This window comes from Brevinema andersonii (genome assembly GCF_900112165.1).
Classification (GTDB): Bacteria; Spirochaetota; Brevinematia; order Brevinematales; family Brevinemataceae; genus Brevinema; species Brevinema andersonii.
Genome location: NZ_FOKY01000002.1, coordinates 1 through 57,671, shown reverse-complemented (window position 1 = coordinate 57,671; position 57,671 = coordinate 1). Strand labels below are relative to the sequence as shown.

The following is a 57,671-nucleotide window of genomic DNA, read 5'->3' as shown; positions in this document are numbered from 1 at the left end:
GTCGTCAAAAAGCCTGGTCATTAGAATAATAGCATCAGTTTCACGGATATGGGAAAGAAATTGGTTCCCTAATCCATCGCCCTTTGATGCGCCTTCTACAAGTCCAGCAATATCAACAAACTCAACAACGGCAGGAATAATTTTTTTTGATCCGGAAATTTCCGATAAGACCTTTAGTCGGTGATCCGGAACTTCAACAACACCAATATTTGGATCTATCGTGCAAAATGGATAATTTTCGCTAGCTATTCCTGATTTGGTTAGTGCATTGAAAAGAGTTGATTTACCAACATTCGGAAGCCCTACTATTCCACAAGAAAATCCCACAAAAAACTCCTCAAAACAATAATACCATATTATAGCAGGAAATAAGATTGTCAGCAAGTTTTAAATAGAGGTCTTGAAAAAAAACTCAAAATATTTTATAATGTGCTTATTTTTTAGAGGATCATGATGATCTTAGCTCCAACTTTTTATTTTAGACCACTTTCTATCCCTATTGTTTTGTTGCATTCATACAATATCAGCTTAAGGAATCCTCTTCCGGAAGAAATTCCTCTTTTTGAACAAAGTATTAAAGTTCTCAGTGATATATTATCTGACAAAGAAAAACGAAGAATCTTATATACTTTATATCCGTTTGGCATACCGAATGCCAAAGGCACAATTACTACAGAACAATTTATTCATGAGCTTGCGAAAATATGGGTTATTGCTCAGACGAATCAGCGTATTCCTTTGAATCAGGATCTTATTGATTATGGCTATCTATGCGGCTACATTTCTGATCAGACTTACGTAATGAGTCCTAACACTTTTATTGGCGATATTAAAACAATGGAAAGGCGTGAATTATTCCGTGCTCTCAAGCGTGAATTGCCAAAAGCTTCTGTTTTGCTGGTTAATCCTCATATGCCCAATACTGATCTGTAATATCTTGAAAATTATGCATCTTGTTTGGAAAGCCTGTTAGTTCAGAACGACTTATTAAAAACTCTGCGCCTCTTAGCCCAACATCTTCGTCAAGCCAATACACATGATGTCGAAAAGCGTTTTCTTCAATATACAATTGCTTGTGAAGTATTGTTAGTCGGTAACAACCATAATAGAGTTGCAATCAGTAGACAGTTTTCCTCAAAACTGGCATTAATCCGCCATTTGAGTATTAAAAATAAACAAGAAAATATCTTATATACCCCTATTGAAATGCAACTTCATTTCAACAAGATATACGGTATGCGCTCTACTTTGCTGCATGGACGTGAAGGTGGATTCTGTAAAAAGCAATTGGCACACTATACAAGTATTTTATTTCATACACTACGCTTAGGGTTGAATATGCTTGTTCAAGACCCGCAACTGCTTATGTTTTTACGAAAATCATAGTTTAAAATCTTTAATTCCCCATTCAGGATTCATAGCAAGAATTTTCTCGACCCGTTCCAGATCTTGAGATGTATCTACGCTAACAAAGTCATAAGGGATTGACAACTGGATTTGTGGCTCAAACACTCGAAATATTTGGCGATTTTTATAAATATATTGAGTTACGTGCTCTTTATCAGTACTTGATGTGGCATTTTTGTGTGCTGATAATAATGCTTTTGGTGTGACAATTTCCACACCAGTACCAAGAGGGTTACCTAAAAAATGTGCTAAATCCATTGTTTCGTCGAACAAATCGATAAGTTGATTGGCAAGAAAAACCGATAGCAAAGGATTATCTGCAGTCACACGCATAATCGGATTTTGGACACAAAAATAACGAGCTGCATCTACATAACGTTTGAGTACATCCAACTCTGATCCTCCAAAAACTTGAATGTCTAATTTTTCTTTTTTGATAAAATCATGGAAAGTTTCTATTTCTCTATCGGGCACAAGAAGAGCATGATTTTTAATGTTTTTCATGGCTTGAACCCTTTGAATAACATGAGTTAAGATGGGTTTTCCTATTAATGGCGCAAAAATCTTTCCTGGGAAACGTTTTGATCCCAGCCGTGCTTGTATGCCTGCAAATATTTCCATAATTATCCCATTAGTCGAAATTTGAATATTTTTATATTTTGTTTTATAATATTATCAAAAATACTGAAGGTTTCTATGAATTTCACAGTTATTGTTTCGTTTATCAAGAATAACATTTTTCTATTTGTACTGTTGTTTTTTATTATTATCCTTTTCATTAAAAATAGGGGCTTGTCGAAAAAGATAATGCATTTAGAGCAGCATTTATTCAGTTTTGAAAGAAACGTCGATCAAAAAAATAATATCCTTGAAAACGTTACATCTCGACTTACTTTAGGTATGCCTGTAAACCTCAATCCCGAAGAGCGTGAAAGAAAATTATTGAAAACTGTTCAGGATTTAATGAATGATTTTTCAATTAAATTTAACCGCAGTATTCAAAATTATCTTTCTTCCGAACGCGATATTTGGAATAATAAATTTTCTGTTCTTCTCTACACATTAGGTAAAACAGAAAAAGATTTAGCAGAAAGCCGTGATATATTATTTCAAGATACATGGACTTCTATTGCTGAGCTAAACCAAAAAAGCCAATTACTTTTTCAAGATATGAAAGAGGATGGAATTTTTTATCGAACTCAATCTTTATGGTTGCTCGGCAATCTTTGTCTCCATCAAAACCAGTATATTGATGCATTCCGTCATTATACAGCTGCGATGAAGCTGTATAATGATGCTAAACCTTCTTTACCCTTAACTGTTTCGTTAATGTGGAAAATAGCTTTTGATTTTTGTAACTGTAGTTTAAGCTTAGATAAAAAATCTCAAAAAGATATTTTATCTAAATTTTATCTCACGCCGCATGGTATTCTCTCTTTGTATCAAATGCTTGATGATAAAGATTCTCATACAGAATTGCTGCAGAGGATCCGAATTTGGCATAATAATATCTTAGCGATTAATTAGTTCTGGTTTCCAAATGCTTTTATCTCCTTCTAGATCCAGTACAAACTGATCTTTCTCCGGGATCAAAATGGCTTGCACTTCAGGCTGGAAATATAATGATGATTGATCAAATGTGCCTAAAGTAAAATGATTGTTGTGTTCGTGAAAAAGGTAAAAAGGTTCTTGTATAACAAAGGATTGATCAGGATAGGATTCTTTCCATTCTGTTAATTCTTGAAAACTCACTATCTCCAAAGTCAATAAATCAGCAAATTGGCTGTCTTTTTGCAAAGGATTTTTCATAATACGTTCCATTGCTAGGAATAATCAGTCGCCATTTTCCATACATAAATAACGTTTAAACCACAAATGATAAACAGAAACAAGCATATTTTGCAACAAAGGATGAGTATGGTCTGCATGTAATGCGAAAATATTTTTTCATGGTGTTGAAAACCATTCTTTGATATTTTTTTTATGAGCGTAAATAATTAATGCCGCCAGCAAAATAGATGCTAATCTCAATGGCATAGATACTCCGGGAGTTAAATACATAACGAAAGGCATGGCAATTGCTGCTGTAACTGAAGCTTTACCTACTGTCTTGCCGAATAGAAAAAAGCTTGAGATAAATACAGCTAATATAGTCAATGAAGGAATAGGGGCTAGTGTAAATAATACTCCTGCTGATGTTGCAACACCTTTTCCTCCTTTAAATTTCAGCCAGGGTGAAAAAACATGTCCTAAAATAGCTGAAAATCCTACTAATAGATTGCAAATATCGTTATTTTGGTGGATTAATATTTTAAAAATCAAAAGGGGGACTGCACCTTTTAGAAAATCCAGCACGAAAACTGGTATAAAGCCTTGCCAGAAACCAAACATACGTCCAGCATTAGTAGCACCGATGTTTCCTGATCCTAATTTTCTAATATCACTCCCGCGGATCAGTCCGTAAATTAAACCAAATGGAATGCTTCCGCTGATAAATGCAATAATCATAAATAATATTGTTAAGCCAATGAGATGATGGGGGGAAAACATAAGTGCCTCCTATTTTTCTGCGTTTGACAGACGACTGAAATCTGCTATTTCTTTAAACAGGCTGTTGATAAAAGAAAGCAATGCTAATCGATTATTTTCTTGAATATCACCTGTTTTGATCATAATGTTGGCAAAAAAATCGGTAATTACCGGTTCTAAAGAGAGCAGTTCTTTTAATTTTTCTGCATAAGAAAGTGTCGAAATTTTATTTTCTATTACCTGATAGCTCTTAAAAAGCATTTTTTCTGCGGGTGCTTGAAGTAGTTGAGGATCAAAGTTAGTGATCGTATAGTCTTCTAGTATATTGCTAATACGTTTTGAAAGTCCTGTTAGAATTTGCAGCTGTTGGCTATGATGAGTACGTAAATCCTGTAGTGCAGATGCTTTTTGGATGCTTTCTAAAATATTATCAGTCCCTTGATCACAGATAATCGCTATAATGTCAGCAGAAAAATGATAAGGTGCCTGCTTCAGAATATTTTCTATTCTGACTTGTATAAATTTAGTGATGGAATCCTGCCAATGCTTGAGCTCGACTTGCAAAAGCGGCTGATATATATCCAATACGGCTGTTAAAAATTCTGATACTGAAAAATTATTCCAGCCGAATGCTTCTAAAATATGAATGATCGCAATAACTTGCCGGCGCAGGGCATAAGGATCTCGAGACCCTGTTACTTCTTTACCTACAGCATATAGTGTTAGTAAATTGTCTAACCGGTCTGTAAGAGCTAAAATACCAGATAATGCTTGGGATGGCATTGTGTAGTTTTTATCGAGAGCCAGTGGATAATATTGTTCTTTAATGGCAGATGCTACAGGTTTAGGCAAGCCTGCTTTTTGGGCATAATAGCTACCAATAATGCCTTGCAATTCGGGAAATTCTCCGACCATAAGCGATGCAAGATCTGCTTTAGAGTAAGCAATAGCTTGCAACAAAAGTTGACTGTCAAGGTTGAGATGGAGTTGTTTGTTGAGAATCGTACCAATTTTCTGCATCCGTTCAATTTTATCGTTCATGCTGCCGGCACCGTCCACAAAAGCAATAGAATGTAGAGTCTGTCGATAGAATTCAAGGCCTTTTTTAATATCTTCTTCATAGAAAAATGCACCGTCTGCAAAACGTGCTTTCAAAACACGGCTATTACCAGCTATAACATTTTTGCAGGTTTCTTCGTCGGAACAAGGAATATTAGCCGTAATGATGTAATAAGGCATAAGTACACCTTCGTGAGAAATAATGGGAATGTATTTTTGGTGAATTTTCATTTCGGAAATTAGTACTTCTTTGGGCAGCAGTAAAAATTCAGGATCAAATTCTGCTAGTATAGGATGCGGAAACTCTGTTAGCGAGGCTAGGGTATTTGATAATTCTGAATCTAAAAGCGCATTGGCATTTTGAGTTTGAGCCAGTAAATCAGCTGCTTTCTCAATTGTTGTAGCTCTTTCTTCAAAGGAAGGAAGCACACCCAATGAAGTCAATGTTTCGGCGTAATTATCTGCATGAATTAAAATAACTGGCTTGGGAAAAAGTTGTCTGTGTCCCAATAAAATATTTCTTGCTTCCAAACCAAAAAATTTCAGGGGCAATATTTTATCATCCAACATAGCAATAATACTGCGCACTGGCCTGATAAATTCATAAATTTGACCTTGATGATTCCAGCGCATGGGCTCGTTAAATTTAATCCCAGTGACTATTTCTGTGGTAATTTCTTCAAGCAACGTTTCGATAGGTTGTCCTTTTTTTTGTTTTTCTATAAAAATATACTCTTGTCCTTTGATGTTGCGTATTATAATATCATCGGAACTGACATTATAGGTTTTAAAAAATCCTTCTAAAGCTTTAGTGGGTTTTCCATCCAAATATGCAGCTTTGACAGAAGGGCCTTTTTGTTCAAGAAGTTGATTATTTCCATGAGCTGGCAGTCCCGAAACATAAAAAGATAACCGTCTAGGGGTTGCAAAATATTCTATATCTGTATAATGAATATCCGCTTGCTGAAATGCTAAAGGTACTGATTTTTGTAAATGCTGCAGTGTTTTAGGCAAGATTTCATGAGGAATTTCTTCAACTAAGAGTTCAAAGATAAAATTAGGCAAGGATTTCCTCCCAATATTTTTATAATTATAAAAATATTTTTATTTTTTTTCAACTAATAATCTTCAGGACGAAAAAAATTTCTTTCAACTCCACTGAGATAAGCCATCATCGGCCTGTTAGAGTTGATTCTTGCCCAGTCAAGTGCGGTACGTCCATTGTTGTCCTGTGTGAAGGGAGCTGCTCCGTAAATAATTAAATAATCCGCTATAAGCATCCCTTGAGGAAGTAAAGCTGTATTATGTAGAGGTGTTAGCCCTTGCTTGTCGCGCGCGTTCACAATAGCACCGTGATTGATCAGCGTTTCGATCATTTCTAAAGATTCTGCTTCTACGGCCATATGAAGCGGAGTTTTACCTTCATGATCAGCAAGATTGACATTAGCTCCGAGTTTTAAAGTGTTAAAAAATAAAAAAATATCTTTATTTATAATAGACCAGTGCAGCAAAGTACGCCCTAATTTATCAGAAGCATTAACAGATTTCTCGGATACAGTTTCGATAGGGGTGAAGATATTGTTTGATGCCTCTGATTTTATATTAGTATCATTACTGTGTCGAGTATCAAATTGGTAAAAATCATTCGAAATAATAGACTGTTTGTTTGTAGATGGCTCTAAATATAAAGAAGCTTCCTGTGCAAATGAAAAATTTGCGAAAAATAAAAGAAAAATTAGCATAAATGCCTCCCAATATGCTAAATAGTAATATGTTTAATTCCGATCATAAAAATATTATCGGATTAAAAGAAAAATTATCAAACTATTTTAGTTCTTACAGGAAAAAAACGATAAACATAAAAAGTAGCAACGCAACTTGAAATTTTAGTGAATTAGTGTTATAATAAAATATATTAGTATTTCTTATGCTTTAAAGGAGCAGTGTATGACTTTATTAAAAAAGTTATCAAAAAGTCAAAAAATCAGATTAGCATTTCTAGGGTTATGTATTATTCCGCTTATTATCTATGCTCAGAATAATGGACAACATAAATGGACTGTATATACAGGAGATCCAGCATTCTTGACACTAGCAGATACGATTGATAAGGGTAGGGTAATTTATCATAAAGATGCTCAGAATTTTTCTGCTGTAGCGGGTAATAGAGGAGTATTATTCACTACAACCTTTGTAGCTTTTCCTTCATTGAACGGTTCCTTTTCATGGTCTCAGGTTCGTATTAATGAAGGGACTTTATCGTTTTATCCTCATATTTTTACGGTTGATGGTGGTGAAAGCACTTTATCATTAGCTATTTTGTATAATATTGCACGTGTTTCACCTGTTCGAGGGGTTAGAACACGTCCTAGTTTTAGTCCTACGTCTATTTTGCAGCTTGAAAAAGAAAAAATGAATTTTACGCGCTTAAAATTTGTATCCGAAGGATTTTCTACCACTTTAAATCTTCAAACTGCTAATCAAGAAACAGAATTAAGTTTAAGTGACTATGAAGTTAATTATACTTATTGGCTTAAATCACGACCTAATAAAAAAGAGGCAGATGATTTGCGAGCATTTTTTAAACGTCCGTTGAAGTCATTTAAATTACGTGCTTACAGTGATAAAGGTTATTTGGATACCACATTAGATGGTCCGAAATTGGTAACTTTAGGAGATGTATTTGTAAAAAGTATAGATTTATATGAACGTCTTGTTGATCCACGATCTCCATTAAATCGAACTCCTCGTCAAGCTCCTGCTCAAACAAATGCTGCTCCTAAAAAGCCTGCAGCTCCTGCTCAAACAAATGCTGCTCCTAAAAAGCCTGCAGCTCCTGCTCGAACAAATGCTGCTCCTAAAAAGCCTGCAGCTCCTGCTCGAACAAATGCTGCTCCTAAAAAGCCTGCAGCTAAACCTGCTCCTAAGACTCAGCAGGTGAAAAAGGTAACTACAAATAAACGGCCTCAAACTACTAAAGTTGTGAAGCCCAAATAATAAACACCCTTTAAGGGTGTTTATTATTTTTTATTTGCAGGTTCAACGTTTACAAGAATTCCGCTAACACGAACTTTTTGAATATTAGTATAAACATCATCTGCTTTATTTTCAACTACTTCAAAAAAGGTAAATTTATCATAAATATTAATTCGCCCAATATCAGAACCTTGAATACTACATTCTTTTACTAAAGCTTGAATAATATCTTTTGGGCTTGTGCGATTATTTCGACCAACGTTCATAAAAAATCGAATCATACCAGCTTCTGCTCCGGTATCTGTATATTTATTTGCTTTTTTCTTTTGTTCATTTGCCCTTTCTTCTGAGTTCATTTTTAATAAAGCTGCTGCTAAATCTAAAAGATCTAATTGTGCTTGTTCAGACCAATCTTGAACTTTATCTTTGTATATGTGAATATCTTCTGAGCCAGCAATTTGGATTAATTTTTCTATAGTCCGTTGATTCTGAATACGCTCGACATCTTTAATTGTCGGTATCTTTACTGGTATAAGGTCACTTTTTGTCATTTTTTTCAAACTATTAACCTGATAACGCTCTCGTTTTCCAATAAATGCATAGCTTTTACCTTCTCGGCCTGCTCGACCTGTACGACCAATACGATGGATATATTGCTCAATATCTTGTGGAAAATCATAATTAATGACTAAATCTACATTATCGACATCTAAGCCTCGTGCAGCCACATCCGTAGCAACGAGAACTTCAATAGTTCCTTGTCGGAATTTTTGCATTACAGAATCACGTTGAGCTTGTTTCATATCACCGTGTAGTCCATCAGCAAAAATTCCTTTAGCCTGAAGTTCCGCAACTACTTCATCTGTTTTTCGTTTGGTATTACAAAAAACTAGAGCTAAACGTGGATTTTCTATTTTTAATATACGTATAGTAGCTTCGAATTTTTGACTTTCGTTAATGTTTAATACAAACTGCTCAACTTTTGGTGCTGCTGCTTGATGATTGTCTATTTTTATTGTGATAGGTTTTTTTTGAAATTGCAAAGCAATTTCAAAAATAGGTTTAGGCATGGTCGCTGAAAAAAGAATAGTTTGTCTATCTGTAGGTGCTAAAGCAAGAATTTCTTTCATGTCATCAACAAAACCCATATCTAACATACGATCTGCTTCATCAAGAATAACCATTTTAACATTTTTGAGATTTAATGTCCTTCTGTTTAAATGATCAATAACTCTTCCTGGAGTTCCGACTACAATATGTACACCACGAGCAAGTGTTTTAATTTGACGTTCAATAGAAGTTCCTCCATAGATAGATGCGATTTTTAATCGACGTTTATGCGCTCCTAAACGTGTGATTTCTTTTGCAACTTGATTAGCTAATTCTCTTGTAGGACATAGAATTAGAATTTGTGTGTCTTTTATGTCTGTGTCAATATTTATTAATGCTGGAATACCAAAAGCAATAGTTTTCCCAGATCCAGTATGTGCTTGCCCTATAATATCACTGCCATCCATAATAATAGGAAGGCTTTTTGATTGAATCATGGTTGGATTAATATATCCCATGTCATTAATGGCATGAAATATATCTTCTGGTAAATTGAGATCAGTAAATGTTTTGCTTAAATCAAATGTTGTGCTCACAAGATGCTCCTTTTGTTTTGCTAAAAAATTAGATAGAACAGGTGACGAAAATTAACTGTTCTGATAAGATTTCCTTTATTATTATAGCATAAAGATTATAGATTGGGAAGAGTTTTTTTAAACTTATTTTAAATTTTTACTGAAACGGCTGTGAAAATATGATAAATGTTTTGGTAATTCTTTATTTTTCAAATTCATTGTTTCTGCTGCAATGAATAAAGGTCGTTTAATTACTTCAGTATGAATACGCGCAACATATTCACCAATAATTCCTAATCCTAGTAAAATAGCTCCTGAGAAAAATAAAAGAGTCATCATCAATGAACCCCATCCAGGAATAAAATTGCTTGTGAAGAAAAGTGAATATAACGTGTAAATAGCTAAAATAATCGATACAGCAATAGCTATTAATCCTAAAGACTGCAAAAATAAAATAGGAAAGTAACTAAAAGAAAATAATCCATCCTTAGCAAGTTGAAACATATCTTTCATTCCGAACTTTGTTGTTCCTATAGTACGTTCTGTCCGTTCAAACGGAAATTCTATTTGAGAAAAACCTAACCAGCTGACCATAGCCCTATTAAAACGGTTATGTTCTTCCATATTTATGACAACATCAACGACAACACGATCCATAAGTCTGAATTCGCCGACGTCCTGAGGAATGGCAGTATATGATAAATTATTTAGCAGCCGGTAAAATAAAAATGCTGTTAATCTTTTGAAAATCCCTTCACCCTGACGGACAATTCTCTTACCAAAAACTACTTGATAACCTTCTTTCCACAAGCGCATCATTTCGGGGATGCAATCAGGAGGGTCTTGAAGGTCTGCATCCATAAGAATTACAGCTTCTCCCGAACTGTAGCACATACCAGCATAAAAAGCTATTTGTTGACCTCTGTTTGCTGCCAACGATACAATTTTTATTCTGTGATCTTTTTGTGCATAGTTTTGCAGAATAGATAGAGTTTGATCTTTGGAACCATCATTAACGCATATGATTTCGTAATCTTTAATACTAAATTCTTCTAACTTGTGAGTCAGCATGTCTAAAGAAACTGCAATACCTTCTTCCTCGTTATAACAAGGAATAACAATAGATAGTAGCAACATAGAATTTCTCCAAATAATATCTATTATTTTATGATTAAAATATCTTTTTGTCAATAGATCATTGAATAAATTTTGAATGTAAGTTATACTATACAATAAGTTGGTGAAAATGCTACACAAAAGAGAGGCAATGATGACTTTAATTCAATTTTTATCTTACAGTATACTTGGATTGATAACAGGTTTAGTCAGTGGTATGGCTGGTGTCGGTGGCGGAGTAATTATTGTTCCAGCATTAGTTTTGTTATTTGGATTTCCACAAAAAATGGCGCAAGGAACTTCAATCACTATGTTTATATTACCTATAGGATTGGCTGCTGTTATTAAGTATTGGCAGGCTGGAAATGTAAATGTTAAAATATCATTGATTTTAGCATTATTTTATGTTATTGGCTCATATATTAGTGCAGGATTTGCTCAAAAAATAGACGAAAAAATATTGAAAAATTTTTTTGCGCTCTTAATGATTATTACGGCACTTAATATGCTTGATTTAAAAGATTTATTTCAATATATATATAATTTTTTTAGGTAGAAATTACTCATTTTAGAGAAGATAATATATTAAATTATTTTTTATTTAAGGTAAATATTTATTTGTATTATATTTAAGCATATGAGATATCGATACAAATACTGTTAAAATTATAGAAATAGTTTTCAATCTTTAAAAACTATTTCTATAAAGCTGATATAAAAATAAAAGTTGCTAAAATATCTTTCTTATTAAAGAGTATACAACTATATTGATCCATGTAAAAATCACTATTTAAATAGGTTCACTATTGTTCCAATAATAATACCAACACCAACAAAATCACCATCACTGAATGTTGTATTTGCAAATCCTAATTCTCCTAATATAGGTAATAATGTCACAGGCATGAATGCTAATAATAAACCATTAACGAAACTGCCGAAAATACAGCCTCTACGTCCTCCCAAAGCGTTACCAAATACACCTGCTGTGGCTCCCACAAAGAAATGAGGTACTACTCCTGGAATAATTAATACTCCACCTATAGCATATAAAATGGCTAGTCCGGCTAATCCGCCTACAAAACTGCATAAAAATCCTATAATAACAGCATTAGGAGCATAAGGAAAAACAACAGGGCAATCCAATGCAGGAATGGCATTAGGGACGAATTTTTCGGATATGCCTTTGAATGCTGGGATAATTTCGCCAATAACCATTCTCACACCGGAAAGCACAATTGAAACACCTGCTGCAAAAGTGATTCCTTGAATTAAAGCAAATACTAAATACTGCTGGCCTTCTGATAAAGTTTCAACGAAATCCTCTCCTGCCGCTAAAGCTGCTCCAATGTATAGAATGGACATGGTTAGTGCAATTGTAAGTATGTTATCTCGTAAAAAGCTTAATTCCTTAGGGATTTTTAGTTCTTCTGTTGATGGAGATCCTTTTCCAATCAACTTGCCAATGAGAGCAGAAATAGAGTAGGTGATATTACTAAAGTGCCCTAATGCAATATGATTTTCTGGACCAACGATTTTAGGCATAGCCCAGTAGGTCAGCAACGGAGACAAACTCATAGCTAATGCGTTTGCTAGGGACGATACCAAAATAAGCAAGATGCCGCCACTTAGACCACCAACAGATACAATCACAGTAATCATTGCGGCCATATAAAAAATATGGTGACCTGTTAGGAAAATAAATTTGATAGGAGTAAAACGGGCAATCATCAAATGAAAAATCATAGAGACTACAGTAACAATAGAAACCTGAGTCCCATAAGTGCCTAATGCAACCGCAACAATAGCTTCGTTATTAGGGATAACGCCTTGAACATGAAATGCTTTTTCGATCATTTGGCCGAAAGGCTGAAGCGAATTGACAATAACTCCAGCTCCGGAACCAAGGAGAATAAAACCGATTAGTGCTTTCATAGAGCCGGAGATGATTTCGTTTATGCTTTTTTTTAAGAAAATCAATCCTAACATAGTAAAAAGTGCTACTAAAATTGAGGCTTGGCTTAAAAGATCGACAATAAATTTTAACATAGGGAACTCCTATAATTTCTCACTAATTTTTTGTTTCAGTTCTGGGAGGCTGAGCAAATTTTCTAATACAATGATTTTTTCAGGGTCTATGCCTGAAACAGCTGCTGATGTCGCGACATCTTTACCAAAAACATAGTAATCCGCTGATTTCGTTGATAGTGAAGAAATATCACAATGCTCTACTTCAGCATCTAGCCCTAATTCTTTGATAACTTTTGAAATATTCATCGATATCATAAGCGATGATCCTAATCCTGAACCGCATGCTGTTAAAAATTTAAGTGTCATTTTTTTCTCCTTAATTATTATTTGGAAATTGCATGAATAACATCTGTTACTGACTCTGCAATTTTCAGTTTATTTAAAAGTATTTCATCACTAAAAAGTTCTGCTATATCCATAATAAGGTCTGTATGACTGTTATCTTCATTGCCTGCAAGACCAAGCAAGCAAAAAATAGGATTATTGTTGTGATCACCAAATAATATTCCATTTCTGATAATTAATATACTGATACCTGTTTTGTTGACTCCGTGTTCCGGTCGAGCATGAGGCATTCCTACTCCTGGAGCAATTAGATAATGAAAATGTAGGTCTTTACTGATTTTTTTTACGGCATCTACATACTGAGATTGAATGTAATTATTCTGAAGAAGAGGGGTAAAACAGATATCTAAAGCAGACTTCCATGATTCTGTGTTATCAATAATTTTTACAGAATTTAAAGTTTTTAGCTGCTCGCTTAGAGATGGCATAATAAATTCCTCAATATTATAATATATATATTGTATTTTATATGTTAATTGTTTTTTTGTCAATCTTATTGCTTATAAACAAATAGAGAAAAATTATTTGACAATACATTATAAAGATTGTATAATAGTACAGAATTATAAATATCCGATATTATATATCGATGAGAGGAGTTTTCGATGACTAATAAAAAAGTGACTTATGTTGCTGTCGGCGAAGCTGTTGCCGCTAAAATGGGCTTGCCTAAAAGTAAAGGTGCCGAACTTGGGCGAACTTTTGTGGAAGAAGTCGCATCACTTTTACAAAAAGGTACGGGCGTTGAATTAACTGGATTAGCTACTATGAGTGTTGAAATGTCAAAAGCACGTATTGGTCGTAATCCTAAAACAGGAGCTGAATTAAAAATTCCTGCAAAAAAGCGGGTTAAAGTTGCAGTTTCTCAGAAACTGAAAAAAAGCTTGTAATTAAATTTTAAAATCCCCTAAACTTAGGGGATTTTTTTAAGCAGTGAGTATATGTATCAGAGTTATAAACAAAAATTATTAGATCGATTTCTTAGTTACGTAAGCATTCCTAGTCAAAGTAATACCAATGATCAAACATTGCCATCCAGTGAAGGCCAGATGCAGCTTGCCCTTTTGCTTGAGCAAGAATTACAAAAAATGGGATTATGTCATATAAAATTAAGGGAAAATGCTATTTTAACAGCACAATTGCCCGCAACAAAAAAAAATATTCCATCTGTTGGATTTATAGCGCATTTAGATACCGTTGATGTAGGGTTAAGTCCGGTGATTAATCCTCAAGTTCTATATTTTAATGGTCAGGATGTTCTTTTGAATAAAGAAAAAAATATAGTTTTTAAAGTAGATGAGCACCCCGAAATATTATCTTATAAAGAAGATTATATTATATTTACAGATGGTACAAGTGTTCTTGGGGCTGATAACAAAGCTGCTATTGCAACAATTATGACTATGTTAGAGTATTTCATTCAAGAAAAACATGATCATGGTGATATATGGGTTGCTTTTTTGCCTGATGAAGAAATCGGATTAAGAGGTGCTTGGGCTTTAGATTTATCGGAATTTCCTGTTAAATTTGCTTATACGATAGACTGCTGCGAGTTAGGCGAAGTAGTATTCGAAACTTTCAATGCCGCATCTGCTGTGATTAAAATTCAAGGAATTTCTGCGCATCCAATGTCAGCAAAAGATGTAATGGTAAATCCAGTTTTAGTAGCTCATGATTTTATTGCCCAGTTTGATAAAAGGGATACTCCTGAATGCACGGAAAATCGGGAAGGATATATTTGGGTATATAGTGTGAAAGCAGATTCTTCTGCAGCAGAAGTAATCTTATCAATTCGAGATTTTGATAACAATATCCTTGAATCAAGAAAATTAATGGTGCAAAAAGCTGTAGATGAAGTTAGAAAACTATATCCTAAAGCAAAAATTGAATATAAAATTAATAATATATATTCAAATATTGCAAACAGTTTAATAGATACTATGCCTGTAGAATTGCTATATCAAGCGTGTCAAAATCTCAATATTCCTATTAATATAATATCCATGAGAGGAGGGACAGATGGTTCTGCACTTTCAGCAAAAGGATTGCCTACTCCTAATTATTTTACGGGAGCTCATAATTTTCATTCTATTTATGAATTTCTACCTCTCAAATCTTTCGAATATTCATGGCTGACAACTTTAGAAATTATCAAAATATTAGCAACAACTACTAACGATTAATAGGTTTTATGTTGTTCCCAATACCAAGCAGTTTTTACCATGTCTTTCAAAGTAAATTGAGGATTCCAATTAAGGATTTTTTTTGTCTTTTGAGGATCAGCAATGAGTAATGCCGGATCTCCAGCTCTTCTATCGGTATATAATACTTTAAAATCTACACCTGTAACTTTTTTTCCGACTTCTACCATTTCTTTAACCGAAAATCCACTACCATTACCAAGATTAAAATCATCATTCACATTTTGTGAAATCATTCTTTCCATTCCTAAAATATGGGCTTTAGCAAGATCCGTAACGTGTATATAATCGCGAACACATGTACCATCTGATGTAGGATAGTCATTTCCAAAAATAGATAGCGAATCTCGTTGTCCTGCTGCGGTTTTAAGCATAACAGAAAGTAGGTGTGTCGGAGGTTCGTAAGACTGTCCGATAATTCCTTCATGATCAGCTCCGCAAGCATTAAAATAACGGAAAATACAATAATGAAAATCAGGATATGCATAGGCCATGTCTTTAAGAAGCCGTTCTACCATTAATTTTGAAGAACCATAAGGGTTAATAGGAATTTGCGGATGGTTTTCGTCGATTTTTTCTGCTTGAGGGTTGCCAAAAGTGGCTGCAGTACTGCTGAAAACAAAATAATTAATATTTGCTTTTATCATTGCTTTGAGCAATGATAAAACTTTACAAAAATTGTTTTCATAATAAACATCTGGTTGCATCATGGAAGTACCAACTTCAATGAATGCCGCAAAATGCATAACTGTTTTTATAGGATATTCTTTGAAGATCTTTTCAAGCAGTGTAGAATCACCAAGATCACCTTCTATCAAAGGAATATTTTTATCGATTGCCGAGATTGCTTCACGATGTCCTTTACTAAGATTGTCAAGTACTACAACGGGGTAGCCTTGTTGATGGAGTTCTTTAACGATGTGGGAACCAATATATCCGGCTCCACCGACTATAAGGATCGTATCTTTCATATTTATACCTTTTTTCGAAAATATCTCTGATTATACCATACATATAAAAAATGTCAAGACTATTTCTTGAATTTATAAAGAGAAGAAGTTATACTTAAGAATAAATTTGAAGGAGATATATATGTATAAAATAGCTGTTGTAGGAGCAGGGCCGGCAGGTATTGCAATGGCACGTGAATTAACAGCTGCTGGCGTTAGTTCTGAAGAAATTCTCATGCTTGAGAAATCGCAGCATGATAATGCATCTGTAAGGCAGTTTTATCCGGCTGGCAAAACAATAAATTCTGTTTATAAAAATATCAAAACTGAGAAAAAAGGATTAGTGGGATTTCAAGGTATTATTCAAGTGGATGATTATTTCAGACTTTCCGATCAAGCATTAAAAGACTCTAATGTAAAGGTTTATTTTAATACCGAAGTTCTTAAAATAAAAAAACAATCTGGCCATTTTATTTTAGAAACATCCAAGGGTAATTTTGAAAGTAATTATGTTGTATTAGCAAGTGGTGTTTTTGCGAAGCCTCGCAACCCAGATTATAAAATACCGGCAGAAATTTTAAATAAGGTATCCTATGATGTTTTACGTTTTCAAAAAGAAAAAATTTTCGGCCGCAAAGTTATTGTAGTAGGTGGCGGCGACTCTGCTGCTGAATACACTCAAACTTTAGCTGCTTTAGGTAATTTTGTTTATATTTCCTATCGTCAAGATAATTTTTTTCGTATGAATCAATTAAATAAGGACCTTTTGACCCAGTTAGAGCAAAATCAAAAAATTAAAATTATGTTTTCTACAGATATTGTCGGACTTGAAGCTCAAAATGATGAGATCTTAATTAAATTTGATGGCAGTAATAATTTGACTGTTGATAATGTTGTATTTGCATTAGGAGGGGCATCTCCTGTTGCTTTCATGAATAATTGTGGTATTGATTATGATGATACAAATGTGCAATTAAGATCACATCATGAAAGCTCTATTGATGGAATATTTATTGCTGGAGATTTATCTATGGGTCGTAAGGGAGGGTCATTGATGCTAGCATTTAATAGCGCAAGAGATATAATGGAGGGATTATCTATAAATTACAGTTTTCCAGCTCCTGCTCGAATTTGAAATAGTCTTTTTATAATAAAAAATAAACCGGATAAAGATTCTATCCGGTTTATTTTTTATTTTTCTAACTCTCGTCTGTATACTTTGTTTGATGGAGTCGTAGTTGTCTGGCCACCTAAGAGTATTAATGTATTATCAATAGATTGCATACTTGCAGCAAAACTTCCACTAGTTGTAATTCCTGAAGAGTCACTGTCTGTAGCGTATTGGTTCTGCCATGTTTTTGCACCGTCTGATGACATATAAAATTTGCCATCTGCTGGATTAAGAATGATAATATTTTTACCAATCACTGTAGCCGGAATGCGACCGTTTGTATCACCAGTAAGGGTAAAAGGGAAGGTTGTATGTACTTCTGCCCATGTTAATCCACGGTCTGAGCTTTTGTATATTTTCGGACTAAATTGTTGTGCAGGTTGATTATGGGCTGTATAACTATGTATTAAAAATACATCTTGTCCCATTACAATAGCTGTCATATCTTTGGCAGCATTCCATATATTGGAACTTTTGACTTGATTCCATGTAGTACCGCCGTCAAAGCTTTGCCATGTGTCATTTTTTAGTGTATATGAAGAAGACGTGCTATCATAATCTGCACCACCTGCTATAGTGATGGAATCGCCGACAACAAAAATTGCAGCGCCCCCGCGATTAGTGAGTTCATTAGGTAGTGGAAGAGGAATCCAATCCCCACTGAGTGTTTTAGATTTATGTAAGCGATTGTATCCATCTGTAATATTATTAGGTGTCTTAAATATAACATTGTCGTAAACATAAACTTCATCTTTATAAGTAAAAGTCTGACCTTGAAAAGCTCGTGCAGGAGTAACTGCACCAGCATCGACTTGAGTCCATGTTTTTCCTTTATCCGAACTGCGATGAACTGTAGTAAGCCATGTCGTAGTAGGATTATGAGAAGTTTCATTAAGATCGATTTTTTGTGTTACGCCTGAAAGGGCATAGATAAAAACTTTTCCTTCTTTTTGAACAACAAAAGTTGATAATCCTGATCTTCCCTGACCCCATTCATTAACAGTATTCTCTTTTTCATTACTATCAGTAGGTATTTTTAATGTATAATTAACTGATGGTGCGCTATAGAGCGGACTAAATAAAAATTTACTGGAATTTAATTTCTGCTCGGCTTCATTGACAGAACTTGCAGTAACGATTTTTGCTGCAGTATTTTCGTCATTAATTTGATAAGTAAAATAGGGAAATACTTCTCCAGCGTAAGCAATACCTGAGCGAGTCATAGAAGTAATAGTTAGGGCTGTTCCTTTTTCTTGAATGAGCTCTAATTGAAATACTGTAGGGCTGCTAGTTTTTTTCATTGCGTATATTCGAATGTGGCTGCCAGAAGAATTTATAGAGCTATAAGTCGCAATTTGATCTTTTGCATTAATTTCCCAAGTGTAAGAATTATTATGATCATATTGGTTTCCGTTGCCAATGTAAGTCCATGGTCCTAAATTTTGCAGAGAAGACAGTCTTCGTTCCGGACGATCAGCAATAGCAACAGGAACATAGGACCAAGTTCCAACAGCTTCTAGATTTTGAGATAATTTATTAAGCTCTTGTTGGGTTGGGTTGCCACTTATAGGTACTTGAAGAATGAACTGAGCTTTAGGAGTGTCATCAGAGAAATTTAACGTAAATCCAAACATATTGTTAGCATTATCTCCTGCTATAGTTCCTGTGGGTACTGCTAATGCATATACTGCAATATTTTGAGAAATATTGGATAATCCTCTTAAATTATATAATGCTTTATTTGTGATAATGCCGTTAATTTTAATAATTTCTAAAGTATGGTCTTGACCGTTTTCTTTATCATACGTAGCTCTAAAAATTTCGGTATAATCAGCATTATAAACACCTGCAACTGTCATTTTGACCCAGTCCCCACCAACATAAAGTCGGTATAATGCAGGATCTTCAATTATTTTACTAGTATAATCAGTTCCTTTATAGATAGTAATTGCATCACGTGCTCGTGCAGCAGTATTTTGTATAGTAATTTTTGCTTTATAGGTTTTGAGTGTTGTATTTTCAATTTCTATACCTAAATAAAGACCATCATACGAAAGAGATCCATTCAGCAAGTATATTGCTTGATTAGTGGTTGGATTTGCTACCAATTGTAATTTATATGTGCCATTGATAGAATTTTGTCCTTCTTTTGATTCAATAAATACGGTTTGAGTGTCAGCATCAAACAAATATCTGTTGCTATGAGTGTAGGTGCTGTGTTCAAATAATAATCCGTTGATTGGTTCAAGAAATTGAAAATTTAGTACATTAGCTGATTGTAAAGAACATCCGGTTAATGCTGCTGTAATAGTTATTAGGAGAAATTTTTTCATCACGAACTTCCTTATATTAATATTATTAAATATAATGCTTATTATTGTAACATAGTAATGAAATTTTGTCAACAATTATCCTTTATTTTATCGAGATTATTCTTTTTAAACTTAAACAATATCAAAAAAATAATCAAATTTTCCCATTACCCAATAGAGCACTTCTGAAGCTATTTAGTCTCTATTTAATAAAAAATCGTATTTTTTCAAGTATGGTGCTACTTCGTTGTTAAGAAAATCTTCAGTTTGTTCTGAAGCATAGCCAGTAAAATTTTTTGCATTAACGATTTCAGTAATTTCTTGATGGGACAGCGGAAAATGAGGATCATTTGCCAACTGCTCTAATAAGTTATTTTCCAATCCAGCTTCCTTAACTCTAGCTGAAGCTTCCATCGAGTGTCTTCGAAGTGTTTCGTGGAGTGCTTGTCTGTCGTTTCCTTTTTTGACTGCATGCATTAATAATGCTTCTGTAGCAAGGAATGACAGTTCACTGTCAATATGTTTTTTGATCATTTGAGGATATACTGTTAGGCCAGTCGCAATTTTTTCCCACAGCATCAAAATAGCATCTGTTCCTAAAAAAGCTTGAGGAATCGTTAATCGCTTATTTGCTGAATCGTCAAGAGAACGTTCTAACCACTGTGTTGAAGCAACCATTGCAGGAGAGGAAACCAATGATAATACAAATTTTGCTAGTGATGATATGCGCTCACTAAGAATGGGATTCCGCTTATAAGCCATAGCGCTGGAACCTATTTGTGTTTCGGAAAAAGGCTCTTCCACTTCTCTCAAGTGCTGTAATAAGCGTAGGTCATTGGTGAATTTGTGAGCAGATTCGGCGATATTCCCAAGCAGGTTTACAATTTTTGAATCTATTTTTCTGTCATAAGTCTGTCCACTAACGGGTATAGTTTTGGAGAAGCCCATTTTTTGAACGACCAGCATATCAAGTTTTTTGAATTTTGTATAATCTCCACCAAATAAATCCGCAAATCCACTGCCAGTACCGACAGCTCCTTTGATTCCACGCAATGCCAGTCCGTCGAGAATAAATTCAAGTTCGCGAAGATCTGTTAATAGGCTTTGAATCCAGAGTGTTGCTCGTTTGCCGACAGTTGTTAACTGAGCCGGCTGAAAATGTGTAAAGCCTAGCGTCGGTAGATCCTTATATCTCAAGGCAAATACTGAAAGTGCTTCAATCGTACGCACCAGACCAATACGAATAATATGAAGCCCTTCGCGCATTTGAATAATATCAGTATTGTCTGTAACAAAGGCTGATGTAGCACCCATATGAATAATGCCTTTTGCTGCGGGAGCAACATCACCGTAAGCATGAATATGAGCCATGACATCATGATGAAAAATATTTTCATAGTGTTTGACAAGCTTGTAATCAATGTCGTATTGATGATTGCGTAGTTCGTTGATTTGCTCAGGAGAAATAGGGAGACCACATTCCATCTGTGCTTCGGCAAGGGCTGTCCAAAGCTTGCGCCATGTTTGATATTTTGTATTGTTTGAAAAGTTTTGCAACATATTTTCAGAACTATACCGTTCAGCCCAGGGTGTGGAATAATCATCATTCATAATTTACTCCGTTGCGATATATTGTTCGCGGCCTGCTCCTACTGAAACAAATCCAATAGAGCATTCGGTATATTTTTCAATTTTTTCTATATAGCGTCGAGCGTTTTTAGGTAGCTCGGAAAAGGTTTTACAGTTCGAAATATCTTCATTCCAGCCGGGCATTGTTTCATAAACAGCTGAGATGCGTGCCAGCATCTCAGCTGAAGCGGGCATTTCAGAGATTTTTTTTCCTTCAAGCTCGTATCCTACACAGACGGGAATATCTTTGAGACCACTGAGCACATCTAGTTTCGTTAATGCAATTTCGGTGAACCCATTAATTTTACAGGCATAACGCAGTACAGCCAAATCAAGCCATCCACAACGCCTTGGCCGTCCTGTTGTTGAACCGTATTCGCTACCTTTGGAACGGAGCCATTCTCCCTGCTGGTTATCAAGCTCGGTAACGAAAGGTCCTTCGCCTACACGTGTCGAGTAAGCTTTGCAAACTCCAATAATTTTGCGGATGTGGCGTGGCGAAATACTTGAACCAACTGTTCCACCGGCCGCTGTCGGTGATGACGAGGTTACGTAGGGATACGAGCCGTAATCGATATCCAGCATCATCGCTTGAGCTCCTTCAAGAAGAATGTTTTTGTTTTCGGCAAGCGCTTTTTGAATTTCTGTTTCTGTGTTAATGATGCGTTTGCCTACTTTTTGAGTTATTTCTTTATATTCACTTAAAATAGAATCATAATCTAAGGGATTTTCATTAAATATTTTAATAAGAATTTCGTTTTTTGTTTTAAGAATATTTTTGAGTTTTTCAGGAAACGAGCCATCCAATAAATCTCCTGTACGTAGTCCCAGCCTTGCATATTTATCGCTGTAGCAAGGACCAATCCCGCGCTTTGTCGTACCGATTTTATCACTGCGTTGTCCTTCCCAAAGCCTGTCCAAGATAATATGATAGGGCATAATTAAATGAGCTCTGCTGCTGATGAAAATATGTCCTGTATCGAAACCGCGTGCTTCAAGAGAGGCAATTTCTTGAAGAAATACCTTAAAATCAATAACCATGCCGGCACCTAGTAAGCATTTACTATGTTTGTGAAGGACTCCTGAGGGCAGCAAATGCAAAATAAAACTTTCATTGCCTACTTCTATAGTATGGCCGGCGTTGTTTCCACCCCCAAAGCGGATCACATAATCGGTGTTAGCTCCAAGCATATCGATAATTTTGCCTTTGCCTTCATCGCCCCATTGCGCACCTAATATTATGTCTACCGGCATGTGTCCTCCTGTTTTTTTAAGTGTCCCGGTGTATATCGGAACTTATATAAGATTTCTTAAAGTTTTTCGGAGAAATTTTTGCGAAACAGGGGGTTTTGTTCTATAATTTAGTCGAGCTGTCTAAGGAGCACCTGTGGAGAAAAAAACAAAACTATTGATTAGCGAAAATGATATTATTCTGGATTTTCCGCATAAGCGCGAAGTTTTTGTCGATGATATTTCTGATAAGGCTGAATCGTGTTTCATTGAGTATGTTAAAGCTCAGGAACAGCTGTTTTCGTGCAAAGAATTTTTATTTCGACGCTATTTTGCTGATGCTATACAACCTGCTGATTCCATATCCTTGGAAGATAATTTCCTTTTTAAAGGGAATAATTTGATTGTTCTTCATTCTATACTGCCGGTGTTTCACGGCACGGTGAAGTTAATTTATATTGATCCTCCTTACAATACGGGAAATACATTTATTTATAAGGATAAATTTTCGCGTGCGGTGTGGCTGCTGTTTATGAAAAATAGACTAGAAACAGCATGGGAGTTTCTGCGTCCGGATGGTATTTTAGCGGTGCAGTGCGATGAAAACGAGCAGGCATATCTTAAGGTATTAATGGATGAACTTTTTGGTGAAGATAATAGTTTGGGAGTAGTGGCTGTTATGATGAATCCGGGAGGCAGAGATTATCGTTCGATAGCACGGACACACGAGTATATTTTGTTTTACGGAAAAACCAGCCAAGCACGGCTTTATCCTCTCCCAAAAATAGACAAACCGTTTCCTTTTCATGATTGCTTGGGAGGGTTTGAGCTGCGCAGCTTGAGAAACGGTAATATTCGGTTTCATGAGGGCAATCGTCCGAATTTACGGTATGCGTTTTATGTTGATCCTTCAAAAAGCGACGAAAACGGACTTTATCCTGTATTTTTAACGAAAAAAAAAGGGAGAATCGAAATTTTTCCCAAGGAATCTCAAGGTACCAAGACCGTATGGCGTTGGAGTAAATCAAAAGCAAAAGCTAATCTGACTACAAACTTAGCTGCACGTGCTTCGAAAGACACTTTTCTTATATTTGAGAAGTATAGAAAAGATACAAAACTAGTCCGCAGCATTTGGACAGAGAAAGAGTTTCAAACCAGCAAAGGAACACGCCATATTAAAGAAATGTTTTCTTACAGTGCTTTTGACTATCCTAAACCAGAACAGTTGATTGCGCGTATTATTGAAATTGCGACACTTCCTTCCGATAGGGTTATGGATTTTTTTCTTGGTTCTGGTACCACAGCTGCAGCAGCTCATAAAATGGGCAGATCCTGGATCGGCATAGAGCAAATGCATTATATCGACACTGTAACGCTATCTCGCTTGCAGAAGGTGCTGACAGGTGAAGCTGGTGGTATTTCGGAGCTCTGCGGTTGGAAAGGCGGAGGTAATTTCTTGTATGCCGAACTATTGAGGGATGATAAGCACCCTTTTGGGATTGACTATATTGCTCGCCAGGATAAATCATGTATCTCAGATTTTTATCATCTTTCAGAACAAGTTCAGATCAATAAGGTATAATCCGTCAAATGCTCCGATAAGAATGTAATTTTCTTTCATATCTAAAATCTGAAGTGGCGGATGATCAAAAAAATCTTCGCTTATTGTTGATGAAATAATAGATAAATCTTGAATATTTATAACTTTAAAGTCACCATCTGCAGTATCGGCCAGCACGATCCGCTGTTTATTACCAATGACCGGTGTGTTGATGGCTCGTACTCGGGAAGGAGCTTCAAAACGTACACTACGTAGAGGGCTAAGAGTTTCATCTATTTCAGTCAAGATTCCCGAAAAATGTTCAAGTAACCACACACGCCCTCCGGCTAAGGAAAAAATACCATCCTTGTAAACATTATTACGGGCAAAAATTTCATCTTCGCGGTATACTAATAATTCGTCACTGGTGGGAACGAAAATATATGGGCTTTGGATAATAGGCTGACGCAATGAAAATGCTGAATATGGTGATCCACAAATCAGCATACGCCTTTTTTTTGAGTCGGGTGAGAATAGTTCTAAAAATCCATTTTGGAAGCCTAAAAGTAGTTCATTTCCAAAGATCAGCGGTAAAGTTTTAGGTGATGAGTTGAATGTAAAAAGTTTTTTGTGTTTGAGGCTATGTTTATCGAATTCTAAAAGATCAGGACCTAGAAACACATAAATTTTGTTATTGAAGAAAATAGAATGTCTAGGCATTAGTAAAGTATGCTGAAAAGCAGAATGCTTTTGTGTATCATAAGAGTATTGCTCGAGCAACTCTCCGTCTGTGGTACGGATTCTGAGTAATGCATCACTGATTACTACAATGATTTCATTTGTATCTGTATGCAAAATTTTAGCTTCAGATATGGGACTTTCAGATGCCAAACCTTTGATCCAAAGCATTTTTGCAGTATCTCTCTCGAGTGCAATCAAATAATGACGGTTCAAAACGAAAATTTTATCACCGATGAATATGCCAGAACGCCAAAATTGTCCACTACGGGGTGAAGGTTCTTTTTCATCAATTATATACTGCCATATAAATCCTTTGGGCAGGCCATTGGAACGCGTCGCAGGGTATATAGGAATTGCTGCAAAAAACAATAGAGTAGCATAAAAAATATTCATTTTTTCCGCCGTGCATTTTTCTTTTGACGCGTGTTAAGTGCTGGCATTTCTTGTTCGGCTCTGATATCTAGACGGCTTAGCAAACTTAAAGTTTCTAGTCTTATTTTTTCTTTCATTTCACGAAACATCTCTGATGCGCGCAATTTGTACTCAACAACAGGACTTTTTTGTGCATATCCTTGCAGACCAATACCGTTTCGAAGCGCATCGATGTTCCGCAAATGCTCTTTCCATGCCCCGTCCAGTGTACGAAGGGAGATAAATTTGACTGCTTGTCTTACAATTTCGGGTGGAACATCTGTAAAACGGTCAAGTACTTGTTTTCTTAATTCTAGGACTAAATCATTGAAAGAATTATACTTATCAAGAGTAATTTCAGTATTGAAATAGGTATGAATCCACGATTTTAATTGATCATCGTCCCAAGTATCAATTTTCCGGGGGCGTTCACGGCGTATCTCAGCATAATCATCCAATGCTTCTGTAATAAGTTCTTCTAGCATCAGATGTTCATGTTCGACATCCAGGATACGATCGCGCAGTTTGTAAATGTAGTTTCTTTGTTCATTCATGACTTCGTCGTATTCTAAAATATTTTTGCGGATATCGAAATGAAAATTTTCCAATCTTTTTTGAGCGATTTCTATAACGCGGCTGGAAAGTTTATCCTGCAGTTCGTCTTTTTCTGAGAAACCTGCTTTTGCCATAAAATCTTTGCGTTGAGCCATGCCTACTGCTTTCATCAGCTGATCGTCAAAAGAAACGTAGAAAATAGAAGCTCCCGAGTCTCCCTGACGTCCTGAACGCCCACGCAATTGGTTATCAATTCGGCGAGCTTCATGACGTTCTGCTCCTAGGACTAACAAACCTCCCAACTCGACAACTCCTTCTCCAAGCTTGATATCTGTACCTCGACCGGCCATATTGGTAGCGATTGTTACTGCGTTTTTCTTACCCGCATCTTTAATAATTTCGGCTTCTTGAGCATGATATTTGGCGTTTAGCACATTGTGAGAAATTTTTGCTTTTTTAAGCAGTTTCGACAACTCTTCTGATGATTCCACCGAACCCGTACCCACAAGTACTGGTTGTCCTTTTGCGTGAGCTTCGGCAATGTCTTTCAATAGAGCTTTGTATTTGGCTTCTTTTGAAATAAACATTTTGTCCGGATAATCAATACGTGCTATAGGTTGATTGGTAGGGATAACGATCACATCGGTTTTGTAAATGGAATAAAGTTCGGCAGCTTCTGTTTCAGCAGTGCCTGTCATGCCGGCAAGTTTGCTATACATCCTAAAAAGATTCTGAAAGGTAATAGATGCAAGTGTTTGATATTCTTCTTTAATTCTGAGTTTTTCTTTGGCTTCGATAGCTTGATGAATTCCGTCCGACCAACGGCGTCCTGGCATTTTACGTCCAGTAAATTCATCGATAATGACTATTTCTCCATTTTCTACAATATATTCAACTTCTTTGGAGTATAAATAATGGGCTTTAATTCCTGACAAAACATAATGAATATAGATGCTGTGTTCAGGAGAATAAAGATCATCAATGCCGAGAAGTTGTTCGATATGCTTAGCGCCTTGATCTGTAAGAGTTACACTTTTTTCTTTGAGGAAAAGTCCAAAATCTCCTGTACCTTCGATAACTTCTTCTTTTTCGTTGATTTCTGCTTGCTTCAGTTGTGGAATAATACGATCTACTTTATAGTAGAGATCGGTTTTTTCCTCGGACGGCCCGGAAATAATAAGAGGGGTGCGCGCTTCGTCAATGAGGATCGAATCGGCTTCATCGACGATCGCATAATTTAGTGGACGTTGTGTTTTTTCGCTCAGGTCAAACACCATATTGTTGCGCAGGTAGTCAAAGCCCAGTTCATTATTGGTAATATAAGTGATATCGCAGGCATAAGCGTCTTTACGGTCAATAGAAGTTAGTTCCGTGCCAAATCCCTGTCCTGAAAATTTCACTTCGAAGCTTTGTCTATCTTGGTTTATAATGCCTACGCTTAGTCCTAAGAACAAATAAATCGGAGCCATCCATTCGGCGTCGCGTTTGGCTAGGTAGTCGTTAACTGTGACGAGGTGAACACCTTTTCCAGTCAGTGCGTTTAGGTACAAAGGCAGAGTTGCCACAAGTGTTTTTCCTTCTCCTGTTTTCATTTCGGCAATGTTGCCTTCGTGCAGGGCAATACCTCCAAACAATTGCACATCAAAATGCCGCATATTGAGCGTTCGAAATGCTGTTTCGCGTACTACTGCAAAAGCTTCCGGTAGAATGTCGTCTAATGTTTCGCCACTATCCAAACGGTGCTTAAACGTTTCTGTTATTTCTGTAAGCTCTTCATTGCTTAAGGCTTGCATTTTAGGTTCCAGGGCATTGATCTGGTCAACTCGTCCTTGGATTTTTTTTAAATCGCGTTTCTGCTTGCTTCCAAAGAATAGTTCCAATATTTTATCAAAAACAGCCATTGTGAGCTCCTATTTATAATAGTAAAATTATAAAGTCCTTTGTAGTAAAAATCAAGTTTTCGTGAAAAAGCACTCCGCTTGTTTAGGGTAGAATGTTTGTTATTTTTTATTTGTGATGAGATGTCCCATTTTGTAGGTTATAGCTAGAGTTATTCGAGTGGAAATTTCTTGGAACATGAATATAAAAACATAGTTAGGACAATAAGAAGGATAGAGATTTTTTTAAAATCATGCAACTCCTAAAAATATTAATAGTGTGTTAATCTTTTGTATTTCTTAAATAGCTTAGAAGTAAGAGAACGGTTTTCTTGATTAATTAATCGAACATATATTATAATGGTGATAGGAATTTTTGCCTTGTAATCTTTAAGGAGGTAACAATGAAAATATGGATCAGTCTCTTAATATTTATATTTGTTTCTTGCAGTAAAATTACGGAGCGTCCTGATACTGTAGTTATGGGTGTGCCTTCAGATATTATTACTCTAGATCCTCATGCTCATAATGATGCGGGATCGTCACGTATTGTTGCGCAGGTATTCAATCGGCTTCTTGAAAAGAATCGCCAAGGTGAATTTCTTCCTTCGCTTGTTATCGAATGGAAGATGATTGACCCTCTACTTTGGGAATTTAAGTTGCGTCCGAATGTTTTGTTTCATAATGGTGCTCCTTTGACCATTGAGGATGTTGTGTTTTCGTTGGAGCGTATGCGTAAAACACCTGGTATGCTGCGCGATTTAATGACTTCAATTGAGGAAATTAGACCTGTTGGAGAAGGTAAATTTCAAATTAAAACGCGTTATTTTGATGATTTGCTTTTAGATGTTTTGGCACATAATGCAGCAGGGATTATGCATAAGCAGACGGTCGAAAGTTTAGGTCCTGAAGTTACGCGGTATGCTGTGGGTACAGGTGCTTACAAGGTGGCTGATCATAAGATTGGTGATTCGGTACTTCTTCAGCGAAATGAAGACTTTTTTGATGGCGCTCCTCAGGTGCCTTATATTCTGCTGAGGAATATTGTAGATCCTTTTGTGCGGTCTCTGGCACTCGAAACGAAAGAATTACAAATTTCTTATATTCATGATTCAGATGTTGAAGCAATGCGTTTGCTACCTTACTTGGATCTTGTTGAGTTTGAGTCGTCGCGACTGGAATATTTAGGAATGAATTTCCGTAAGCCCGAATTTCAAGATATCTCTTTGCGGCGTGCATTGCTCTACGCTGTCGATAGAAAAGGGCTGGTTAATGCGCTCCTCAGCGGCAATGGCAAGCCATTAGTAGTTCCTCTGCCATGGAGGGTTGCGCAGCCTTTCATGACGCAGAATGAGTATTCCGCTTTTATCCAAGAACATCAAATCAATACACTGCCTGATTTTACCCTACCCAAGCGAACATTAATTTTCGGTACACCTGAGGGCTATCGAGTAAAACTAGCTGAAGCAATACAAGCAAGCCTTGGGGAATTGGGAATTAAAACAGAAATCCGAGTGCTCGAATATGGAGCTTTCCTTGAAGCACTGACAGAAGGTGCTTTTGATTTGTTTCTTTATGGCAAAACATCAGTTACGCTTAATCCATACGAGTTTTTTTATGATATTTATCATTCGCATTCGACGCCTAGCCTTGGAAATGCCGGCTTTTATAAGAATGAAAATCTTGATCCTCTCATAGAGCAGGTACGCAGAGAAATATCACCAGAAAAACGCCGGGCACTTTATACGGAAATAGCGGATAAGGTAGCTGAAGATGTTGCAGTAGTACCACTTTATGCTCCGGTTTTTTATCTCGGCCAAAATAAAAAAATTAAGGGTTTTTATCTTGATAATGTATTTTCTCCGCGCTTTGACAGGATTTCATATTGAATTTTATTTTTGGTATTGACATAAACTTCGATATCATATAGAATATGGATATTCTTATGAATAGGGGGTTTTATGAAATTTATCGGAGTTATCGGAGTGCTGTTTTTTATGGGAATAGCTTTTTTGTTTTCCAAAAATAAAAAAAGCGTCAAACTCCAAACTGTTTTCTGGGGATTGATGCTGCAAATTTTGTTTTCCTTTATTATCCTAGGAACAACTACCGTTTCTTCTGTTGCAGCAGGCATTTTTATCTTTTTATTATGTGTTTATTTGGCTGTGACCCGATTTAATCGAGCTGGTTTCTTCCGTAAACAGCTATTTACAGCGCTTTTGGCCGTGATAATGTCTGCTGCTTTGATTTTTATCGGATATATTGTAGGGGTTCAGCCTTCATCGGGAGCTGAACCCTATTTTGTTTCTATCAGTCCAGTTGTTCAAATCTTTTGGCTGCTGATTTTTATTGTCTGGATATTAAGAAAGTTTATTCAAAATCACACATTTCGATTGTTTCCTCTTAATTCTATTTTTTTTCTTGTGGCTGTTTCACTTTCATTTGGAGGATCTTTAGCACTATCTGCAGCTACTAACGGCCAATTTGGTACTCCGTCTGCATCGATGGCGAAGCTTTCGGCATCAGTTGGCAAGTTTCTGATGATCCCTACTGATGAGGGTGCTAGTTTTGTTTTTGGTAGCTTGTATGATCCTTCAGGGCCTTGGGGATTTTTATTTTTTGTGAAAGTACTGCCTACTATTATATTTTTTTCAGCATTTATCTCTGTGCTTTATTATTTTGGTATTGTCCAGGTGCTGATCGAAGAAATGGCACGTTTTATGCGCTGGACCATGAAAACCAGTGGTACTGAAACTTTGTCTTGTGCTGCTAATATTTTTGTCGGTCAGACAGAAGCTCCTATTTTGGTCAAACCTTTCGTATCGACAATGACCAATTCAGAACTGCATGCCATTATGTCGGGAGGATTCGCAACCATATCTGGTGGTGTTTTTGCAGGATTTGTATCAATGGGCATCGATGCCAGTTATCTTATTGGAGCCAGCATTATGAGTGCGCCTGCAGCTTTACTGCTTTCCAAAATCTGGTACCCTGAAACGGAACATTCTATCTCCGATGGCGAAACACCTCTGCCTGCAGTGCAGATATCCGATAATGTCATTGGGGCAGCAGCTCAGGGTACAAATGATGGTTTACATTTAGCTTTGAACGTAGGGGCGATGTTATTGGCATTCGTGGCACTTATTGAAGTTACAAATATGGGACTGCGTTTTATTAATCCTGATCTCAGTCTTAATATGATTTTCGGTTATATATTCCGGTATCTTGCCCTGATTTTAGGGACTCCGATACAGGACGCGCAAAATGTAGGAACATTGCTGGGTAATAAAATAGCTCTGAACGAATTTGTAGCCTACTTGACCTTGTCCGAAATGCTCAAAAATGGGATACTTTCTCCCAAAGCTCAAGTAATTGCTACATATGCATTATGTGGGTTTGCGAATTTAAGTTCGATAGGCATTCAAATTGGAGGAATTTCAATGATGGCTCCCGGACGCCGTGCAGATATTACACGTCTCAGCTTTTCTGCTATGTGGACAGGTGCTTTTGCTTCGTGGATGACTGCTGCTATTGCAGGAATATTTGTAGGTTAGGAGGCATTGTGCATAATATTGTCATCGGAATTGCGGGCGGTACGGCATCAGGAAAAACAACCATTGCGCAGGCCATTGAAAAAGCATTTTGTAAAGAAGATGTTCTAATCATCAGGCAAGATAATTATTATACATCTCAGGATCATTTGACTCCGGAAGAAAGAAAATTGGTGGATTTCGATCATCCTAATGCTTTCGATTTTGATTTACTATACGAGCATATTGAAAAACTTCGAAATGGCTATTTGATTGAGCAACCTATATATGACTTTACAACGCATACGCGTTCGGCAAAAACAGTAGTTGTAGCTCCTGCGCGTGTGATTGTTCTGGAAGGTATTTTAGTATTTGAGGATTCTCGCCTTGTTAGCCTTATGGATGTCAGGGTTTTTGTTGACACAGAAGCGGATCTTCGTTTTATTAGAAGGCTTTTGCGCGATACAGCCGAACGTGGTCGTACTATTGAACAATCAATTGCACAATATCTCAGAACTGCACGGCCTGGTCATGAACGTTTTGTCGAGCCAGCCAAAAAAAAAGCAGATATCATTATTCCCTACAAAGATCATAATACTGTTGCGATAGAAATGTTAATCGATAAAATCAGGTATATTATTTCTCAAAATAAATAATAAAAAGCCCTCATACATTGAGGGCTTTTTATTGATAATTTGTAAAATTATTCAAAATTGTTTATAATATTATTGAGAGGATTGCATGAAAATAGCAAATATATTAATTTTTTCTTCTGTATTCCTGATATTAGGATGCATATCGTCAGATCGCGGACTAGTAAAATCTAAAGATTCATATGAATATGTCTATAAGGGTAGGCGATTGTTGGTGACTTTCAGTGAGGGTTTTGAAAATGAACAAAATCTTCGTCGAACAGCTGAAATGTTTCGCTTTCTACTAGAAAAGGTGCCAATCCAAGAGAAACAGGATTTTTATATAGAAGGGTTGATTGATGATCTTTTTTATAACTTTCATTTAACTGGCGAAGAATTATTTTTTTCTCAACGTAATATTACTTATCAGAATAAGATGCTGATTTATGGATATTTGGATTTTTTATACAGTCAGTTTTCATACAACAAACATCAAATGTCGCCGATACCGCTAGAGAGTTTTAATGCATTGTTTGCTGGTCAAAATCTCAATAGAAACGAATATAATATATTGATTGATACAGCTGTGGATTTTGCGATCAAGGAAATTTTTTTTATTTCTATTTTGGAACTTCTTGAGCGTCAAGGACGATATTTTTATCCGGCAAAAACAAACGAAGAATTATATCGTGCATTAATTTATCCTGAAGTATTGAGTTATTGGCAGTATATGGAATCACATTTTGGCAGGAGATTTTTGTTTAAGGCAGCTCAGAAGCCATACAGTTCTGAAGCATTTAAGAGTCTTTTTTCTGAATCTGTATCTGACCTTGAGGCTGGCTATGTTAAAAAAGTACAAGCCAATGCTGCAAAAAATCCACTGGCTAGCCCGGAAAATTTATATGAATCGTATTTACAGTTATTAGAATTATATATGTCAGGGACAAAAAAATCCTTGATGAGAGAGTAAGGAGTAGCTCATGAACAGAAAAATTGCAGCAGGATTATTGGGTCTGTTATACATACTGGGGATCAGTGCCGGTATTGCTGTACTGGTGACTAAAAAGGGTGCAGCGGATACAAAAAAAACTGCTAATTTGGTAGCATTTTCAAATATTGCTAAGAAAAATAACATTATCGGAGTTATAAATATTGATGGTCCTATTTATACTTCGTCTGGCAGAAATGCCAGCCCTTTTACACCACCGACAGGATCAGTTTTTTGGCTGAGTCAGTTGGCTTATGCAGAAACAAACAGCCATATTAAAGCAGTATTACTGCGTATCAACAGTCCTGGAGGTACGGTTGGAGCGTCTCAAGAACTCCATAATGCTGTACAACGTGTCCGTGAAGCCGGAAAGCCTGTTATTGTCAGCGTTGCGGATATGGCTGCGTCCGGTGGATACTATATGGCTGTTGCTGCAGAACGAATTTTTATTAATCCAGGCTCACTTACTGGTAGCATTGGTGTGATTATGAATGGTTTTGATGCAACTGGACTTTTGCAGAAGATTGGGATAAAGTACAACGCGATTACCAGCGGTACCAATAAAGATACTGGTACCCCTTATAAAGAAATGTCTCCCGAACAAAGGGAACTTTTGAAAAGCATCATTATGAATTCCTATGAGCAATTCCTAAATGCAGTGGCTTCTGGACGCAATAGACCTATCGAGGAAATGCGTTCTTTAGCAGACGGCAGAATTTTTACCGGTGAGCAAGCAGTTCGATTAGGACTTGCTGATGAGCTTGGTGATATGGTAAAAGCAGAAAATTATATTCGTCAAACTTACAGTTTATCCTCTGCGTCGTTGGAAGAAATTAATCCTGCTTCATCTTTTAATTTTCACAGCTTGATTTCAGGATTTTTACCTGCAGCTCCTAAATTAGAACTTAAACTTCCTTATAATGAGTTTAATCATATGCCTGTTTTATATATGTTTCAACCCTAGGAGAACCTTATGAAAAATTGGTGGCAATTTCTTTCGTTAAGCGTCGGTTTTTTTTATGCACCTAAAAAAACTTTAAATCTTCTTACCGACCACTTTTCGCATAATTTATTATTATTTGGATTTATTACATCTTTGCTTTCACGTTTTTCTTTTATCTTAGCCAAAATGATGCAGCAAGGAGCTCAGCTTTATGTTGTTTTTATTGCGATGATTCCTTATTATATCGCTTCATTTATTTGTTTTAGCATTATTTTATCATTTGTAGCACTACAGGGTAAAATAATCAATTTCAAAGAATTTTGGGGATTGTATTTTGCATCTGATATCGTTTTGCTGATATTTTTGCCTGTTGTGATGATCGATATGTTGTTTCCTCAATTTTCTTTAGATGTTATCTTCCATTCTATAGTAGCAGTATGGTCCGGCTTGATTAAATTATTGGTCCTACAAAAGGCATTTAATATCGGTTTTTCCAAAACACTTGTTTTGAGTTTTCTGCCTATTATATTAGTTTTGTCTTGGGGAATAGCTACGCTTATTACTTTTTTCAGCCAGCTTTCTGTGTATTTTGGATAAATGATTATTAATTTTATTAAGCATTTTTTATATACCAATTTTTATACAGTATTGGATCGATATTTTTATACTCAGTTATTTAGTAATTATTTGATTGGGTTGTCATTTTTTTCTTCGATCACAATGATCAATGAACTTTATTATATTATGCGCTATTATTTCGAACAAAATGTTCCGTTACAACAAGTTTTGAGTATGATGGGTGCATTGATTCCGTTTTTAGTGTCATTTTCTGTACCTTTTGCTGTATTGCCTGCTTATCTTTTGCTTTTCGGTAAGCTGTCCCAAGATAGTGAAATTGTTTCCATGAGGGCTTGTGGCATTTCTCATTTTCGTATTATGTGGCCTGGTACAGTTTTTGGGATAATGACGATGCTGATTTCTTACAACTTCAAAAATTATGTCGAAGCGCCGTCAAATGCATATTTCCTTCAGCTTAAGGCAAAAATTCTTGCACAGAAACCAGTAGTACAACTGTTAGATAATGTTTTTCTTAATATTGGAGATGTTCAGATCAGTTTTGAAAGTAATTCTTCTGTGGTTGGCGGTGATGATATTCTTCATACCGTATATGCTGTGGATGTTAAAAATCGGCGGACGATTCGTGCAAAGCAAGCTCGCATTTATGTTAATCCTGACAATCCTGAGCATTACATTATGCGGTTTTTGGAAGGAGATATGAATCAGTTAACAATTTCTAATGTTGAAACGTTTGTTAATCCTGATGCAAATACCATTCCCGAAGCTTCGATGGAAGAGGAAATTCCACATACTCCAATTATTATCGAAGCTCCACTCGATATAGGGAAAGAACTGGCTGATCCTTTACCAGAACGCATCGATGGAGTAATTCAAGAGCCCCTTAGTGCAAAAACTTTAGAAACCAATGCACCCCAGCAAACTATAATACAAAAAAAAGAAGAATTTTATTTATCATCTTTTGGTGCGATGAGCATGAATAATTATGTTTGGTTGCCGGGTGATGGATATTTTAGGGGTCCGGAAACTCTTTCCTATCGGGAGCTTAAAAATAGTATTGAAACTTTACCGCAAAATATCCAGCATAAAAAAGAATTTGAAACTGCTAAAACTAATAAAATAGTAATTGATAAATTAGCATTTTATGTTCGTTGGCTGCCTTTTTTATTTGATTTTTATGCTGAAGATCCAGAAGATAAACTTCAAACACAGCGTTTTATTGCTATGCAGAAGAATCGTATTTTCACCGAAAAGCAGAATATGAATAGTCGCTATCTTGCTGCACGTGCTAAGCTTCCTAATATTGATCAGATGCGTCTTTATGAAAAATTTATGTTCCCAGTTTCGGCATTTGTTTTTGCGGTGTTATGCTTGCCTTTAGGAATGTTTTCAGCGCGCAGTGGGCGTGGTGAAGGTTTGAGCTTAAGTTTGGTTGTTGTTTTGATTTTTTATGGCCTCAAGTCAGGAGCTGAAAATATGATAACACGAAATATTCTTACTCCGGGCACGATTTGGATGCCGACTGTTTTATTTGGAATTGTTGCTTTAATTGTTTATACAAGGAAAATATTGGAGTAAGGTGTGTTTATTTTTGGTAAAATTGCTCATTTTTTTTCTTCCCTGTTTGGATGGATCATACGGAAATTTCAGGAAAGTAGTTTTACTTCATTGAAAGAAAAAATTATAGAAATTTTACGTGATGTTTTTTATTTTCTGAAATACACTAAAGATGGATTTATTTCTTTTTTTAATAAAGAAAATTTTGTTAAAAATCTTCGTACCTTGCGTTGGAATAAGCTTGATTCCTATATTATGACTCAGTTCTTTCAAGCACTTATTGGTGCTGTTGTTTTGTTCGTATCAATTTATGAGATGGCTCAGATTTTTCAGGATATGCGCGGGTTGCCTGATGATGTTAACAAAGAAATGCTTACTCTTCACTATTGGGCTACGGTGCCTTATTGGACGTTTATTTTACAGCCATTTGGGTTTTTATTTGCTACTGTTTTTGTGTTGAGCAAGCTGGCAGCCTCTCGTGAAATGGTTGCGATGGTCAGTTCAGGTACTAGTGTATTTCGACTGTCGTTCTATATGATACTGTTTTCTACTTTGTATTATTTGTCGATTGTCGGGTTTTTAATGAACAATTTTATTTTGCCTACCTATCAGAAATCTTTCATTTATAGACGGGTTGCGCTTAACCAAGCGTCGCTTGGGGAGTTGGATTGGTTGAAAAATAATTCTAATTTCACTATTTTTGGCGCGGATAATTTACTTTATCTGGGGGAGTTTTATGATGCTACCCAGCGTTTCATCGATAAAGCTACTATTGTACAATATGCTGATCCTGAGCAGGTGAAAACTACTCCTTTTCTTCCGGTCGATGAAAATACAGAATGGATTTTTACTAATAAAATGTTATGGGAATCGCTAAAAGAACTCCGTGTCGATGACCGTATGAGTTTTGTGATGCGTGTCGATGCCGAACGACTGTATTGGAGCGAAAAGGATCATGCTTGGGCTGTTTCTAATGGGACAATACGAACCATTTCCGATGGAGGTAAGCATTTTGAGACTAGAAAAGTTGATTATGAAGTGCTCAGTAATTTAGTTGATCCTTATTGGTTTTTCGAACGCAATTGGTATCCCATCGAAGCTATGACTATCGATGAAGGGTCGCGTCATATTTACAAATTAAAACAGTCAGGACGTTCTTATCATGCTGATCTCACAAAATATTATGCTAAAGATGCTTATCCTTTGGGGTTGATTTTTGTTGTTATGGTGGGCATTGGAATTGTTAATATGGCTTCTAAAACTGTTTCCGTCCCCATTAACAGTGCAATTAGTATGGCTATTTTTATTGTTTATTATTTGATGTATACATCTTTTTTAGGGCTTGCGGGGCGTGGTAATGTAACCCCCTGGGTTGGAGGTTTTGCTGGTAGTATTATTTTTGGAATTTTAGCATTTATTCTTTATGCACGTACTACTACCTAGTTTGAAAAATTCTGATAGATCGTCCCATATCCAAGAAAAAGTTAGGAAGAATGGTATCACTTTTAATAACAGAACGGCTGATTTGTTTTTTAATGGCGGAAATTTTTCTCATCAATTCTTCTAGTTCGGCAGTTGAACCTTTTGCCAGATTTTCTGTGAGTTTTTGATATTCAGGTTTTAGTAGTAATAATACTTTATTGCGTAGTTTTCCTTGCCTTAAAATCAAGCTGTCACGTATACATAATTCCAATTCTTCTATCAAAAATTGCGTGTATTTTTGTTTCTCCAGTTTTTCAGCAAAAAGTAAAAATTGAATGCTCTTGTCAATATTTATTACACATGCTTCGAAAAATTCTTGAATTAATGCTTTTTTTAGTGAAGAAGTTTGAAAAAAATGCTCATTCATGATGTCATGAGTAGAGTTAGTAAAAAAATGATTATCTGGAAGATCTGCTAGATCATTCTGTAGTGGTTTCTTGAATGAAATAACGATAGAGCGTGATAAAATCGTCGGCAGAATACTACCTATATTAGCAGCAGTCAGGATGATCCAATGTTTAGCAGGAGGTTCTTCTAACATTTTTAATGCAGCATTTTGAGTGGTTTCATCAGCCGTATGAAAATCTCCTAAAAGACTGATACGTCCATAACTTCGAATAGAATGAAATTGTAATGCTTCTCTGATGAGATCAATCGGTATTCCTTTTTTTTTATCTAACGCTTGAGCAGTTAAGATGAGCTTTTCTATAAGCGGCGGATCCGGAAAGATTTTTTTTGTTAATATATATTGTAGGTTTTCTTTAATAGTGTTTAGCTTAATATTTGTGGGTAGGGTTAGATTTTCATTCAGAGTATGGGCAATCATCAACCGGTGCTGCAGTATATTGAGCCAGTTCCATGCAAGAGATGAATCAGGCATTTTTTTTAGGAAAAATGAAGTTTTAAGTTGAAACTGGTCGTTTCGAAAATAAAAAAAATTACTGCTATATAGTGGATTTTCTTGTAGCACAAACCCAGCAAAATCTAGTGCTGCTGAGAATTTGCCCCAACCATTAGCCCCTAAAAGAAGAATAGTTCTGCTTTGAGTATCATGTTGTGCAAGACTTTTTAAAAACGAAATAGCTTTGGTGTTTCCTTTTTGATGAAACATTTATTCTCCTTTAGGAGATATATCTACAAGCTGTAATCGTACCTCTTCGATATCGTTCCATATGTTTATTTCAGGAATACCAACGATATCAAATATTTGATGATGTTGTATTTGATTCCAGCGTTCAGCAAAACTCCAAGCTATGGTTTTGAATTCTGTTTTACCTTTAAGAAAAGTAAAAATAAGATGTTCTTTATTGCGACCTATAGGCTTAGCTTCGATTAGTTGGGCATCGCGCACAAGGAAATTTGGTGCTGGATTTTTGCTACCAATAGGATTAAGTAGTGAATGCATGTAATTGATATTTTTGATGCTTAGCATCGAAAAATCATTTAAATCAACATCAATTTCAATAGTATTCCTCAGAGTTTCTGATGACCATGTTTTCATATATTGAATAATTTGGTCCTTCAAAGAAGATAAATGTTCTTCTCCAAGCACAAACCCTCCTGCTGCTTTATGTCCACCGAATTGGGTGAGCATAGGTGATAAAAATTGAAGAAAAGCAACAACATCAAAGGTACCTGTTGCTCGTATGGAACCTGCTGCTTGTCCGTCTTCTGAACGTGCAACAATAATAACTGGCACTTGGAATTGGTTAGCTAACCGTGTAGCAATTAATCCAGTAATTCCTCTAGGAATATTATTTGAAATAATAAGGATATGTTTATCATTTTGTACTTCATTGACATTAATACAAGAAATTATTTCTTCTTCTAATGAAGATACTAAATTTTTTCGTTCGTTATCTTTCAACAGTAACTGTTCGGAAAGTTCATTAGCTTTGTTTATATTATTTGTGATGAGCAATGAAACAACAAGACTAGCTTCTCCAAGACGTCCGGGCGAATTAAGCACAGGCCCTAAAGTCCAGCCAATAGACCGAGCATCTAGATTTTCTAAGATATTGAGTCTTCGTATTAGTGCAATTAATCCGGTTGATGCTTGTTTTATATTTTCGATGCCAACTCGAACGATAGTGCGATTTTCATCCTGTAAAGGCATAATGTCTGCTACCGTACCTACTGCGGCTAACGGAAACAACTCACATAGTAATTGCATCAATGGTTCAGAACGTTTAAGAGTCATGCGTCGAAAAACTTCAGCGTTTAGGCGGACGTCTACTAATGCTCTATGTAAAGCGTTAGGATCTGTATAAATTCCTAAATGCTCTCCAATGTCAGATAATTTATATGATTTGAGAGATTTAAAAAGAGATCGTGCTAAATTTAGTGTATCAATAGCATGATTAGAAATCGTTTTTTTTAACCCTTTTTTGAGTTGTGCATTAATAAATTTAATATCAAAATTAATAATATTTTGTCCGGCTAATGTTTTATCACCGATAAAATCTAAAAATTTTTGTAATGCAACATCTCTTTCTAATCCCTGCTGATCGAGCATTTCCTGTGTAATATTGGTGATTTGCGAAATTTCCTTAGAGATCGTGCCAGTAATTTTAACCAAAGTCTGAAAACTGGCAATTTCTACACCATTTTTTACAATAATTGCGGCAATTTCTGTGATTTCATCGTTTTCCGGATCTAAACCTGTTGTTTCTATATCGAAAAAAACATATTCTTGATCATACCAATCAGGGAGAATACGTGATTCTGCTAGAGCTTGCGCGGTTTTCAGCGCTACACCAGCTCCAGATAAAAAAGGAAAAGGATAGTTATTAAGCTTGGGATTAATAAGTGCAACAGCTTCAGGTAACTCTTCAAGGGGTTCATGATGATCAGTGATAATTAAATCTAAACCCTGTTCCTTAGCAAGTTTTGCTTCGTCGACTGCGGTAATTCCGCAGTCGACGGTAATAATAAGCGTAACGCCTTCATTATATGCATCAATTATTGCTTCTCGTGATAATCCATAGTGATCAACACCTTCTGGGACTCGAAATTCTACTTGAGCACCAAATCGCGATAAAATTCTATGCATAATCGCCGTAGACGTAACACCATCAGCGTCTTTATCTCCAAAAATAAGAATTTTTTCTTTTTTTTCTATTGCTTCATTAATACGGCATATAGCTTTATCCATGTCTCCCATAAAAAACGGACTGGGTAGCGAAATGGCTTGCGGATAAGCGTATTCCATCATTGCCTGATATGAAGCAATACCTCTATTCTTAACGATGTTCAAAATGAAGTCTGGAAGATTAAAAGAATTTCTCACCTCTCGACGTAAAGGAACGTCAGAGCGACGAAGGTTCCATTCAAAAAAACTCATGAATTGCCTAGTCCTTCAATTTTATTAACTCTATTATTAACTTAAATATTATATAAAATATAGATATTCTAACATAGTTTTCTATAAAAATCAATATATTTCAAACTTAAAAAATTCCCTGTTAAGCTGGAAAATAATATGATATGACTAATATATTAAAAAATAAAGAATTATAGTACCTATTCAATTACAAAAATATCAATGAATATATTAATTAGGAAATATGTAAATTAATAGAAGCAGATACTTAGAATACAGATTTGATAGAAATTATATATTTGTAGACTTGAATATTTCAAGCATAATAAAAAGATATTAAATAAGAAAAGGCTTTGATATAGAATAAATTTTTAATGACCTAATACTAAACTTGCAAAAATTTTTATTTTTTTAAAATATAATTTATGCTCTATCTAGATTTACTATTTTTAGAAGGAAATTGTGAAAAAGGTTAATATATTAATTCTTTCTGCGGCTGTATTGGGAATTACAATATTTGCCGTACATAAAAAATCAGAAGATTCATTTAATTTAGTTTTATTTTCAACAACCGATATTCATGGATCTTTATTTCCTTATGATGGCATAAAGAATGAACCGGTTGATCACTCACTGGCACAAGTTTCCTATCTGTTGAATGATCTTCGAAAGAATAAAAAAAATGAAGTTATCTACTTAGATGGTGGAGATTTCTATCAAGGAGATTCTGTTATTTACTACTTCACTGAAATGCGTGAAGGTCCAAATGTTGGAGCAGCTGTCTTGAACTATTTGAAGCTGGATAGCATGGCAGTTGGAAATCATGATATTGAAAGAGGGCATCCTGTTTATGATAAAGTCGTTAAAGAGATGGAATTTCCTTTTATGGCTGCCAATGCCATTGATAAGACAACAAAAAACCCTTATTTCCCACCCTATACAATAATTAACCGTAGAGGTGTAAAAATAGCGGTATTAGGTATGGTTACTCCTTCGTTGACTCATTCTATTCCTGAATATCTATGGGATCGTATTGAATTTGAAGATATTGTCGAAAGTTCGGAAAAATGGATTCCTATTATCCGTGAAAACGAAAATCCTGACTTAATTGTTGGTTTGTTTCATTCAGGGTTAGGTACCGAAAAACGAGAATATATGGGTGAAAATGTTTCCTTGTATACAGCTTTAAATGTCGACGGTTTTGATATTATTTTTAAAGGCCATGACCATCTTACTCATTTGACTAATGTGATATCTCCTTCTGGAAAACCGGTTGTTGTGCTTGGTGGTGCTAATGCTGTAAAAACGGCATCTCAAGTCCAGATTCCGATAAAAAAAGTGAACGGAAAATGGAGTTTGGGTCAAGCAAAAGGGTCAATTATTGCATTTGAAAACAAAAATAAACCTGCTGATCAACAATTTTTGACTCATTTTAAAAATGAATTTACAGAAGCAACAAATGTTTTAGCGCAACCTATTGGCACTTTATCACAACCTATTTCTTCAAAAAAATCGCTTTTTGGACCCTCTGAATTTGTCGATTTTATACATCAACTGCAATATAATATTGTTCAAAAAGAATTAGGAATGCCTGTTGATTTTTCTATTGCTGGTCCCTTCTCGCTTTCTGATATTTCTACTAATGTTGTTTTTAGAGATTTATTTGGCATCTATTACTATGATAATTGGCCTGCTATTGTCGAACTAAAAGGATCAGAAATTAAAAAAATGTTAGAATATTTTTTTCATGGTTGGTTTAATACAATGACTGGTCCTGATTCATATTTATTGGACTATATCTTTAATTCAAAAGGTCAAATGATTCCTGATCATCGGGGTGGTGTCTATGTTCTTAAAAAACCATTTATTTATTTTGATAATCTTGCAGGATTAGATTTTACGATAGATTTACGCAATAATCCCGGCGACAGAGTAACTATTGAAAAACTTTCTAATGGACAACTTTTGATAATAACAAAAAATATAAAATAATTGCAAATTCATTTTTAGTATTAGGTCCTGCAATGACAATAGGGGCAGAGGTTCCTAAAGCCGAAATTCCTAAACGTATACTTGCTACATCGAAAACAAATATTCGTCAATATTTGGAAAAATATTTTGAGGAAAATCAAACAATTAATGTACCATTGTTCAATAATTGGGCCCTTATTCCTCAAGATTGGACTTCAGAAGCCGCAAAACGAGAATATAAAATTTGGTTTCCAAATGATTCTCAAATATAAAAATATTATTTAATTAGGAGGCTTAAGTGTATAATATGTATTGTGTTTTTAGTAGGTCTAAGATTGATAATTTCAGCGAAGCAATGGAGAGTGCGTCGTATTTTTTGCATATGGCTCTTTAAGAGAAGGTTTTGAGAATATGAAAAATATTTGAAAGGAAAAATATCACATAACACCTGGCATCGTTCAAGGTAAATTATTTCATATAGCCGATAGGGGTTATCCTGCCTTGTTAGAAGGCACAAATGATGTTTATGGTGAAATTATGGCTATTCAAGGAAATTATGAAGAAATTTTGAAAATTCTTGATGATCTTGAGTGTTTTTATGGAGATGGGATAATTTCTAACGAATATGATAGAAAGAAAGTAGATGTTTTGAATATCGATACTGATCAAAAAGAACAATTATCTGTATATTTTTTAATGTAAAAAATTCTGAAGCCGATTAATCACAACTTATTTTATACCTAATGGCGATTGGAAAAAATATATGGAAAAATAGAAAAGATTTAACAAAAAATTCGCGAATTATGGTAAATTTAATAAAATAACCGATAATATATTATAATATAAAGAATCGCAAAAGATTCTAATAATATATTATCAGTTTAAAATTTCCTACTTAGGATTAGTAGAAAAATGATTTTTGTTATTACAAAATCTAAAATCATATTTCTCAATTCAAAAAAAGAAAAATTACTAACCACAATATCAAAAATTTTAATATACCTAATAATAACTTTAATATTTTAAATAGTTATTTTTAATTAAGTATAACGTTCCATTTGTTTCATCTTACGTACTTTTTTTTCGATTTTTCTTTGTACAACAGCTTTTTTTCGTTTTCGAGTTTCAGATGGTTTTTCATAAAAACGATGTTTTTTTTCTGCAGTTAAAATTCCATCTTTTTCTACTTCTTTTTTAAAACGTTTAATAGCAGATTCGATAGATTCTCCATCCCTTACTTCAACAAATAACATAATTTCTCCTTATTTTTAGTTAAATGAGTGAGTGAGCTGCTCTCCACCTAAAATGTGAATATGAGTATGAAATATACTCTGACCAGCATACTTGCCTGTATTGTTTATAAGCCTATATCCATTTTGAATTAAATCTTGTTCTTTAACAATAATCCGAATTGCTTGAAATATTTGGGTAAGAAGGTCATCTTGTATATCGTGAAAATTTGAATGACATTCTTTTGGAATCACAATAATATGTGTCTTTGCCATGGGATTGATATCTTTAAATGCAAGTATTTTCTTATTTTCGAATATCTTTTCCGCAGGAACTTCACCCTTAACAATACGGCAAAAAATACAACTCATCACCTCCTCCACGAAACAAATATCTATATAATAATTTATTTTTATGAAAAAATCAATAATTTTGTTGAAAACTTTTATTTTTTTGTATATTTTTAAGAAGCGGCTTTTTAACGAATTATTTTTTAAAAAGCTTGACAAGATATGATATTTCTTTAATAATATTGTAAATTCTAATAAGGGGGCATATTTCTTATGCTGAAGAATAGCTTTGATGACGATGAATTAAGTTGGGATCATCTTGAGGATGATGACGATCCTGAATGGGACGACTTAGGTGATAATGATCTTGAAGAAGATTGGGATGATTTAGATGAAGACGATGATGATCTTTCCGATCTAGAAGATTTTGACGATTAATATTTATAATTGGCGTTCATATAGTGAATTTAATAATTCTTCCCATATAGGATGCCATTCTTTTTTTATTTCTAGATATTCAAATATATTTTTTGCTTCTGCAACGAATTGTAAAATATAATTTTGTATTATTTTTTTAGCTCTACTGTTTTTATATAGTTTCTGCACTTCTGTAATTTTTTCTGGATACCCGAATAAATCTACAGCTTCTGGAAATTCCTTAATTAACTCATAACGGCATAAAGTTTTTTTATTTTCAATGATATCACTGCCAGCGCTTTTATTTAATTCTGAAGGAGCTAGCAAATTTAGTTCATCATCTCTGATTTGAAAAATATAACCCATAATTATTCCTAATTTGGTTAATAAAATGCTTTTTTGATCACTAGCAGTTCCACTTAGAATCAGGCCTGATAAAAATGGCAAGACGAAAGTATAATGAGCAGTTTTATATTTGATAATTTGGTAAATTTGATCTAGCGAAATTTCTTGATTTTGTGCCCCCCATTGTATTTCCTGTGCTTGACCTAATGCTGTTAGTGTTAGTGTTTTTGAAAAAAGCCGGATTAATTCTGGATATTCTGATAAAAAACAAAATAAATGTGTTAAGACCATATCTCCCATGCAAATAGCTTGAGCTTCCCCATAATTTTGGGTTTGTGACTTGATATCTTCTTCAAAAAGTTTGTGCATAGCGGGAGCATTTCGTCTGATTGCATCCTGATCAATAATATCATCGTGTACTAAAAAGGCTGACTGTGCTAATTCAAGGCATCCTCCTACCATATTTAAAGTGTCTTCAGAAGCTGAATCACAAAACGTTAATGCGCTGAGGCGTAAAAAATTAGCGCGAAGTAATTTTCCTTTGCAGGTATAATCTAGTAAACGCATTGCAAATAGCCGAGCATTAGGTACGGGCAGTTGTTCTAGAGAACTACATTGATATTCGATGTTTTTTTTGATTAAAGGGCGTCCATTATCGGAAAATTGTTGCCAAGTCATAATGCTTCCAGGTATCGAACAATTTCTTGTTCGATAAACTGAGGTGTTGAAGTCGAAGATACCACTAATACAGTGTTGATATTTTGCCAGTCTGTTTTTTGGTTGTTTAAGTCGTCCAGATTTCTAACAAAAATAGTGTTGTTGTCTGCTTCTTTGAGAATAGTATATAGTTTTTTTGAATTGGAGCTGTGAGGGTCGCCAATTACAATAGTAAAATCCGAATCCTTTTGCAAAATTAGTGATTCTTTTTCTTTATCTTCTGTAATTGGGCAAATAGTATCTTTTATTTCAATAGGAAATCTATCCTTAAAAAATTCAGTCACTTGCTGGTATAAATATTCAAAAAAAGAACGCGAATGTGTAGTTTGTGATAAAATAAAAATTTTTTTCGTGTCCGGCGGAATAGCATGGTCACCATTAGCAAGAAAGGCTGCTAATTCTTCTTTATTTTGAATCACAACAGCATGATCCGCGTAACTCTTTACACCTTGGACTTCTGCATGATTTTCTTTTCCTGAGATAATAACAAAAGCTTGTTCCTGACTTGCTTTTTCCACATGTTTCTGCACGCGTTTGACAATAGGGCATGTCATATCTTCCAAGTGGAATTTTTTCATCAATAACATTTCTTCGCCGCGAGGAATGCCATGTGTGCGAATGACTAAAGTTGAATTTTCCGGTAAAGTTTCTGTATCAACAGCTTTGATATCTAATGATTCCAGCCTTTCTATATAGCTTTGATTATGAATAAGTGGGCCATGGAGATGAACTTCTGTATGTGTTTCTTTAAGTTTAAGTACCCCTTTTTCAGCGCGCCGGACACCAGGACAAAAACCAGATGTTTTAGGAATAATCACTTTCATTATTAGGCCTCTTTTTTTAGTAATTCTTCGAGCGAAATTAATTCCACCCCGGATTTTTGGCAAAATTCCTGTGAATAAGGCAGATATTTGTCATAAGGTTCATCATATATAATATGAATAATACCCGCCGCAACACAGGCTTTAACGCAATTATGGCAAGGTTCTAATGTAACATATAGGGATGCGTTTTCCACGGAAATACCAGTACGAGCTGCCCAAAGTAGAGCATTCATTTCGCTGTGAATGGTGGTTCTTTCGGAAAATTTATGATGTTCTTCGCGTTGTGCAGGATCACCGCAAAAATAATCAGGACAATCTTCTGGAAATCCTTTAGGTGTGCCATTGTAGCCGTGTGAAATAATACGATCATTTTTGACAATTACAGATCCTACCTGAAAATAAGTACAGGAAGATGCTGTAGCAGTAACTCGAGCATGATTCATAAAATAGAGATGTCTGGATTTCATTTTGCTACCGTTTTTAATATTAAAATACTTGAAATGGAATTTTATATCAGAAAAAATTACTATATTTTAAATAATAAAAATTGGGCGATAACGGATTTGAACCATTGACCCCCTGCGTGTCGAGCAGGTGCTCTAACCAACTGAGCTAATCACCCTAAAATAATCAAATCTATTATACCATGAGTAGAAAGATAAATCAAGTAAAAATAATTTAATTTTTCTGAAACAAAATTCGATAATAATGTATCTTATAAATTAATGTTTTTAAATAGTTGACATTTGCAAGATAATATATTATGATATATTAAATATGTTTTCTATAATAAAGTATAAGAAAATTTGGAGGTTTATATAATGGCACACATTCGGAAAATAGTTTTTTTATGTTTTTGTGTAGCTATAGCTGCGTGTACTACACAGAAAGCAGATTCTCCTGAAGCGGTTATGTTCAAAAGTTTACCGACTCCTCAGGTTAATCCTTATACGGAAAATTTTTTAACTAATATTCAAGGTACTTACAAGTCAAAAGTGCTGGATGAAATGATTTCTATTGCTGAGGATGGCAGTTTTAAAGTGGGAGATATTTCTTATATATTACATAGTGCTACTGCTGATTATAGAGCAATTTATAAAGCAGAAACTCCTTTACCTGAATATAATAGAAGTATGGTTACATATCATGGACTGATTTTATCCGGGAATCAGTTATTAAGTGCAGGATTAAAAGATCCTGATTATTCAAAAGTACGACAGTTTAGCTCTGATGAAACAAAATATTCATGGGAATTAAATATGTATCGTATTGAAAATATTGATTGGGATATTGAAAAAGCAGCAATTTTTGCCATTCGTCAATAAAAATAAAAGTAATAATCAAGACTGTAATTTTATAATTACAGTCTTTTTGCTTATATACACAGGATCTAGAAATGAAAAAATATTTTTTGTTGTGGCTAATGATACCACAATTAATTTTTTCTTATAATGTTAATATAACTCTTGATAAGTTGGCAAAAATTAAAACTTTTGATTGGAATGGTAAAACACCTTTATCACTTGACAATGACAGTGCGTCTCTTTATACTTTTGTGTTGGTTAATGGTGAAGAAGAAATTCCTTTTGTAAAATCTAGTGGTACGAATGCTGATCAAAAAAACATTACATTTAGTCCTATTGTAGGACTAACAAATCTTTCACCTCGAGCTTATTTAAAGGTAAGTAATCGACAAAAAAAATGGCCTTTTAATGTGCGTCAAATTAAAGTAATATGGCAGACAAATATTCCAAAATTAGAAATTATTTCTTTATCAGAGACAGTTACTCATGGTGGATCGGGCTTGATGGTTGTTAAAAGTGAACCAGTATCGAATTTAGCAATGCTTGCATTTATTGATGAAAATAATACAGAATTTTATCCGAATATTTTCAAGAAAGATGGGTATTATATTATTTTATTTCCCTGGTACTCAGATAATTCCTCTGATTGGAGTAATAATTCGCTTTTTGTGATGGATAAAGCAGGTAATACCAATGTTTTGATACCTGATATTCGCGCAAAAAAGCGTACTTATGTTCAAAAAAAGATTATACTTCCAGAAAATTATGGTCAGCAGAAGGCTAAAGAATTGAATTTGCCGGAAGAAGAAGCAAAAAAATTGGAAGGGAATATTGTTGCAATCAATGCTGTATTGGCAAAGCAAAAAAGTTTTGACCGTTGGAATGGTACGAGAAAAACATTTCAAGAAAATATAAAATATAAAATATCAGATATTGATATGTTTTCGAATCATGCATTACCTTTCCGTAATTATGTGGTGACAGCTGGATATGGAGATAAGAGAAATTATTTTTTCAGAAATAAACAGGTCCGCAGTTCTACACACCGAGGAAAGGATATGGCTTCTACTAAGAACAGTCCAGTTTATGCTTTGTTAGATGGTACAGTAGTGTATGCAGATTGGAACCGAGGAAACGGAAAAACAATAGTGCTTGATCATGGACTCGGTGTTTATACTTTTTATGCTCACAATGAAAAAATTTCAACTAAGCCTGGAGATAAAGTTAACGCTGGGCAGCAAATAGCAGTTAGTGGAACCACAGGGCAGTCAACTGGTGATCATTTACATTTGAGTGTAATTGTCCAAGGAATGTATGTAGATCCTAAAGAATGGCTTTCTAAGGATTCTATTAGAAAATTGTTTCTACAGCCAATGTGGGATGCTGCTTTAATCATTGAGTGATATATTGAATCATATCTTGAGTATTGATGATTTTAGCATTGTTTGAGGATTCTATCTGACTGTTATAAGGTTCAAAAGACAAGGTAAAAATGCTTGTCTCTCTGGAGTGAGCATAGGCTGCCTGACTAAATATACTACTATTGAGTCCTAAATTGGTAAATATTTCTTGGACATCTGTTAATTTTCTTTTTGATATAAAACTAGAAAGAAAAACTTGTTGCATTTTATCAAAACTTTTAGCATCAATTTTGAAAGTTTTTGTTTGAGCTAATTCTTTGGCCCATAAGGTGATTTTTTCTATGGAGCCGCGTGAAATTTCAAAAAGTAAGCGGTATAATGAAAGAAAAAATGCAGAATCTTGCATAGTATCTAAATTAAATATTCCCCTGCTTAGTAATGTATGAACTGTTCTGTGTTCCGAAGATAATGCAATAATTTTGCGAATAGGTAAGGGTGATATTGATAAATAATATGCCGCTAGTAGATATTCTAAATTGTCTGCAGGAATAGCAATATCAACCGGATCGTTATAAAACCGTAATCTTTTTTTTTCTGTTTCATGAAGAGCATGTATAATTAAACCCATATAGCCTAGAATGATGATAAAGTTGGAACTGTCTAATCGAATAGGGAGTTGTTTCAGAAAAGTATTTTTTGTTACATGCCATGTTTTTGGGTCGGTGTCAACTTGAAAAATATTAGTTAATTCGTTGCTTTCTGGTATGGATAGGACAGTTTCGGGGAGAAAAATGTTTTTCTGTTCCAAGGGAAATGCGTGGCAAAAAGAAAAGCCGGTATTTGTTGTAGTGCCGATGAGATTAAGCGTCCCTTTTAGATATTGGGGCGCATATTCTTCAAGGATATTAGCAAGTAAGGAAAATGATAAATCAGAAAAATGATATTTTGGCTGCCAAAAGGCAAATTGATTGTCAATTGTTTGTAGGTGACCTAGATCGGGAGAAATTTTTGGCAGAATATTTTTTAATTGAGGATCATTGTCGAAATAAGGATTGAGTAGTTCTTGAAAACGTAGAAAAAAATCTTTTTCAGAGAGGATGTCAGGATCAATTAAAGGTATTTTTTCTGGGACATATGGTGTTTTGCCACTTAGGATACCTTTAAATGTTCGAAAGTGGCCAGTGCCGTCAAGAGCTATATAGCGCATAATTTCTCCTTTAATGAGTTCTTATATTATTACCGATAATTCATAAAAAATCAAGAGAAATATGAACCTAATTACTTTTTTAAAGGTCTAATGAAATATAAGACTTTTTAAGAAATATTTATTGACAAAATTCTCAGTTTATTCTATAATCATAAGATATAGTTTTAAATGTAGAAAAAAACTGTTATAACTGAAAATTAGAGAATATCTCTGTCTAATGGGAGTAAACTATGGAACAAGTAGTGACAGGTATCTCTTTTATAACAATAAGTTTAGTTGCATTAATTGGAATTGTAATAGGATATATTGTACGTGTTTTTATTGCTCAACGATCAAGCAGTTCTGCAGAACAAAAGGTTCAGAAGCTCTTAGAAGATGCTGAAAAACAAGCGGAATCCCGTAAAAAAGAGATTTTACTTGAAGCAAAAGATAAAATTTTTGAAGAACGTAAGCAGTTTGACAAAGAGTATAGAGATCGGCAAAATGATTTACAGCAAATGCAACGACGGTTAGTTCAAAAAGAAGATACCTTAGATAAAAAAACAGAAAGTATAGAAAAAAAAGAACGCCATTTACTACAAAAAGAGGAAGAAGTTCAAAAATTGCAGAAAGAATTATTAGATGCAAAGCAAGAACATATCAAATCCTTAGAAAAAGTAGCTGGTATGACTGCGTCAGATGCAAAGCAGTCACTTATTGATGAAATACTTTCGGAAGCTCATGCGGAAGCTGTGCCCTTAATACAAAAAATTGAAGAAGAAGCGCGTGAAGAAGCTGATCAAAGAGCACGTTCTATTCTTATCACCAGTTTGGAACGTAATGCTGTAGAAGTAAGTACAGAAAAATTTATTACTACTGTGAATTTACCTAGTGATGATATGAAAGGTAGAATTATAGGTCGTGAAGGACGTAATATTAGGTCATTTGAGTCGATTTCAGGAGTAGATCTGATTATCGATGATACTCCTGAAGTAGTGGTTATTTCTTCATTTGATCCTTATCGCCGTGAGATTGCACGTATTGCATTGGAGAAGCTAGTCCAAGATGGTCGCATTCATCCTACTAGGATCGAGGAAGTTGTTTCAAAAGTTCAAAATGATATTAATATTGATATTGTTGAAGCAGGAAAGCAAGCTTGTCAAGATTTAAAAGTGAATCTTCCTAGAGGTATTTATCCTTATATTGGTAGATTAAAATATCGCACCAGTTATGGTCAAAATGTATATAAGCATTCGATAGAAGTTGCGAATATTGCTGGTATGCTTGCTGGAGAATTAAAGATCGATGTTGAAAGTGCAAAGATTGCATGTCTACTTCATGATATTGGTAAAACAATTAAATCTACAGGTGAGGGTGGTCATGCTTTATTAGGAGCGGAAATTGCTAGAAAATTTGGTCTGCCTGAAAATATTGTTAATGCAATTGCTTGTCATCATGGAGAAGAAGAATGTCGCTTTATTGAGGGTTCTCTAGTTATGCTATGTGATGCAATTTCTGCTGCTCGACCGGGAGCTAGACGAGAATCTTTTGATGACTATATTAAGCGATTACAGCAGTTAGAAGAGCTATCTCTTTCTTGTGAAGGAGTTGAAAAAGCCTACGCAATACAGGCTGGCCGTGAAGTACGGGTGTTTGTAACAGCAGAAACTGTGCCTGATGAGCGTGCATATATTATCGCTCGAGAAATAGCTAAAAAAATAGAAGATAATATGCAATATCCTGGACAAATAAAAGTAACTCTAATTCGTGAAATGAGAGTTATAGAGTATGCTCGTTAGAATAAATAAAAATGAAAACACCCCCTTTTAAGGGGTGTTGTTTTTATGGAATAATATATGTCTAATTTTCCTGATCCTATAACATTTAGTCAGCATAATACACATATTTATTTGTCTAAAATGAGTATTTCAAATGATCAAATTCCTTTAGTATTAAAAAAAATTAAAGGTGTTTATTTATATGATATTGATGGATTTAAGTATACAGATTTTAATTTACAAAATGGAGAAATTTCTTTTAGTTATACTCCTAGAGTTTTGACTAAAATATATAAAAATGCTTTGTCCAGCGGCATAGGACATGCATGTTGTTATAATAAGTTTTTATTAAAAGCTTATCGGTATTGGGAAGAATTAACTCAAAATGGAGTTTCATTTTTTAGTGATCCTATATATGCAGTTCTTAGTTTTTTAAACGATATCAAAAATACTAATAAAATAAGTATTGCTTGTTCTAGTGACTATATATATCGAATGTTAGAGCCGTTAAGAGAGTTTATTGATGTAACTTATTGTTATGAAAACACTTATAGTGATCTTTTAATTTATGAACCGATTTTTGAAGATGGTTCTCTGTTTGATGCAGATCGTTTTTATGCTCATAAAAAACTAGTAGTATATAATCGATTTTTTTTTAGGCAACAGTTAAATTTTAATTGTAAGCATCCGATTTTATTAAGCTATTTTTTTGCTGGAAAACCATTGACGGTTTTAATTGGAAATCAGAATAATTGTGTTGATAAGAATAGATTGTCAATTTATGAGACAATTCTATTTATGGAGGGTGCTAAATATTTAAAAAAGCAAATGAAAAGGAAAAATCTGAAAGTATGTCATCATTTCTTAAATTCATTTAATGGATTTGCAATCGCTAAAAAGCCATTAGATTTTAATTTTTTTTGTAAGCGAGGCATTATTGCAAATGATTTGATATTATTTTTTTCTCCATACCATACGGAGCATGACTTGCGAAGATTGTATAAAGCATTGGATGAATATGTCATTCACATATCAAACGATAACCTTGACCAAAAATAGTCTGTAAATATTGTGGATTTCTACCATTGTCCATGAACATTTTTCTCAGAGCTACAATATTAGTATCAATGACGCGATCTGTCACAAACTTTTCTGAAGACCAAATACGATCTAGAAGGACATTTCTTGATACAATTTCTCCTCGATATTCCAATAAAATTTTTAAGATTGCAACTTGCTTATTAGTGAGAGAATATTTTATACTATTTTTTTCAAAAGTTTCATTAATTAAGGATAAAGTTCCACCAGCAACAGAAATTGTAGAATCATCAATGCCGATTTTTCTATATCCGGTATAACGGATCCATCTCCACATTTGGTGAAGACTGTATTCTGTGCTTTTTGGGGTATGAGTATCGATCTGCCAAAATAAATGAGAGCTGTCCAATAATTCTGATATTTGTTCAGGACTTTCTGTTATCAATAAACATAGCATTTGTGGGAAATGTATTTGATATTGGTACAATAAATGTAACGATCGTGGGTGACTGTAAGAAATAAGAAAAGTATGAAAATATCGATCCGTTAAAATTTGATCAGTTACAGAAGACATGGAAACATAATGATTATAAAATTTTGCTGTTTCTATAAATATTTGGGGATAAATATGCTGTACACCAACAGCTAACGCATGGAAAGTAGGTAAAGCATGATTAGAATTCATAACAATTCCTTAATTTCAAAAATTAATTGTAATGCTTCTAAAGGAGTAAGTTTGTTAGGATTGATATTTTGTATAAAGTCGTATAATTTTGAATTTTTAGGAGTTAGACTTGTAAATAAATTAGGAAGTTCATTTTCTTCCGAATTGAAAAAAGTTCCTTCTTCTAGGGAATTCAGGATGTTATAAGCTCGTGTGACAATTGTTTGGTTAAGCCCTGCCATTTCTGCAACGTGTATACCATAACTTTTTGATGCATGTCCTTCGATGACTTTTCTTAGAAAAATAGGTTTATTATTGTATTCTTGTACAGCCATACAAAGTGTTTTAATGCCTTTATTTTTTTCTAATTTTGTAAGTTCGTGATAATGTGTAGAGAAAAATATTTTAGCTTTTTTATCGGGATTAGATAAGAAATATTCCAAAACAGCCCATGCAATTGCCAAGCCATCAGAAGTGGAAGTACCTCGTCCTAATTCATCCATAATGATCAAGCTTTTTGGCGTGGTTTGTACGACAATTTCTGCTGCTTCCTGCATTTCCATGAAAAAAGTTGAACGCCCTGACCCTAAATCATCAGAGGCTCCAATACGAGTGAAAATTTTATCAACAATTCCTAACTGTGCCGAGCTTGCTGGAATATATGATCCAATTTGTGCCATTACTGCAAAGAGTGCGTTTTGACGAAGATAAGTCGATTTTCCAGCCATGTTTGGACCTGTCACAATAAGAATATGACTATTATTTTTTTCTAAATAAGTGTTATTGGCAACAAATTGCTCAGTTTTCAGAAGCGATTCAATAACAGGATGTCGTCCATCAATAATATTCCATGAAAAATCTTCCGTTAATAGAGGTGCTGTATAATATTTTTGTTTTGCTACGGTAGCAAGAGCTAACCGCAGGTCAGTTTCTGCAATGAATTCTGCAACAGGTAGAAGTTTAGAGTAGAAATCTTGTAACTTAATTACTAAATTTTGGTAAAGATGGCGTTCTAATCTAAGGACAGATTCTTCAGCGTTAAATATTTTGTTTTCAAAATTCTCGAGTTCTGGAATAGTATAACGTTCTGTATTGATGAGACTTTGTTTTCTTTTGTAGTGTGATGGAACGTTTTTTGACGAAGCTTTCCCGACTTCAATATAGTAGCCATAAATTTTGTTATATCCAATTTTTAGGCTGCTGATTCCTGTTTTTAGTTTTTCTTCTGTTTGAAGAGTTATTAGAAATCTTTTCGCATTGTGAAGCACTTCTTTTAGTTCATCTAATTCACTGTTAGTTCCAGGTAAGAAAACTTGACCATCAATAGAATTACTACAATCTGGATTAATTGTTTCGTTAATTTGGTTGTACAGATCTTTTAAATTTTGTATACCAGCCAAATAATCAATAAAAGGTTCTGCTGTCCTCAAGATATCTTTTAATTTTTCAGCTCTCTGTACAGTATCTGCCAATGCTAAAAGTTCCCGCGGAAGAATTTTTCCAGTAATCAGTCGGGCAGACAATCGATCCAAATCACTTGTACCTTTCAGCAAATCAGAAATACCATTATTACTGCTTTCAAATTGTATAAAATAGGCTGTTCTGGATTGCATTTTTCTAATAACATCAAGTATTGCTGAAGGAGCTGCTAATAATCTTCTCAATCGTCTTGAACCAGCAGTTGTTTTACATTTGTTTAATATAGAAAATAAAGTACCTTTATGGGATAAATCTTTGTTGTTTACGGTTAGCTCTAAGTGCATTAATGTATCTTTATTCATAAATAATGTGTCTGTTTGGTAGTATTTTAAGGGCACTCTTAAATGATTCACTTGTTCTTCGGAAAAATGGTTTTCTATGAGATAAGAAAATAAACCTATAAATGCCTTTTCAATACTTAAGTGTAAATTCTCAAAGAAACTTTCATGCTTGCTTTTATATTTATTAAAGAGAGTATTTGTTCTATAGAATGATTCTGGCATAATCCTAAGTGATTTTTGTTTTGCTTTTAGCTCCTCTTCGATGCTGAAAAGTTCAAGGAATTTTTGTGGACAAATAATTTCAACAGGCATATAACGTGAGATTTCATCTTTTAAGAAGGAAATAGGATTTTCGCCTTCAAAAGTGCGTAGAATTAATTCTCCTGTTGCAATGTCTACAAAAATTAGACTTAATATTCCTTGCTCGAAAGCAATAACAGATAAAAAAGAATTAATAGATTGATCAAGTAAGGGATTTTCAGACCATGTTCCTTGTGTTAAAATAGATACTACTTCTCGTTTTACAATACCTTTTGTTTGAGAGGATTCTTCTGTTTGTTCGCAAATAGCCACTTTATGCCCGGCTTCTACAAGTTTGTAAGCATATTGATCCAAAGCATGAAATGGAAATCCGCACATAGGTCGACCATGGCGTTTTGTCATGGCGATATTGAGAATTTGAGATGCTATTTCTGCATCTTCTTGGAATAATTCATAAAAATCTCCAAGCCTAAAGAGCAAAATTTTATCTTGATGGTTTTGCTTGATGGAAAAATATTGCTGCTCCATGGGAGTCATAGCTTACTCCTGATATTCTGTAACTTCAAAGCGTTCAAAAATTTGTGTATCTTTGTATCCCATCCTATACAAAAATTGAGATAATTCTTTTGCAGAGTCGTAATCCTTAAGGTTACGAACTTCTACATAATATATATCATCTCTGAAATAAATACCTACAGGAATACTTCGGTCTATTTTAGCAATTTCTTTGGTAATGATATTAGCTATAGTGACATCTTTTACCTGTGCAATTCTTACAACGTAGCCTTTTGTTTCAGGATAACTATATCCTCCAGCAACCGATGCTGCCTTTTCTGCCAACGATGCTGCCTTTGTTTGAAGCTTTGCAACGTCTTGGTTAAAACTTAATATTTGAGGTTCTTCAATAGGAGTAATATATTCTGGTTCTTGAATGAAATCATTTTGCGGTGGATCTATTCTTATTGGTATATCTCTTAGGGCAATGGGCGATGGCTCAACTTCTGTGGTATTATTACTGATAATAATAATATTTGTATATACTCCAAATTCATCAAAAACTTCAGTATAGTTGGTCTGCACACTAATATTAGTTGTTGATTCTAGGTTTGTGATCATTTGATCTAATATATTTGTTATTACTTGATTAATAATATTAGTAATTATCGTATCTTTAAAATCTACTTGTACCGTGTTTATACTGTTTGAAATTATAGCATTTTCAATATTTGCTTGATAATTCGTAATATATATTGGTGTCAAATTTGTTACACTACGTATTGTCAGTTCATTCATTGCATTGGTAACCGGAACATTGATAATATTTGTACGATAATTTGTATAATAAATAGGTATAAAATTTGTTCGTTCTGTGAGGATTATATCATTTAGTGTATTTGTAATACGAATATTTTTTAATTTAGTTGTATAATTTGTAATCAAAATTGGTACTACATTTGTTTGATCTTTCGTTACAATATTATGTATGGCATTTGTTATTTCTCTATTGACAATATTTGTACGATAATTTGTTTGATAAATGGGTATTAAATTTGTGAAATCCCGCAATACTGGCTGATTGAATTCATTAGTGATCTCAATGTTAATGATATTGGTTCTGTAGTTAGTAATATATGAAGGCATTATATTAGTGACACTTTCAACAACAATTCTATTCAGTGTATTTGTTGTTTCAACGTTCACGATATTTGTCACCAAGTTTGTGTGGTAGACGGGGATAATGTTCGTTCGATCCAAATTGCGCACCGCCAACTCAGAAACCGCATTTGTCA

The 57,671-nt window shown here is 34.7% G+C and carries 53 protein-coding genes and 1 tRNA gene (1 of these 54 running past the window's edge); 25 read left to right on the top strand and 29 right to left on the bottom strand.

Annotated features, from left to right (window positions below; translation table 11 throughout):
- On the bottom strand, positions 1-327 hold the start of the coding sequence (gene ychF, locus BM018_RS02720; protein WP_092318367.1) for a redox-regulated ATPase YchF. 774 nt of this gene lie to the left of the window's left edge; only the first 327 of its 1,101 coding nucleotides appear in the window; it begins with the start codon at positions 325-327; its stop codon lies off the left edge, out of view.
- Positions 328-450: 123 nt separating this feature from the next.
- On the opposite strand from ychF, the gene BM018_RS02715 reads away from it, so the two are divergent.
- Both BM018_RS02715 and BM018_RS02710 read left to right on the top strand, forming a co-directional pair.
- The gene (locus BM018_RS02715; RefSeq protein WP_159428143.1) at positions 451-933 is read left to right on the top strand and encodes a hypothetical protein; all 483 of its coding nucleotides are present in this window, start codon (positions 451-453) and stop codon (positions 931-933) included.
- Positions 934-957: 24 nt separating this feature from the next.
- Positions 958-1,386, top strand: coding sequence for a HEPN domain-containing protein (locus BM018_RS02710; RefSeq protein WP_092318361.1), 429 nt, complete (start codon positions 958-960; stop codon positions 1,384-1,386).
- On the opposite strand, the gene BM018_RS02705 is transcribed toward BM018_RS02710, so the two are convergent.
- Complete coding sequence (locus BM018_RS02705) at positions 1,381-2,028, bottom strand: cytidylyltransferase domain-containing protein (RefSeq protein ID WP_092318358.1); 648 nt, start codon at positions 2,026-2,028, stop codon at positions 1,381-1,383. The genes BM018_RS02710 and BM018_RS02705 overlap by 6 nt on opposite strands.
- 75 nt (positions 2,029-2,103) lie before the next feature.
- Between BM018_RS02705 and BM018_RS02700 the strand changes: the two genes are divergently transcribed.
- On the top strand, positions 2,104-2,934 hold the full coding sequence (locus tag BM018_RS02700) for a hypothetical protein (RefSeq protein ID WP_092318355.1): 831 nt from the start codon (positions 2,104-2,106) through the stop codon (positions 2,932-2,934).
- Here BM018_RS02700 and BM018_RS02695 read toward each other — a convergent pair.
- From BM018_RS02695 to BM018_RS02680, 4 genes are all read right to left on the bottom strand, one after another.
- A complete protein-coding gene (locus tag BM018_RS02695) occupies positions 2,920-3,216 on the bottom strand; it encodes a hypothetical protein (RefSeq protein WP_092318352.1) in 297 nt (98 codons plus the stop codon). The genes BM018_RS02700 and BM018_RS02695 overlap by 15 nt on opposite strands.
- Positions 3,217-3,354: 138 nt before the next feature.
- Entirely contained in the window at positions 3,355-3,957 is a 603-nt protein-coding gene (locus BM018_RS02690; RefSeq protein WP_092318349.1) for a glycerol-3-phosphate acyltransferase, read from the bottom strand.
- A gap of 9 nt (positions 3,958-3,966) precedes the next feature.
- A complete protein-coding gene (glyS, locus tag BM018_RS02685) occupies positions 3,967-6,060 on the bottom strand; it encodes a glycine--tRNA ligase subunit beta (protein ID WP_159428142.1) in 2,094 nt (697 codons plus the stop codon).
- A 53-nt stretch (positions 6,061-6,113) separates the two neighbouring features.
- On the bottom strand, positions 6,114-6,737 hold the full coding sequence (locus BM018_RS02680) for an ankyrin repeat domain-containing protein (protein WP_092318343.1): 624 nt from the start codon (positions 6,735-6,737) through the stop codon (positions 6,114-6,116).
- 205 nt (positions 6,738-6,942) lie between these two features.
- Between BM018_RS02680 and BM018_RS07960 the strand changes: the two genes are divergently transcribed.
- On the top strand, positions 6,943-7,992 hold the full coding sequence (locus BM018_RS07960) for a hypothetical protein (protein WP_092318340.1): 1,050 nt from the start codon (positions 6,943-6,945) through the stop codon (positions 7,990-7,992).
- 23 nt (positions 7,993-8,015) lie between these two features.
- Here BM018_RS07960 and BM018_RS02670 read toward each other — a convergent pair whose 3' ends face one another.
- Positions 8,016-9,617, bottom strand: coding sequence for a DEAD/DEAH box helicase (locus BM018_RS02670; protein WP_092318337.1), 1,602 nt, complete (start codon positions 9,615-9,617; stop codon positions 8,016-8,018).
- A 123-nt stretch (positions 9,618-9,740) separates the two neighbouring features.
- Positions 9,741-10,733, bottom strand: coding sequence for a glycosyltransferase family 2 protein (locus tag BM018_RS02665; protein ID WP_092318334.1), 993 nt, complete (start codon positions 10,731-10,733; stop codon positions 9,741-9,743).
- 130 nt (positions 10,734-10,863) lie between these two features.
- On the opposite strand from BM018_RS02665, the gene BM018_RS02660 reads away from it, so the two are divergent.
- Positions 10,864-11,268 carry a sulfite exporter TauE/SafE family protein gene (locus BM018_RS02660; RefSeq protein ID WP_159428141.1) on the top strand — a complete coding sequence of 135 codons (405 nt, stop codon included), beginning with the start codon at positions 10,864-10,866 and terminating at the stop codon, positions 11,266-11,268.
- 230 nt (positions 11,269-11,498) lie between these two features.
- On the opposite strand, the gene BM018_RS02655 is transcribed toward BM018_RS02660, so the two are convergent.
- Genes BM018_RS02655 through BM018_RS02645 form a run of 3 tightly spaced genes read right to left on the bottom strand, consistent with a single transcriptional unit; the run spans position 11,499 to position 13,516 of the window.
- Positions 11,499-12,761: a PTS ascorbate transporter subunit IIC gene (locus BM018_RS02655; protein WP_092318328.1), complete on the bottom strand. Its 1,263-nt coding sequence runs from the start codon at positions 12,759-12,761 to the stop codon at positions 11,499-11,501.
- Between the two features lie 9 nt (positions 12,762-12,770).
- Positions 12,771-13,049, bottom strand: coding sequence for a PTS sugar transporter subunit IIB (locus BM018_RS02650; protein ID WP_092318325.1), 279 nt, complete (start codon positions 13,047-13,049; stop codon positions 12,771-12,773).
- 17 nt (positions 13,050-13,066) lie between these two features.
- Positions 13,067-13,516 carry a PTS sugar transporter subunit IIA gene (locus BM018_RS02645; protein ID WP_092318322.1) on the bottom strand — a complete coding sequence of 150 codons (450 nt, stop codon included), beginning with the start codon at positions 13,514-13,516 and terminating at the stop codon, positions 13,067-13,069.
- A gap of 177 nt (positions 13,517-13,693) precedes the next feature.
- Here BM018_RS02645 and BM018_RS02640 point away from each other — a divergent pair, with 177 nt between their 5' ends.
- Complete coding sequence (locus BM018_RS02640) at positions 13,694-13,978, top strand: HU family DNA-binding protein (RefSeq protein ID WP_092318320.1); 285 nt, start codon at positions 13,694-13,696, stop codon at positions 13,976-13,978.
- 51 nt (positions 13,979-14,029) lie between these two features.
- Positions 14,030-15,271, top strand: coding sequence for a peptidase T (pepT, locus tag BM018_RS02635; protein WP_092318317.1), 1,242 nt, complete (start codon positions 14,030-14,032; stop codon positions 15,269-15,271).
- Here pepT and galE read toward each other — a convergent pair.
- Positions 15,268-16,260: a UDP-glucose 4-epimerase GalE gene (gene galE, locus BM018_RS02630; protein WP_092318314.1), complete on the bottom strand. Its 993-nt coding sequence runs from the start codon at positions 16,258-16,260 to the stop codon at positions 15,268-15,270. The genes pepT and galE overlap by 4 nt on opposite strands.
- Positions 16,261-16,381: 121 nt before the next feature.
- Here galE and BM018_RS02625 point away from each other — a divergent pair, with 121 nt between their 5' ends.
- Positions 16,382-17,374: an NAD(P)-binding domain-containing protein gene (locus BM018_RS02625; protein ID WP_092318311.1), complete on the top strand. Its 993-nt coding sequence runs from the start codon at positions 16,382-16,384 to the stop codon at positions 17,372-17,374.
- 56 nt (positions 17,375-17,430) lie between these two features.
- Here the strand turns inward: BM018_RS02625 and BM018_RS02620 are convergent, their stop codons facing one another.
- The 3 genes from BM018_RS02620 to BM018_RS02610 form a co-directional block, all read right to left on the bottom strand.
- Positions 17,431-19,743 carry a sialidase family protein gene (locus tag BM018_RS02620; protein WP_092318308.1) on the bottom strand — a complete coding sequence of 771 codons (2,313 nt, stop codon included), beginning with the start codon at positions 19,741-19,743 and terminating at the stop codon, positions 17,431-17,433.
- A gap of 174 nt (positions 19,744-19,917) precedes the next feature.
- The gene (gene purB, locus BM018_RS02615) at positions 19,918-21,336 is read right to left on the bottom strand and encodes an adenylosuccinate lyase (protein WP_407640961.1); all 1,419 of its coding nucleotides are present in this window, start codon (positions 21,334-21,336) and stop codon (positions 19,918-19,920) included.
- The gene (locus BM018_RS02610; protein ID WP_092318302.1) at positions 21,337-22,605 is read right to left on the bottom strand and encodes an adenylosuccinate synthase; all 1,269 of its coding nucleotides are present in this window, start codon (positions 22,603-22,605) and stop codon (positions 21,337-21,339) included. It lies immediately after the preceding gene.
- A gap of 133 nt (positions 22,606-22,738) precedes the next feature.
- Here BM018_RS02610 and BM018_RS02605 point away from each other — a divergent pair, with 133 nt between their 5' ends.
- A complete protein-coding gene (locus BM018_RS02605) occupies positions 22,739-24,163 on the top strand; it encodes a site-specific DNA-methyltransferase (RefSeq protein ID WP_092318299.1) in 1,425 nt (474 codons plus the stop codon).
- On the opposite strand, the gene BM018_RS02600 is transcribed toward BM018_RS02605, so the two are convergent.
- A complete protein-coding gene (locus BM018_RS02600) occupies positions 24,134-25,255 on the bottom strand; it encodes a hypothetical protein (RefSeq protein ID WP_092318296.1) in 1,122 nt (373 codons plus the stop codon). The two genes, BM018_RS02605 and BM018_RS02600, sit on opposite strands and share 30 nt — an antisense overlap.
- Entirely contained in the window at positions 25,252-27,729 is a 2,478-nt protein-coding gene (gene secA / locus BM018_RS02595; RefSeq protein ID WP_092318293.1) for a preprotein translocase subunit SecA, read from the bottom strand. Before secA ends, BM018_RS02600 begins: the two co-directional genes overlap by 4 nt.
- 380 nt (positions 27,730-28,109) lie before the next feature.
- On the opposite strand from secA, the gene BM018_RS02590 reads away from it, so the two are divergent.
- From BM018_RS02590 to BM018_RS02555, 8 genes are all read left to right on the top strand, one after another.
- Entirely contained in the window at positions 28,110-29,594 is a 1,485-nt protein-coding gene (locus tag BM018_RS02590; RefSeq protein WP_092318290.1) for an ABC transporter substrate-binding protein, read from the top strand.
- Between the two features lie 72 nt (positions 29,595-29,666).
- Positions 29,667-31,259 (top strand): NupC/NupG family nucleoside CNT transporter, encoded by a 1,593-nt coding sequence (locus tag BM018_RS02585; protein ID WP_092318287.1) that lies wholly within the window; start codon positions 29,667-29,669, stop codon positions 31,257-31,259.
- 8 nt (positions 31,260-31,267) lie between these two features.
- Positions 31,268-31,891: a uridine kinase gene (gene udk, locus BM018_RS02580; protein WP_200778559.1), complete on the top strand. Its 624-nt coding sequence runs from the start codon at positions 31,268-31,270 to the stop codon at positions 31,889-31,891.
- A gap of 85 nt (positions 31,892-31,976) precedes the next feature.
- Positions 31,977-32,837, top strand: a complete 861-nt coding sequence (locus tag BM018_RS02575; protein WP_092318284.1) for a hypothetical protein — start codon at positions 31,977-31,979, stop codon at positions 32,835-32,837.
- Between the two features lie 10 nt (positions 32,838-32,847).
- A complete protein-coding gene (sppA, locus tag BM018_RS02570) occupies positions 32,848-33,819 on the top strand; it encodes a signal peptide peptidase SppA (protein WP_092318281.1) in 972 nt (323 codons plus the stop codon).
- A 9-nt stretch (positions 33,820-33,828) separates the two neighbouring features.
- Positions 33,829-34,395 (top strand): hypothetical protein, encoded by a 567-nt coding sequence (locus tag BM018_RS02565; RefSeq protein ID WP_092318276.1) that lies wholly within the window; start codon positions 33,829-33,831, stop codon positions 34,393-34,395.
- Positions 34,396-35,952: an LptF/LptG family permease gene (locus BM018_RS02560; RefSeq protein ID WP_092318273.1), complete on the top strand. Its 1,557-nt coding sequence runs from the start codon at positions 34,396-34,398 to the stop codon at positions 35,950-35,952.
- 3 nt (positions 35,953-35,955) lie between these two features.
- Positions 35,956-37,374, top strand: a complete 1,419-nt coding sequence (locus BM018_RS02555) for an LptF/LptG family permease (protein ID WP_092318270.1) — start codon at positions 35,956-35,958, stop codon at positions 37,372-37,374.
- On the opposite strand, the gene BM018_RS02550 is transcribed toward BM018_RS02555, so the two are convergent.
- Positions 37,367-38,524, bottom strand: a complete 1,158-nt coding sequence (locus BM018_RS02550) for a hypothetical protein (RefSeq protein ID WP_092318267.1) — start codon at positions 38,522-38,524, stop codon at positions 37,367-37,369. The two genes, BM018_RS02555 and BM018_RS02550, sit on opposite strands and share 8 nt — an antisense overlap.
- The gene (gene recJ, locus BM018_RS02545; protein ID WP_092318264.1) at positions 38,525-40,756 is read right to left on the bottom strand and encodes a single-stranded-DNA-specific exonuclease RecJ; all 2,232 of its coding nucleotides are present in this window, start codon (positions 40,754-40,756) and stop codon (positions 38,525-38,527) included.
- A gap of 441 nt (positions 40,757-41,197) precedes the next feature.
- On the opposite strand from recJ, the gene BM018_RS02540 reads away from it, so the two are divergent.
- The 3 genes from BM018_RS02540 to BM018_RS02530 all read left to right on the top strand — a co-directional run bounded on the left by BM018_RS02540 (position 41,198) and on the right by BM018_RS02530 (position 43,408).
- Positions 41,198-42,727 (top strand): bifunctional metallophosphatase/5'-nucleotidase, encoded by a 1,530-nt coding sequence (locus BM018_RS02540; protein WP_092318261.1) that lies wholly within the window; start codon positions 41,198-41,200, stop codon positions 42,725-42,727.
- Between the two features lie 32 nt (positions 42,728-42,759).
- On the top strand, positions 42,760-42,978 hold the full coding sequence (locus tag BM018_RS02535; RefSeq protein WP_092318258.1) for a hypothetical protein: 219 nt from the start codon (positions 42,760-42,762) through the stop codon (positions 42,976-42,978).
- Between the two features lie 169 nt (positions 42,979-43,147).
- On the top strand, positions 43,148-43,408 hold the full coding sequence (locus BM018_RS02530) for a gamma-glutamylcyclotransferase (RefSeq protein ID WP_092318255.1): 261 nt from the start codon (positions 43,148-43,150) through the stop codon (positions 43,406-43,408).
- 338 nt (positions 43,409-43,746) lie between these two features.
- Here the strand turns inward: BM018_RS02530 and rpsU are convergent, their stop codons facing one another.
- A complete protein-coding gene (gene rpsU / locus BM018_RS02525) occupies positions 43,747-43,959 on the bottom strand; it encodes a 30S ribosomal protein S21 (RefSeq protein ID WP_092318252.1) in 213 nt (70 codons plus the stop codon).
- 15 nt (positions 43,960-43,974) lie between these two features.
- On the bottom strand, positions 43,975-44,307 hold the full coding sequence (locus tag BM018_RS02520; RefSeq protein ID WP_092318249.1) for an HIT domain-containing protein: 333 nt from the start codon (positions 44,305-44,307) through the stop codon (positions 43,975-43,977).
- Between the two features lie 192 nt (positions 44,308-44,499).
- On the opposite strand from BM018_RS02520, the gene BM018_RS07775 reads away from it, so the two are divergent.
- Positions 44,500-44,664, top strand: coding sequence for a hypothetical protein (locus BM018_RS07775; protein ID WP_159428140.1), 165 nt, complete (start codon positions 44,500-44,502; stop codon positions 44,662-44,664).
- Between the two features lie 3 nt (positions 44,665-44,667).
- Here the strand turns inward: BM018_RS07775 and BM018_RS02515 are convergent, their stop codons facing one another.
- From BM018_RS02515 to BM018_RS02500, 4 genes are all read right to left on the bottom strand, one after another.
- Complete coding sequence (locus BM018_RS02515; RefSeq protein WP_092318246.1) at positions 44,668-45,666, bottom strand: polyprenyl synthetase family protein; 999 nt, start codon at positions 45,664-45,666, stop codon at positions 44,668-44,670.
- Positions 45,663-46,529, bottom strand: a complete 867-nt coding sequence (gene ispH / locus BM018_RS02510; RefSeq protein ID WP_092318243.1) for a 4-hydroxy-3-methylbut-2-enyl diphosphate reductase — start codon at positions 46,527-46,529, stop codon at positions 45,663-45,665. The genes BM018_RS02515 and ispH overlap by 4 nt, the downstream gene beginning before the upstream one ends.
- A gap of 2 nt (positions 46,530-46,531) precedes the next feature.
- Positions 46,532-46,996: a deoxycytidylate deaminase gene (locus tag BM018_RS02505; RefSeq protein ID WP_092318241.1), complete on the bottom strand. Its 465-nt coding sequence runs from the start codon at positions 46,994-46,996 to the stop codon at positions 46,532-46,534.
- Positions 46,997-47,077: 81 nt separating this feature from the next.
- A tRNA-Val gene (locus BM018_RS02500) sits at positions 47,078-47,151 on the bottom strand.
- A gap of 199 nt (positions 47,152-47,350) precedes the next feature.
- On the opposite strand from BM018_RS02500, the gene BM018_RS02495 reads away from it, so the two are divergent.
- Complete coding sequence (locus tag BM018_RS02495; RefSeq protein WP_092318238.1) at positions 47,351-47,854, top strand: hypothetical protein; 504 nt, start codon at positions 47,351-47,353, stop codon at positions 47,852-47,854.
- 71 nt (positions 47,855-47,925) lie between these two features.
- Positions 47,926-49,236: a M23 family metallopeptidase gene (locus BM018_RS02490; protein ID WP_092318235.1), complete on the top strand. Its 1,311-nt coding sequence runs from the start codon at positions 47,926-47,928 to the stop codon at positions 49,234-49,236.
- Here BM018_RS02490 and BM018_RS02485 read toward each other — a convergent pair.
- Positions 49,226-50,401 (bottom strand): hypothetical protein, encoded by a 1,176-nt coding sequence (locus tag BM018_RS02485; protein ID WP_092318232.1) that lies wholly within the window; start codon positions 50,399-50,401, stop codon positions 49,226-49,228. The two genes, BM018_RS02490 and BM018_RS02485, sit on opposite strands and share 11 nt — an antisense overlap.
- Positions 50,402-50,631: 230 nt before the next feature.
- On the opposite strand from BM018_RS02485, the gene rny reads away from it, so the two are divergent.
- Both rny and BM018_RS02475 read left to right on the top strand, forming a co-directional pair.
- Positions 50,632-52,179, top strand: a complete 1,548-nt coding sequence (gene rny / locus BM018_RS02480; protein ID WP_092318229.1) for a ribonuclease Y — start codon at positions 50,632-50,634, stop codon at positions 52,177-52,179.
- Positions 52,180-52,236: 57 nt separating this feature from the next.
- Positions 52,237-53,217, top strand: a complete 981-nt coding sequence (locus tag BM018_RS02475) for a hypothetical protein (protein WP_092318226.1) — start codon at positions 52,237-52,239, stop codon at positions 53,215-53,217.
- Here the strand turns inward: BM018_RS02475 and BM018_RS02470 are convergent.
- The 3 genes from BM018_RS02470 to BM018_RS07770 all read right to left on the bottom strand — a co-directional run.
- Positions 53,180-53,881 (bottom strand): winged helix-turn-helix domain-containing protein, encoded by a 702-nt coding sequence (locus tag BM018_RS02470; RefSeq protein ID WP_092318223.1) that lies wholly within the window; start codon positions 53,879-53,881, stop codon positions 53,180-53,182. The genes BM018_RS02475 and BM018_RS02470 overlap by 38 nt on opposite strands.
- On the bottom strand, positions 53,878-56,418 hold the full coding sequence (gene mutS, locus BM018_RS02465) for a DNA mismatch repair protein MutS (RefSeq protein ID WP_092318220.1): 2,541 nt from the start codon (positions 56,416-56,418) through the stop codon (positions 53,878-53,880). Before mutS ends, BM018_RS02470 begins: the two co-directional genes overlap by 4 nt.
- Before the next feature lie 3 nt (positions 56,419-56,421).
- Positions 56,422-57,671 (bottom strand): hypothetical protein (locus BM018_RS07770; RefSeq protein ID WP_159428139.1); only part of this gene is annotated, 1,250 nt, incomplete at its 5' end.

What these genes read in the sequence shown, in the direction of transcription:
- BM018_RS02475 (WP_092318226.1), top strand. Translation starts at nt 52,237, where the DNA reads ATGTCTAATTTTCCTGATCCTATAACATTTAGTCAGCATAATACACAT.
- BM018_RS02520 (WP_092318249.1), bottom strand. Translation starts at nt 44,307, where the DNA reads ATGAGTTGTATTTTTTGCCGTATTGTTAAGGGTGAAGTTCCTGCGGAA.
- rny (WP_092318229.1), top strand. Translation starts at nt 50,632, where the DNA reads ATGGAACAAGTAGTGACAGGTATCTCTTTTATAACAATAAGTTTAGTT.
- mutS (WP_092318220.1), bottom strand. Translation starts at nt 56,418, where the DNA reads ATGACTCCCATGGAGCAGCAATATTTTTCCATCAAGCAAAACCATCAA.
- galE (WP_092318314.1), bottom strand. Translation starts at nt 16,260, where the DNA reads ATGAAAGATACGATCCTTATAGTCGGTGGAGCCGGATATATTGGTTCC.
- BM018_RS07960 (WP_092318340.1), top strand. Translation starts at nt 6,943, where the DNA reads ATGACTTTATTAAAAAAGTTATCAAAAAGTCAAAAAATCAGATTAGCA.
- BM018_RS02585 (WP_092318287.1), top strand. Translation starts at nt 29,667, where the DNA reads ATGAAATTTATCGGAGTTATCGGAGTGCTGTTTTTTATGGGAATAGCT.
- BM018_RS02560 (WP_092318273.1), top strand. Translation starts at nt 34,396, where the DNA reads ATGATTATTAATTTTATTAAGCATTTTTTATATACCAATTTTTATACA.
- sppA (WP_092318281.1), top strand. Translation starts at nt 32,848, where the DNA reads ATGAACAGAAAAATTGCAGCAGGATTATTGGGTCTGTTATACATACTG.
- BM018_RS02565 (WP_092318276.1), top strand. Translation starts at nt 33,829, where the DNA reads ATGAAAAATTGGTGGCAATTTCTTTCGTTAAGCGTCGGTTTTTTTTAT.
- BM018_RS02700 (WP_092318355.1), top strand. Translation starts at nt 2,104, where the DNA reads ATGAATTTCACAGTTATTGTTTCGTTTATCAAGAATAACATTTTTCTA.
- BM018_RS02645 (WP_092318322.1), bottom strand. Translation starts at nt 13,516, where the DNA reads ATGCCATCTCTAAGCGAGCAGCTAAAAACTTTAAATTCTGTAAAAATT.
- BM018_RS02610 (WP_092318302.1), bottom strand. Translation starts at nt 22,605, where the DNA reads ATGCCGGTAGACATAATATTAGGTGCGCAATGGGGCGATGAAGGCAAA.
- BM018_RS02660 (WP_159428141.1), top strand. Translation starts at nt 10,864, where the DNA reads ATGATGACTTTAATTCAATTTTTATCTTACAGTATACTTGGATTGATA.
- BM018_RS02495 (WP_092318238.1), top strand. Translation starts at nt 47,351, where the DNA reads ATGGCACACATTCGGAAAATAGTTTTTTTATGTTTTTGTGTAGCTATA.
- BM018_RS02640 (WP_092318320.1), top strand. Translation starts at nt 13,694, where the DNA reads ATGACTAATAAAAAAGTGACTTATGTTGCTGTCGGCGAAGCTGTTGCC.
- BM018_RS02485 (WP_092318232.1), bottom strand. Translation starts at nt 50,401, where the DNA reads ATGCGCTATATAGCTCTTGACGGCACTGGCCACTTTCGAACATTTAAA.
- BM018_RS02655 (WP_092318328.1), bottom strand. Translation starts at nt 12,761, where the DNA reads ATGTTAAAATTTATTGTCGATCTTTTAAGCCAAGCCTCAATTTTAGTA.
- BM018_RS02505 (WP_092318241.1), bottom strand. Translation starts at nt 46,996, where the DNA reads ATGAAATCCAGACATCTCTATTTTATGAATCATGCTCGAGTTACTGCT.
- BM018_RS02550 (WP_092318267.1), bottom strand. Translation starts at nt 38,524, where the DNA reads ATGTTTCATCAAAAAGGAAACACCAAAGCTATTTCGTTTTTAAAAAGT.
- BM018_RS02680 (WP_092318343.1), bottom strand. Translation starts at nt 6,737, where the DNA reads ATGCTAATTTTTCTTTTATTTTTCGCAAATTTTTCATTTGCACAGGAA.
- BM018_RS02620 (WP_092318308.1), bottom strand. Translation starts at nt 19,743, where the DNA reads ATGAAAAAATTTCTCCTAATAACTATTACAGCAGCATTAACCGGATGT.
- BM018_RS02575 (WP_092318284.1), top strand. Translation starts at nt 31,977, where the DNA reads ATGAAAATAGCAAATATATTAATTTTTTCTTCTGTATTCCTGATATTA.
- pepT (WP_092318317.1), top strand. Translation starts at nt 14,030, where the DNA reads ATGTATCAGAGTTATAAACAAAAATTATTAGATCGATTTCTTAGTTAC.
- BM018_RS02625 (WP_092318311.1), top strand. Translation starts at nt 16,382, where the DNA reads ATGTATAAAATAGCTGTTGTAGGAGCAGGGCCGGCAGGTATTGCAATG.
- BM018_RS02470 (WP_092318223.1), bottom strand. Translation starts at nt 53,881, where the DNA reads ATGAATTCTAATCATGCTTTACCTACTTTCCATGCGTTAGCTGTTGGT.
- recJ (WP_092318264.1), bottom strand. Translation starts at nt 40,756, where the DNA reads ATGAGTTTTTTTGAATGGAACCTTCGTCGCTCTGACGTTCCTTTACGT.
- BM018_RS02590 (WP_092318290.1), top strand. Translation starts at nt 28,110, where the DNA reads ATGAAAATATGGATCAGTCTCTTAATATTTATATTTGTTTCTTGCAGT.
- BM018_RS07775 (WP_159428140.1), top strand. Translation starts at nt 44,500, where the DNA reads ATGCTGAAGAATAGCTTTGATGACGATGAATTAAGTTGGGATCATCTT.
- BM018_RS02650 (WP_092318325.1), bottom strand. Translation starts at nt 13,049, where the DNA reads ATGACACTTAAATTTTTAACAGCATGCGGTTCAGGATTAGGATCATCG.
- BM018_RS02665 (WP_092318334.1), bottom strand. Translation starts at nt 10,733, where the DNA reads ATGTTGCTACTATCTATTGTTATTCCTTGTTATAACGAGGAAGAAGGT.
- BM018_RS02715 (WP_159428143.1), top strand. Translation starts at nt 451, where the DNA reads ATGATGATCTTAGCTCCAACTTTTTATTTTAGACCACTTTCTATCCCT.
- BM018_RS02705 (WP_092318358.1), bottom strand. Translation starts at nt 2,028, where the DNA reads ATGGAAATATTTGCAGGCATACAAGCACGGCTGGGATCAAAACGTTTC.
- BM018_RS02695 (WP_092318352.1), bottom strand. Translation starts at nt 3,216, where the DNA reads ATGAAAAATCCTTTGCAAAAAGACAGCCAATTTGCTGATTTATTGACT.
- secA (WP_092318293.1), bottom strand. Translation starts at nt 27,729, where the DNA reads ATGGCTGTTTTTGATAAAATATTGGAACTATTCTTTGGAAGCAAGCAG.
- BM018_RS02490 (WP_092318235.1), top strand. Translation starts at nt 47,926, where the DNA reads ATGAAAAAATATTTTTTGTTGTGGCTAATGATACCACAATTAATTTTT.
- ispH (WP_092318243.1), bottom strand. Translation starts at nt 46,529, where the DNA reads ATGAAAGTGATTATTCCTAAAACATCTGGTTTTTGTCCTGGTGTCCGG.
- rpsU (WP_092318252.1), bottom strand. Translation starts at nt 43,959, where the DNA reads ATGTTATTTGTTGAAGTAAGGGATGGAGAATCTATCGAATCTGCTATT.
- BM018_RS02600 (WP_092318296.1), bottom strand. Translation starts at nt 25,255, where the DNA reads ATGAATATTTTTTATGCTACTCTATTGTTTTTTGCAGCAATTCCTATA.
- BM018_RS02690 (WP_092318349.1), bottom strand. Translation starts at nt 3,957, where the DNA reads ATGTTTTCCCCCCATCATCTCATTGGCTTAACAATATTATTTATGATT.
- BM018_RS02515 (WP_092318246.1), bottom strand. Translation starts at nt 45,666, where the DNA reads ATGACTTGGCAACAATTTTCCGATAATGGACGCCCTTTAATCAAAAAA.
- BM018_RS02535 (WP_092318258.1), top strand. Translation starts at nt 42,760, where the DNA reads ATGACAATAGGGGCAGAGGTTCCTAAAGCCGAAATTCCTAAACGTATA.